At 74.1% G+C, this 57,671-nt stretch carries 43 protein-coding genes (2 of these 43 cut by a window edge); 25 read left to right on the plus strand and 18 right to left on the minus strand.

Translation table 11 applies throughout. The features are described from left to right. Both ACFYXA_RS12010 and bioD read left to right on the plus strand, forming a co-directional pair. Positions 1–478, plus strand: the end of a protein-coding gene (locus ACFYXA_RS12010; RefSeq protein WP_352253317.1) for an adenosylmethionine--8-amino-7-oxononanoate transaminase. 803 nt of this gene lie to the left of the window's left edge; only the last 478 of its 1,281 coding nucleotides appear in the window; its start codon lies beyond the left edge, outside the window; the stop codon is at positions 476–478. A 2-nt stretch (positions 479–480) separates the two neighbouring features. Next, the gene (gene bioD, locus ACFYXA_RS12015) at positions 481–1,197 is read left to right on the plus strand and encodes a dethiobiotin synthase (protein ID WP_389031709.1); all 717 of its coding nucleotides are present in this window, start codon (positions 481–483) and stop codon (positions 1,195–1,197) included. A gap of 8 nt (positions 1,198–1,205) precedes the next feature. On the opposite strand, the gene ACFYXA_RS12020 is transcribed toward bioD, so the two are convergent. Continuing rightward, positions 1,206–3,395 (minus strand): LuxR C-terminal-related transcriptional regulator, encoded by a 2,190-nt coding sequence (locus tag ACFYXA_RS12020; RefSeq protein ID WP_389031265.1) that lies wholly within the window; start codon positions 3,393–3,395, stop codon positions 1,206–1,208. 109 nt (positions 3,396–3,504) lie between these two features. Here ACFYXA_RS12020 and ACFYXA_RS12025 point away from each other — a divergent pair, with 109 nt between their 5' ends. The 3 genes from ACFYXA_RS12025 to ACFYXA_RS12035 all read left to right on the plus strand — a co-directional run bounded on the left by ACFYXA_RS12025 (position 3,505) and on the right by ACFYXA_RS12035 (position 7,821). Next, entirely contained in the window at positions 3,505–4,191 is a 687-nt protein-coding gene (locus tag ACFYXA_RS12025) for a triacylglycerol lipase (RefSeq protein ID WP_352252064.1), read from the plus strand. A 219-nt stretch (positions 4,192–4,410) separates the two neighbouring features. After that, on the plus strand, positions 4,411–5,250 hold the full coding sequence (locus ACFYXA_RS12030; RefSeq protein ID WP_389031270.1) for an ABC transporter ATP-binding protein: 840 nt from the start codon (positions 4,411–4,413) through the stop codon (positions 5,248–5,250). Positions 5,251–5,253: 3 nt separating this feature from the next. Beyond that, positions 5,254–7,821 (plus strand): ABC transporter permease, encoded by a 2,568-nt coding sequence (locus tag ACFYXA_RS12035; RefSeq protein ID WP_389031273.1) that lies wholly within the window; start codon positions 5,254–5,256, stop codon positions 7,819–7,821. A gap of 39 nt (positions 7,822–7,860) precedes the next feature. Here the strand turns inward: ACFYXA_RS12035 and ACFYXA_RS12040 are convergent, their stop codons facing one another. Together ACFYXA_RS12040 and ACFYXA_RS12045 are read right to left on the minus strand one after the other, a co-directional pair. After that, positions 7,861–10,080 carry an MMPL family transporter gene (locus ACFYXA_RS12040; protein WP_389031276.1) on the minus strand — a complete coding sequence of 740 codons (2,220 nt, stop codon included), beginning with the start codon at positions 10,078–10,080 and terminating at the stop codon, positions 7,861–7,863. A gap of 182 nt (positions 10,081–10,262) precedes the next feature. Continuing rightward, positions 10,263–11,708: an MFS transporter gene (locus ACFYXA_RS12045; protein ID WP_389031279.1), complete on the minus strand. Its 1,446-nt coding sequence runs from the start codon at positions 11,706–11,708 to the stop codon at positions 10,263–10,265. Positions 11,709–11,959: 251 nt separating this feature from the next. Between ACFYXA_RS12045 and ACFYXA_RS12050 the strand changes: the two genes are divergently transcribed. After that, positions 11,960–13,723 carry a fatty acyl-AMP ligase gene (locus ACFYXA_RS12050; protein ID WP_389031282.1) on the plus strand — a complete coding sequence of 588 codons (1,764 nt, stop codon included), beginning with the start codon at positions 11,960–11,962 and terminating at the stop codon, positions 13,721–13,723. Continuing rightward, on the plus strand, positions 13,720–20,346 hold the full coding sequence (locus ACFYXA_RS12055; RefSeq protein WP_389031285.1) for an SDR family NAD(P)-dependent oxidoreductase: 6,627 nt from the start codon (positions 13,720–13,722) through the stop codon (positions 20,344–20,346). Before ACFYXA_RS12050 ends, ACFYXA_RS12055 begins: the two co-directional genes overlap by 4 nt. A gap of 27 nt (positions 20,347–20,373) precedes the next feature. On the opposite strand, the gene ccrA is transcribed toward ACFYXA_RS12055, so the two are convergent. Beyond that, positions 20,374–21,696, minus strand: a complete 1,323-nt coding sequence (ccrA, locus tag ACFYXA_RS12060) for a crotonyl-CoA carboxylase/reductase (RefSeq protein WP_389031288.1) — start codon at positions 21,694–21,696, stop codon at positions 20,374–20,376. Positions 21,697–21,996: 300 nt separating this feature from the next. Between ccrA and ACFYXA_RS12065 the strand changes: the two genes are divergently transcribed. Further along, positions 21,997–22,902, plus strand: coding sequence for an alpha/beta hydrolase family protein (locus ACFYXA_RS12065; protein WP_352252048.1), 906 nt, complete (start codon positions 21,997–21,999; stop codon positions 22,900–22,902). Here ACFYXA_RS12065 and ACFYXA_RS12070 read toward each other — a convergent pair. Next, positions 22,872–24,695: a methyltransferase domain-containing protein gene (locus tag ACFYXA_RS12070; RefSeq protein WP_389031293.1), complete on the minus strand. Its 1,824-nt coding sequence runs from the start codon at positions 24,693–24,695 to the stop codon at positions 22,872–22,874. The two genes, ACFYXA_RS12065 and ACFYXA_RS12070, sit on opposite strands and share 31 nt — an antisense overlap. Positions 24,696–24,888: 193 nt before the next feature. Here ACFYXA_RS12070 and ACFYXA_RS12075 point away from each other — a divergent pair, with 193 nt between their 5' ends. The 7 genes from ACFYXA_RS12075 (at position 24,889) to mug (ending at position 32,334) form a co-directional block, all read left to right on the plus strand. Further along, a complete protein-coding gene (locus tag ACFYXA_RS12075) occupies positions 24,889–26,139 on the plus strand; it encodes a glycosyltransferase (protein ID WP_389031296.1) in 1,251 nt (416 codons plus the stop codon). Positions 26,140–26,229: 90 nt separating this feature from the next. Further along, on the plus strand, positions 26,230–26,649 hold the full coding sequence (locus ACFYXA_RS12080; RefSeq protein WP_389031299.1) for a GNAT family N-acetyltransferase: 420 nt from the start codon (positions 26,230–26,232) through the stop codon (positions 26,647–26,649). A gap of 337 nt (positions 26,650–26,986) precedes the next feature. Beyond that, positions 26,987–28,330, plus strand: a complete 1,344-nt coding sequence (locus ACFYXA_RS12085; RefSeq protein ID WP_389031302.1) for a hemolysin family protein — start codon at positions 26,987–26,989, stop codon at positions 28,328–28,330. After that, the gene (locus ACFYXA_RS12090) at positions 28,327–29,340 is read left to right on the plus strand and encodes a hemolysin family protein (RefSeq protein WP_352252038.1); all 1,014 of its coding nucleotides are present in this window, start codon (positions 28,327–28,329) and stop codon (positions 29,338–29,340) included. Before ACFYXA_RS12085 ends, ACFYXA_RS12090 begins: the two co-directional genes overlap by 4 nt. Positions 29,341–29,457: 117 nt before the next feature. Further along, positions 29,458–30,246, plus strand: a complete 789-nt coding sequence (locus tag ACFYXA_RS12095; protein WP_389031306.1) for an SGNH/GDSL hydrolase family protein — start codon at positions 29,458–29,460, stop codon at positions 30,244–30,246. A gap of 73 nt (positions 30,247–30,319) precedes the next feature. After that, the gene (gene purB / locus ACFYXA_RS12100) at positions 30,320–31,762 is read left to right on the plus strand and encodes an adenylosuccinate lyase (RefSeq protein ID WP_389031309.1); all 1,443 of its coding nucleotides are present in this window, start codon (positions 30,320–30,322) and stop codon (positions 31,760–31,762) included. Then, positions 31,759–32,334: a G/U mismatch-specific DNA glycosylase gene (gene mug, locus ACFYXA_RS12105; RefSeq protein WP_352252066.1), complete on the plus strand. Its 576-nt coding sequence runs from the start codon at positions 31,759–31,761 to the stop codon at positions 32,332–32,334. Before purB ends, mug begins: the two co-directional genes overlap by 4 nt. On the opposite strand, the gene ACFYXA_RS12110 is transcribed toward mug, so the two are convergent. From ACFYXA_RS12110 to ACFYXA_RS12120, 3 genes are read right to left on the minus strand one after another with little or no spacing between them, the layout of a single operon-like run. After that, on the minus strand, positions 32,312–32,755 hold the full coding sequence (locus tag ACFYXA_RS12110) for a hypothetical protein (RefSeq protein WP_352252032.1): 444 nt from the start codon (positions 32,753–32,755) through the stop codon (positions 32,312–32,314). The genes mug and ACFYXA_RS12110 overlap by 23 nt on opposite strands. A 57-nt stretch (positions 32,756–32,812) precedes the next feature. Beyond that, positions 32,813–33,544, minus strand: a complete 732-nt coding sequence (locus ACFYXA_RS12115; RefSeq protein WP_389031312.1) for an ABC transporter permease — start codon at positions 33,542–33,544, stop codon at positions 32,813–32,815. Between the two features lie 2 nt (positions 33,545–33,546). Then, positions 33,547–34,467, minus strand: a complete 921-nt coding sequence (locus tag ACFYXA_RS12120; RefSeq protein ID WP_389031315.1) for an ATP-binding cassette domain-containing protein — start codon at positions 34,465–34,467, stop codon at positions 33,547–33,549. 109 nt (positions 34,468–34,576) lie between these two features. Between ACFYXA_RS12120 and ACFYXA_RS12125 the strand changes: the two genes are divergently transcribed. The 3 genes from ACFYXA_RS12125 to ACFYXA_RS12135 all read left to right on the plus strand — a co-directional run bounded on the left by ACFYXA_RS12125 (position 34,577) and on the right by ACFYXA_RS12135 (position 37,757). Further along, on the plus strand, positions 34,577–35,731 hold the full coding sequence (locus ACFYXA_RS12125) for a histidine kinase (RefSeq protein WP_352252026.1): 1,155 nt from the start codon (positions 34,577–34,579) through the stop codon (positions 35,729–35,731). Between the two features lie 38 nt (positions 35,732–35,769). Beyond that, the gene (locus ACFYXA_RS12130; RefSeq protein WP_389031319.1) at positions 35,770–36,432 is read left to right on the plus strand and encodes a response regulator; all 663 of its coding nucleotides are present in this window, start codon (positions 35,770–35,772) and stop codon (positions 36,430–36,432) included. 134 nt (positions 36,433–36,566) lie between these two features. Next, positions 36,567–37,757, plus strand: coding sequence for an ROK family transcriptional regulator (locus tag ACFYXA_RS12135; RefSeq protein WP_389031322.1), 1,191 nt, complete (start codon positions 36,567–36,569; stop codon positions 37,755–37,757). A gap of 7 nt (positions 37,758–37,764) precedes the next feature. Here ACFYXA_RS12135 and ACFYXA_RS12140 read toward each other — a convergent pair whose 3' ends face one another. Together ACFYXA_RS12140 and ACFYXA_RS12145 are read right to left on the minus strand one after the other, a co-directional pair. Next, the gene (locus tag ACFYXA_RS12140; RefSeq protein WP_352252022.1) at positions 37,765–38,523 is read right to left on the minus strand and encodes a GntR family transcriptional regulator; all 759 of its coding nucleotides are present in this window, start codon (positions 38,521–38,523) and stop codon (positions 37,765–37,767) included. Between the two features lie 284 nt (positions 38,524–38,807). Further along, the gene (locus ACFYXA_RS12145; protein WP_352252020.1) at positions 38,808–39,689 is read right to left on the minus strand and encodes an RNA polymerase sigma-70 factor; all 882 of its coding nucleotides are present in this window, start codon (positions 39,687–39,689) and stop codon (positions 38,808–38,810) included. A 229-nt stretch (positions 39,690–39,918) separates the two neighbouring features. On the opposite strand from ACFYXA_RS12145, the gene ACFYXA_RS12150 reads away from it, so the two are divergent. Continuing rightward, a complete protein-coding gene (locus ACFYXA_RS12150) occupies positions 39,919–40,752 on the plus strand; it encodes an alpha/beta fold hydrolase (RefSeq protein WP_352252018.1) in 834 nt (277 codons plus the stop codon). On the opposite strand, the gene ACFYXA_RS12155 is transcribed toward ACFYXA_RS12150, so the two are convergent. After that, a complete protein-coding gene (locus ACFYXA_RS12155; protein ID WP_389031327.1) occupies positions 40,689–41,666 on the minus strand; it encodes a DMT family transporter in 978 nt (325 codons plus the stop codon). The two genes, ACFYXA_RS12150 and ACFYXA_RS12155, sit on opposite strands and share 64 nt — an antisense overlap. Before the next feature lie 47 nt (positions 41,667–41,713). Here ACFYXA_RS12155 and ACFYXA_RS12160 point away from each other — a divergent pair, with 47 nt between their 5' ends. The 3 genes from ACFYXA_RS12160 to ACFYXA_RS12170 all read left to right on the plus strand — a co-directional run bounded on the left by ACFYXA_RS12160 (position 41,714) and on the right by ACFYXA_RS12170 (position 46,457). Next, positions 41,714–43,186, plus strand: a complete 1,473-nt coding sequence (locus ACFYXA_RS12160) for a PLP-dependent aminotransferase family protein (protein ID WP_389031330.1) — start codon at positions 41,714–41,716, stop codon at positions 43,184–43,186. A 132-nt stretch (positions 43,187–43,318) separates the two neighbouring features. Beyond that, entirely contained in the window at positions 43,319–44,893 is a 1,575-nt protein-coding gene (locus ACFYXA_RS12165) for an alkaline phosphatase D family protein (RefSeq protein ID WP_389031333.1), read from the plus strand. A 262-nt stretch (positions 44,894–45,155) separates the two neighbouring features. Further along, entirely contained in the window at positions 45,156–46,457 is a 1,302-nt protein-coding gene (locus tag ACFYXA_RS12170) for a GNAT family N-acetyltransferase (RefSeq protein ID WP_352252011.1), read from the plus strand. A gap of 92 nt (positions 46,458–46,549) precedes the next feature. On the opposite strand, the gene ACFYXA_RS12175 is transcribed toward ACFYXA_RS12170, so the two are convergent. Then, the gene (locus ACFYXA_RS12175) at positions 46,550–47,788 is read right to left on the minus strand and encodes a trans-sulfuration enzyme family protein (RefSeq protein ID WP_389031336.1); all 1,239 of its coding nucleotides are present in this window, start codon (positions 47,786–47,788) and stop codon (positions 46,550–46,552) included. Positions 47,789–47,848: 60 nt separating this feature from the next. On the opposite strand from ACFYXA_RS12175, the gene ACFYXA_RS12180 reads away from it, so the two are divergent. After that, positions 47,849–48,358, plus strand: a complete 510-nt coding sequence (locus ACFYXA_RS12180; protein ID WP_389031339.1) for an Lrp/AsnC family transcriptional regulator — start codon at positions 47,849–47,851, stop codon at positions 48,356–48,358. An 82-nt stretch (positions 48,359–48,440) separates the two neighbouring features. Then, complete coding sequence (locus ACFYXA_RS12185; RefSeq protein ID WP_389031342.1) at positions 48,441–50,132, plus strand: DUF885 domain-containing protein; 1,692 nt, start codon at positions 48,441–48,443, stop codon at positions 50,130–50,132. 65 nt (positions 50,133–50,197) lie between these two features. On the opposite strand, the gene ACFYXA_RS12190 is transcribed toward ACFYXA_RS12185, so the two are convergent. From ACFYXA_RS12190 to ACFYXA_RS12215, 6 genes are all read right to left on the minus strand, one after another. After that, positions 50,198–53,188, minus strand: a complete 2,991-nt coding sequence (locus ACFYXA_RS12190) for an AAA family ATPase (RefSeq protein ID WP_389031346.1) — start codon at positions 53,186–53,188, stop codon at positions 50,198–50,200. Beyond that, the gene (locus tag ACFYXA_RS12195) at positions 53,185–54,348 is read right to left on the minus strand and encodes an exonuclease SbcCD subunit D (RefSeq protein WP_389031349.1); all 1,164 of its coding nucleotides are present in this window, start codon (positions 54,346–54,348) and stop codon (positions 53,185–53,187) included. The genes ACFYXA_RS12190 and ACFYXA_RS12195 overlap by 4 nt, the downstream gene beginning before the upstream one ends. Positions 54,349–54,429: 81 nt before the next feature. Then, on the minus strand, positions 54,430–55,056 hold the full coding sequence (locus tag ACFYXA_RS12200) for a YigZ family protein (protein ID WP_352252978.1): 627 nt from the start codon (positions 55,054–55,056) through the stop codon (positions 54,430–54,432). Positions 55,057–55,111: 55 nt separating this feature from the next. Further along, positions 55,112–55,648 carry a hypothetical protein gene (locus tag ACFYXA_RS12205; RefSeq protein WP_389031353.1) on the minus strand — a complete coding sequence of 179 codons (537 nt, stop codon included), beginning with the start codon at positions 55,646–55,648 and terminating at the stop codon, positions 55,112–55,114. A gap of 195 nt (positions 55,649–55,843) precedes the next feature. Further along, positions 55,844–56,434: a SixA phosphatase family protein gene (locus ACFYXA_RS12210; protein WP_389031356.1), complete on the minus strand. Its 591-nt coding sequence runs from the start codon at positions 56,432–56,434 to the stop codon at positions 55,844–55,846. After that, positions 56,431–57,156, minus strand: a complete 726-nt coding sequence (locus ACFYXA_RS12215; RefSeq protein WP_389031359.1) for a hypothetical protein — start codon at positions 57,154–57,156, stop codon at positions 56,431–56,433. The genes ACFYXA_RS12210 and ACFYXA_RS12215 overlap by 4 nt, the downstream gene beginning before the upstream one ends. 134 nt (positions 57,157–57,290) lie before the next feature. Here ACFYXA_RS12215 and ACFYXA_RS12220 point away from each other — a divergent pair, with 134 nt between their 5' ends. Then, positions 57,291–57,671, plus strand: partial view of a CoA-binding protein gene (locus ACFYXA_RS12220; protein WP_389031362.1) — the 5' portion only. The gene runs 33 nt beyond the window's last position; only the first 381 of its 414 coding nucleotides appear in the window; it begins with the start codon at positions 57,291–57,293; its stop codon lies beyond the right edge, outside the window.

The raw sequence follows: 57,671 nt of genomic DNA on the forward strand, positions 1-57,671 counted from the left end.
GCCGGACGTGATGTGCGTGGGCAAGGCGCTGACCGGCGGCTACCTGACGATGGCGGCGACGCTGTGCACGCCCCGGGTGGCCGACGGCATCTCGCGGGGCGAGGTGCCGGTGCTGGCGCACGGGCCGACGTTCATGGGCAACCCGCTGGCCGCGGCCGTCGCCTGCGCCTCGATCGAGCTGCTGCTGGGGCAGGACTGGCTCGCCGAGGTCCGGCGGATCGAGGCGGGGCTGCGCGAGGGGCTGGCGCCGGCCGCCGCGCTGCCCGGTGTGAAGGACGTCCGGGTTCTGGGCGCGATCGGCGTCGTCCAGCTCGACCACGACGTGGACATGAAGGCCGCCACGGACGCGGCCGTGCGCGAGGGCGTGTGGCTGCGGCCGTTCCGCGACCTCGTCTACACGATGCCGCCGTACGTCACCGGTGACGCGGACGTGGCACGGATCGCGCGCGCGGTGTGCGCCGCGGCGCGGGAGGGATGAGCATGCCGATCCTGGTGATCACGGGGACGGGCACGGAGGTCGGCAAGACCGTCACCACGGCCGCCGTGGCCGCGTCCGCCCGGGCGGCGGGCCGGTCGGTGGCCGTCCTGAAGGCCGCGCAGACCGGTGTGGGGCCGCACGAGCGCGGGGACGCCGACGAGGTCGCGCGGCTCGCGGGTCCGGTGACGACGGCTGAACTCGCCCGCTATCCGGACCCGTTGGCGCCGGCGACGGCGGCGCGTCGGGCGGGCCGGCCTGCGGTGCGTCCGCAGGCGATCGCCGAGGCGGCCGGCAAGCTGGCCGCCGAGCACGACCTGGTCCTGGTGGAGGGCGCGGGCGGTCTGCTCGTGCGCTTCGACGAGGCGGGCGCGACGCTGGCCGACGCGGCGGAGCTGCTGCGCGCGCCGGTGCTGGTGGTGGCCTCGCCGGGCCTGGGCACGCTGAACACGACCGAGCTGACCTCCCGTGAACTGCGTTCACGCGGGCTGGAGTTGCTGGGCGTCGTGATCGGCAGTTGGCCCGGCTCCCCCGATCTGGCGATGCGGTGCAACGTCACCGACCTCCCGGACGTCGCCGGCGCGCCGCTGCTGGGCGCGCTGCCCGAGGGCGCCGGCTCGCTCACGCCCGCCGACTTCCGTACGCGGGCCCCAGGTTGGCTGGCGGCGCGGCTGGACGGAACCTGGGAGGCGGAGGCGTTCCGCAACCGGGCGCAAGCCTAGGTACGCGTTCAGGCGCCGCGTTCGTCCTCCAGCAGGCGGACCAGTTCGATGCGGGAGCGGATGCCCAGCCGGGTGAAGACGCCGCGCAGGTGGTGGTCGATGGTGCGGGGGCTGAGCGCGAGGGAGGTGGCGATCTCGCGGTTGGTGGCTCCGTCGGCCGCCATGCGGGCGACCCGGAGTTGCTGGGCGGTCAGCCGGGGCGTCCGGTTCCGCGGCGGGTGCGCGGTGTCGGCGGGGGCGCCGAGGGCGCGCAGTTCGGCGCGGGCCCGTTCGGCGCAGTGCGGGGCGCCGAAGGCCTCGAACGCCTCCCGGGCGCTGTGCAGCCGGTCGCGCGCCTCGGCACGCAGACGCAGGCGGCGCAGCGCGGCGCCGAACAGCAGTTCCGTGCGGGCGCGTTCGAGGGCTCGGGTGCCCCGGTCGTGGAGGTCGAGGGCGGTGCGGTAGTGCTCGACGGCGTCCGCGCCGGGGGTCAGCAGGGCGTGGCACCGGGCGCTGAGGGCGAGGTCGTCGGCGCTGCGGACGGCATGGGCCCAGCGGTCGTAGTCGGCGTGGGCGGAGCGGGCGATCCGGGTGTCCCCGGTGTGGACGGCGGCCTCGACGTAGTGCGGGGTGGCCAGGTGGCGGACGGCTCGGTGTCCGTGGCCGGGTCCGAGGCCGGCGAGGGCGCGCAGCCGTGCGGCGGCGGAGTCGAAGCGGCCGAACCCCAGGTCGAGCAGGGCGAGCGCCCACTGCGCGAGGGCGGCGGGCAGCCCCAGGCCGTGCGCGAGGGCGTACGAGCGGGCGGCGGCGGCCCGGTCCCGGCACACGGCGGCGTCGCCGGTGAGCGCGGCGAACATCGCCAGGGCGGCCTGGAGGTGGCAGGCGCCGTTGTCCTGGCCGGTGGCGTAGGCCTGGCGCAGCGCGTCCAGGGCGGCGGCCTCGGCGGCGCGCAGACGGCCGGTCCACAGATCGGCGTGGGCGCGGAACTCCATGGCCTGGGAGACGAGGGGCGTGAGCCCGCGGGCGCGGGCGGCGCCGGCCGCACGGACGGTGGCGGTGGCGGCGCGCGTGTGGTCGCCGAGCATCAGGGCGGCGATGCCGGCGTGCAGCAGGAGGGTGGGGTCGCCGCCCGGTCCGCACCGCCCGGCGGTGGCCTCCAGCAGGTCCCGGGCGTCGTCGTGGCGTCCGTCGGCGGCGGCGGCGAGTGAGCCGAGGACGCCGGGCGGCTCGATGCCGAGCCGGTGGGCGAGGTGGACGGCCTCGCGGCAGCGGCGCAGGTCGCCGGTGTAGACGACGGCTTCGGTGGCGCGGGCGAGAAGGTGGCGGGCGTGTTCGCCGGCCCGGTCCGAGGGGCCGGCGGCGGCCCGTGCGGCCCCTTCGGTGAGCGCGTCGAAGGCGTCGCCCGCGTGCCCCGTCCGCAGGGCGAGGACGCCGTCGAGGGCGGGGGTGTCGGTGCTGGCGGCGAGGAGGCGGGCGCGGTCGCCGTCGCCGGAGTTCCAGGCGTCGGCGGCGGCCCGGGCGAGCAGCCGGGAGCCGGCCTGGGGGTCGGGGGTGAGATCCGCGACGCGTTCGGTGAGGAGTCCGGACAGGGCGGGTTCACCGGCGGCGCGGGCGCGCGCGGCGGCCGCGGTCAGTTCGGCGGCGAGCCGGGCGCTGGGGCCGAGCGCGGCGGCCGCCCGGTGCCAGGAGCGGCGGGGGGACTCGCCCGCGCCGTGCAGGACGCGGGCGAGCAGTCGGTGGGCGTCGCGCCGGTCGGCCGGCGCGGCGGTCTCGTAGGCGGCGATCCGGGTCCAGGGGTCGGCGAATCCGACGCCGCCGGGGGTGGCGTGGGCGAGTCCGGCGGCCTCCGCGGCCTCCAGCGGACGGGTGTCGAGGCGGGCCGCGGCGACGGCGCGCAGGAAGGCGTGGGTGGCGACGGGGTACTGGTCGGCGGCGGCGAGGAGGAGCAGCAGCCGGGTTCCTTCGGGGAGCGCCCGCACGGCGTGGCGGTACGGGGCGAGCAACTCGGGCAGCAGCACGGCGGGTTCGGGGGGCAGAGGATCGGAGCCGGTCAGCTGACCGTCCGTCAGACGGACGGCGAGGGCGGCGGCGGCGCGCGGGTCACCGTGCACCGAACGCAGGATCCGCACCCGGACCCCTTCGCGGAGAGCGAGGGCCGGGGGCGGTGGTGGCCAAGTGCGGTCAAGACGTGGGGGGTTCACCGGAGTCACCACACACATCACGTTACCGACGGGTTATTTGAACCGTAAAGACCGGCGACTTCACCGATGCGGCGCGCGTAGACCCGGCCGGACACTCCTGGCTACCCCACACGTTCCAGGAGGCACCATGCAGCGCTCCCGGCGTCGCATCGCCACGGCCCTGTCGGCCCTGGCCGCATCGCTCCTCGTGTCACTCTCCCTCACCGCTCCCCCGGCGCACGCGGCGGCCCGCAACCCCGTCGTCTTCGTGCACGGCTTCAACGGTTCCGGCGCCAGCTGGAACGCATGGGCGGCCTCCTTCAAGGCCGACGGTTACACGGCGGCCGAGCTGGACGCCTGGTCGTACACCTGGTCCCAGTCGAACGCCACCACGGCACGGCAGTTGGCCACCGAGGTGCAGAACGTGCTGGCGCGGACCGGCGCGAGCAAGGTCGACCTCGTGGTGCACTCCATGGGCGCGCTCAGCTCCCGCTACTACCTCAAGAACCTCGGCGGCACCGCGTACGTCGACGACTTCGTGTCCCTCGCCGGCACCAACCACGGCACCTCGGTCGCCTCGCTGTGCGGGTGGCTGTACACCTCGTGCAACGAGATGCGGACCGGCAGTTCGTTCGTCACCGCGCTCAACTCCGGTGACGAGACGCCGGGAAGCGTCTCCTACGCGGCCTACTGGTCGAACTGCGACGCGGCGATCGACCCGGACGACTCGGCGCTGCTGAGCGGGGCGGCCAACGTCGGCGTCGGCTGTGTCTCGCACACCGACATGAACAGCGACCCGGGCGTGTACGCGCAGGTGCGCGCTTTCATCCAGTAGAGGCGGCACGGCGGCGGCCGTGTGCAGGGAGCGCGGCGGACCCACTCGGGCGGAAGTCCCGGCGGGTCCGCCGCGCCCGTGCTGTCGCCGCCGGACCGGGGTGCTGAAAGCCGGACCCGAGGCGCCGTGAGCCGGAAAACCGTTCCTGGTGTGGGCCCGGTCACATTAGGCTCGGCCGGACAGGAACGTCGGCACGTCCAGCGCGAGCGAGGAGGCACCTTGTCCACACCTGCTGCGGAGCACGCCCCCGGTCTGGCCTCGGCCCACGACGTGGCGGCCCGCGCCCGCGGGCTGACCAAGGCCTACGGCTCCGGCGAGACGACCGTGCTCGCCCTGGACTCGGTGGACGTGGACGTCGTGCGCGGCCGCTTCACCGCGGTCATGGGACCGTCGGGTTCCGGGAAGTCCACGCTGATGCACTGCCTGGCCGGGCTGGACAGCGTCTCGGCCGGTCAGGTGTGGCTGGGCGACACCGAGATCACGGGCCTGAAGGACCGGGACCTGACCCGGCTGCGCCGGGACCGGATCGGCTTCATGTTCCAGTCGTTCAACCTGATCCCGACGCTGAACGCGGCCGAGAACATCACCCTGCCCATGGACATCGCCGGGCAGAAGCCCGACCGGGAGTGGCTGGACCAGGTGATCGACACGCTCGGGCTGCGCGACCGCCTGAAGCACCGGCCGTCCCAGCTGTCCGGCGGCCAGCAGCAGCGCGTGGCCTGCGCGCGGGCGCTCGCCTCCCGCCCGGAGCTGATCTTCGCGGACGAGCCGACCGGCAACCTGGACTCGCGCGCCGGCCTGGAGGTCCTGGCGTTCCTGCGGGAGGCCGTCGACGAGCTCGGCCAGACCGTCGTCATGGTCACCCACGACCCGGGCGCCGCCGCCCACTCCGACCTGGTGCTCTTCCTCGCGGACGGGCGGATCGTGGACGAGATGCAGCATCCGAGCGCCGAGGCCGTGCTGGAGCGCATGCGCCTGTTCGCCGGGGGGAACACCGCCCGCGCCGCCGAGGGGGACGGCGTCGCCGCCCGGGCCGGCGAGCCCGCCGGAGAGGACTGACCCGTGCTCAGAGCGACCCTGCGGAGCTTCCTCGCCCACAAGGGCAGACTGCTCCTGTCCGCGCTCGCGGTGATCCTCTCGGTGGCGTTCGTCGCGGGCAGCCTGATCTTCTCCGACACGGTCACCCGCACCTTCGACCGCCTGTTCGCCTCCACCGCGGCCGACGTGTCCGTCGAGCCGAAGGACGACATCACCTCCTCCGTGCCGACCGGCGCGGTGCGGACCCTGCCCGCCTCGCTCGCCGGCACGGTGGCGAAGGTCCCCGGGGTGGCGTCCGCCCACGCCGACGTGGGCGTGCAGAACATCACCGTCGTGAACAGCCGGAACCAGTCCGTGGGGCCCACCACCGGCGCCCCCACCATCGCCTCCGGCTGGAACGTCACCGACCGCAGCCCCGTGGAGCTGACCTCCGGTCACGCCCCGCAGGGCGCCGGCGAGGCCCTGCTCGACGCGGACACCGCCGACAAGAAGCACGTGCGGATCGGCGACACGCTGACCGTGATGGCGCAGCCCGGCTCGTTCCGGGTGACGGTCGTCGGCATCGCCACGTTCAAGACCACCAACCCGGGCGCGGCACTGGTCTTCCTCGACCAGAAGGCCGCCGCGACCGAGCTGCTGGGCTCGCCCCGCCTGGCCACCGCCGTCTCCGTGACAGCGGCGGAAGGCGTCACCGACGAGCAGCTGAAGACACGGGTGGCCGCCGCGGTCGGCGCGGGCCCCTACGACGTGAAGACCGCGGACGAGCAGGCGAAGACGGCGGCGGAGAATCTCGGCGGGTTCCTCGACGTCATCAAGTACGTGATGCTGGGATTCGCCGGCATCGCCGTGCTCGTGGGCGTGTTCCTGATCGTCAACACGTTCTCGATGCTGATCGCGCAGCGCACCCGCGAACTGGGGCTGCTGCGCGCCCTGGGCGCCGACCGGCGCCAGGTGCGGCGCTCCGTTCTCACCGAGGCGGTGCTGCTCGGCCTGGTCGGCTCGACGCTGGGCCTGGCGGCGGGCATCGGCCTCGCGGCCGGCCTGATCCGGCTCATGGGCACGCTCGGCATGAACCTGAAGACGACGGAGATGGTCGTCGGATGGGTGACCCCGGTGACAGCGTACGTCGTCGGCGTCGGCGTCACCTTCGTCGCGGCCTACCTGCCCGCCCGTCGCGCGGCGGGCGTGTCGCCGATGGCGGCGCTGTCGGACGCGGACGTCGCGGGCGTCGGCCGGCCGCTGAGGGCGCGGGCGGTGGTCGGGGCGGTCGTGGGCGCGCTCGGCGCGGCCGCGCTCGCCGGCTGCGCGACCGCGTCCCGGACGGCGACCTCGGCGTCCCTGCTGGGCCTCGGCGTCGTCCTCACGCTGATCGCGACCGTCATCGCCGGACCGCTGCTGGTGCGGCCGGTGATCCGGGTGCTCGGCGCGGCCTTCCCCGCCCTGTTCGGCTCGGTCGGCCGGATGAGCCAGCGCAACGCCCTGCGCAACCCGCGCCGCACGGGCGCCACCGCGGCCGCGCTCATGGTGGGCCTCGCCCTGGTGGGCGGCATGTCGGTGGCGAGCGCCTCGATGTCGAAGTCGTTCGACGAGCAGATCGACAAGACCCTGGGCGCCGACTTCGTCGTCCAGAACGCCAACTTCACGCCGTTCCCGCAGGAGGTCACCGACAAGGTCCGCGCGACCGACGGGGTCGGTCTCGTCGTACGGCAGCGGTTCGCGCCGCTCGCCGTGCGGCTGCCCGACGGCAAGCGGGTGGAGACCACGGCCGCCGGCTACGACGACCGTGTCGACGACGTCGCCCATGTGACGTACGCGGCGGGTGGCGCGGCGGCGGCGCTGGCCGACGGGGCGATGGGCATGGACGTGGACTTCGCGGAGGACCACGGGGTGCGTCTCGGCAGCGTGCTGCCGGTGTCGTTCCCCGGCGGGCGGACGGCCTCGCTGCGGGTCGGCGCGCTGACCGACCAGGACGCCGCCGAGGGCTACGGCATGCAGGGCGGCCTGTTCGTCGGCATCGCGACCGTGGAGAAGTACGTGCCGGGCGGTCAGGACTCCGCGCTGTACGTCAACGCGGCCGACGGCACGGACGCCGACGCGCTGCGGCCCCGGCTGGAGCGGACGCTCGACGCGTATCCGCAGGTGCAGGTGCGCGACCAGGCCGACTACAAGGACCTGGTGCACGACCAGATCGCCGTGCTGCTGTACCTGGTGTACGCGCTGCTCGGGCTGGCGATCGTCATCGCGGTGCTCGGGGTGGTCAACACGCTGGCGCTGTCGGTGGTGGAGCGGACCCGGGAGATCGGGCTGCTGCGGGCGATCGGGCTGTCCCGGCGTCAGCTGCGCCGGATGATCCGGCTGGAGTCGGTGGTGATCGCCGTGTTCGGCGCGGTGCTGGGGCTCGGGCTGGGGCTGGTGTGGGGTCTGTGCACGCAGCGGGTGCTGGCCCTCCAGGGGATGAAGGCGCTGGCGGTCCCGTGGGGCACGATCGTCGCGGTGGTCGTCGGTTCGGCGGTCGTGGGCGTGGTGGCGGCGCTGCTGCCGGCGCTGCGGGCGTCCCGGATGAACGTGCTGGCGGCGATCGCGCACGAGTGACCGGCGCGCACCGGGGCGGTCTGCGTGCCGCCGCCCCGGTCACCGTCTCGCGGGCTCGCCGGGCCGGTGTTCCTCGGTGCCGGGCCCGGCCGCCCCGGGGGCGGGGGCGTTCCCGCCCTCGACGTCGATGCGGGGCAGGATCCGGTCGAGCCGGCGGGGCAGCCACCAGGCCCGGTCGCCGAGAAGTGCCAGGGCCGCGGGCACCAGGGTCATCCGGACGAGGAAGGCGTCGACCATGACGCCGAAGGCCAGCGCGAACGCGATCGGCATGATGTCGATGGCGTGCGAGAAGAGGAAGCTGACGAACACCGAGATCATGATGACGGCCGCCGAGGTCACCACCCGGGCCGAGGTGCGCGCTCCCGCGGTGATCGCCGCGCGGGCGTCGCGGTGGCGGACGTAGTCCTCGCGCACGGCGGACACCAGGAAGACCTCGTAGTCCATGGAGAGGCCGAAGAGGACGGCCATGACGATGATGGGCACGAAGCCGGCCACCGGGCCCTGGCTGGGCACGCCGAGCGGGCCGGCCAGCCAGCCCCACTGGAACACGGCGACGGTCGCGCCGAAGGCGGCGCCGAGGGACAGCAGGAAGCCCAGGGTCGCCTTGAGGGGGATCGCGACCGACCGGAACGCCACCAGCAGGAGCAGCAGGGAGAGGCCGATCACCACGACGGCGAAGGGCGCCAGCGCGCCGCCGAGCCGGGCGGAGACGTCGACGCTGACGGCGGTCTGTCCGGTCACCGCCACGTAGGTGTGGTGCGCGTCGCCGACGGACCGGGTCGTTTCCCGCAGCCGGGAGACCAGGACGGCGGTCTCCTGGGTGCGCGGTCCCGTGCCGGGGACGATCTGGACCCGGGCCGCTTTCCCGTCCCCGGCCACCTCGACGCCGCTGACGTGCGCGATGTTCCCGACGCGGGCCAGCTCGTCCACGACGTCGGCGGCCGCGGCCCGGACGGTCTCCGGGTCGGTGTCCTCGACGACGACGACCAGCGGCCCGTTCGCGCCGGGCCCGAAGGCGTCGCCGATCATGTCGTAGGCCTGACGGCCGGAGGTGCTGACGGCCTGGGAGCCCTCGTCGTTGAGGGCGAGTTCGAGCCGTACGGCGGGAATCGCGATGGCGACGAGGACGACCGTGCCCAGGATCAGGGTGCGCAGGGGGTGGCGCAGCACTCCCTCGGTCCAGCGCACGCCGAGGGCGGGCTCGCCGTCCGTGCGGCCGGCCCGGAGGGCCAGGCGGGCGGCGCGTGATCCGGGCCGGGGGACGAGCCTGCGGCCTGCCATGCCCATCAGCGCGGGCAGCAGGGCGAGCGCCACGACGACGGCGACCGCGACGGCCCCGGCGGACGCGAGGCCCATCGAGGTCAGCATCGGGACGCCCGCGACGCACAGTCCCGCCAGCGCGATGACGACGGTGACCCCGGCGAAGACGACGGCGCTGCCCGCGGTCGCGGTGGCCCGGGCGACGGACTCCCGGACGGGCACGCCGGCGGCGAGCTGGGCGCGGTGGCGGGAGACGATGAGCAGGGCGTAGTCGATGCCGACGGCCAGGCCCAGCATGACGGCCAGGGTCGGTGCGTTGTCGGCGATGTCGAACACCGACGCCAGTCCGGTCAGGGCGACCATCGTGCCGAGGACTCCGAGGACGGCGGTGATCAGCGGCAGACCGGCGGCGAGCAGCGAACCGAACGTGATCACCAGAGCGGCCAGCGCCACCGCGAGGCCGACCGCCTCCGTGGGGCCGAAGGGCGAGCTGTGCGGGGCGTAGGCCTCGCCGCCGTACGCGGTGACGAAGCCCGCCCTGCGGGCCTCGGCCCCGGCGTCCTCGACGGCCCGCAGCGTCGCGCCGGGCACCTGGCCGCCCCGCTCGGCGAAGAGGACCTGGGCGACCGCGGTGCGCGCGTCGCCGGAGACCTGGCCGCCGGTGGCCGGGTCGCCGACCCGGATCACCCCTTCCACGCGTGCGGCCGCGTCGAGGGCGGAGGCCAGGGACTTGCGCAGGCCGGGCTCGGTCACCCGGTGACCCGGCGGAGCCTGGAAGACGATGCGCCCGGACGTGCCGGCGGGCGCCGGCCAGTGCCGCTCCATCCGGGTCAGCGCCTCCTGGGTCGGGGAGCCGGGGATGGAGTCGCCGGCCTGGAACGCGCCGGCGAAGGAGACGCCCAGGGCGGCCACGGCGCACAGAACGAGGAGCCAGCCGGTCAGCATCGTTCGCCACCGCCGGGCACCGAAGGCGCCCAGCCGGTAGAGGAGCGTGGCCATACCTGTTCCTTCCGTCAGGAGAGGGCGGGACATGGCTGTGCCGCGAGATGGCGAGGGTGGCCGTGGGCCGGCCCGGCTCCCGCCGGTGCGCAGGCTCCTTCCCAGTCTGTGCGTGCGAGGTGCACCGGCAAGCCACGGCAGGCCACCGGGGTGAACGGGTGACGCCGTCGGCGTGCCGGCCGTCACCGTCCCTGTTCCGAGGGGTACGGGGACGCCTCCCTGCCGCCCTCCGGGGTGTCCTCGCCCTGTCGCAGCGCCCACAGCGCGACGGGGGCGCCGGCCCCGACCAGCGCAGCCGCCATGCAGAGCCCGATCTTGTAGCCGGAGAGGAAGGCGTCCGTCTCACCGGCTCCCGCGGCGACGGCGCTCTGTTCCACGAACGACACGACGGCGCCCACGAGGGCGATCCCGACGACTCCGGAGGCTTCCCGGATGGCGCTGAACAATCCGGCGGCGACACCGGAAAGGTGGCCGGGCGAGGATTCCAGGGCGCGGGTGGTGAGCGGAACGGCGAGCGCGGAGCCGAAGCCGACGACGGAAAGCCCGGGCAGGATATGGACGACGGTTCCTCCCAGGCTCCCCAGCGCGATCAGCAGCAATCCCGAGCCGACCAGGAGAAGGCCCGCGGCGGACACCCTGCCGGCCCCCCAGCGGTTCGCGATCCGACCGATGAAAGGGGCGGTGGCGAGTACGGAAAGAGCCAGCGGGACAAAGGTGAGACCGGCCGATGTCGGGGTGAGTCCGAGGCCGTTCTGAAGGAATTGCGACGTGAAGAAATAGACCCCGCTGACGCTCAGTCCGCCCAGCAGTTGGGTGATGACTCCGCCGAGGTAGGGGCGTTGCCGGAAGAGGAGCCGCAGTGCCGCGTTCCTGCGGAGCGTCAGTTCGTACGACAGGCCGACGGCCGAGGCCGCGAACACGGTTCCCGAGACGACCACGGGAATGCCGGTGAACCCGTACGCGGCTCCTTCGATCAGCCAGTGGGCGAGGGCCGCAAGCGCGCAGCAGGCCAGTGCGACGACGCGCAGGGACAGGGTGACCGTTCGCGCGGACGGGGAGCGGCCGAAAGGGGCGCGCCGGGGGACGGCGCAACCGAAGAGGAGGCTGACGCAGCCGAGCGGCACGTTCATCGCGAACACCGACTCCCAGCCCAGGTGTTGGGTCATCACCCCGGAGACGACGGGTCCGCAGGCCAGCGCCGTGGCCAGCGTGGCGGTCATGGCGCTGAAGGCGACGTTGCGCGAGCGGGCGGGGAGGTCCTGCGCCATGACGGCCAGCGACGCCGGCAGGATCAGCGCGGCGCCGGCGCCCTGGAGCCCCCGCAGGGCGATCAGCACCTCCCCCGAGGCGGCCACCGTGCCGCCTGCCGAGGACACGCTGAAGAGGGCGACGCCCAACAGAAGCGTCGCGCGCCGCCCGACGATGTCGGCCAGGTGTCCGCCCAGCAGGAGAAAGCTTGCGAGCGTGAGCGGATATACCGCCGCCACCCATTTCAAGTCGGCGTCGTCCAAGACGAGTTCGGCTTGAATTGCGGGCAGTGCCACATTGACGATGGTGTTGTCCAGGGCCGTCATGAACGACGGCAGGAGAACGGCCACGAGAAGGGCGATGACACGCGGTCGGCTCACGATACCTGCCTCGTGCGACGGTGGAAGGAAGCGGAAAGGGGAGCCGCGTTCTCAAATCCCCTCCTGCATACGCCGCACCCCGGGCATATCGAGGGCGACTCGCGGGTATTCCGCCGACCTTTTCGGCCCGCGGTTCGCCTCGGCGTGTCACTGGATGCCCGGCATCCCTCCGTGTTTGGCTGTGCCTTCACCACTGCCAGGAGTCAGCCCCCTTCCTCAGACAAAGGTTCGGTGACTTAGTGCTGGAAACCGTGAGAGACACGATCAGTCACTATCTCGCTCAAGCCGCGGCACGCACACCCGACGAAACGGCGTTCACCTTCGTGGACTTCGCCGGCGACCGCGGGGGCGTCCGCTCAAGCCTGACGTGGGGCGAGCTGGAGCGGCGGGTGGACGCGCTCGGGAGCGCGCTGCGCCGCGCCGGCGCGGTCGGCGAACGGGTCGCCGTCGTGGCGCCGCAGAACCTGGACTACGTCGTCGGCTTCCTCGCAGCCGCGTGCTCCGGCGCGATCGCCGTGCCGCTCTTCACGCCGGACCTGCCCGGCCACGCGGCGAAGCTGGGCGCCGTCCTCGCCGACGCCGACCCGGTGCTCGCCCTCACCAGCCCGGACTCCCTCCCGACCGTGGAGAAGTTCTGCGCCAACCAGGACGGGCTGCGCGTACGTGTGGTCACCGAGCGGGACTTGGTGTCGGAGCCGGCGGCCGGGGGCCCGGCGGCGGGCGGGGAGATCGCCCCTGTCCGGCCCGGAGACTGCGCCTACCTCCAGTACACCTCGGGCTCCACGCGCGTGCCGTCCGGCGTGGAGATCACCCACGCCAACGTCTGCGCCAACGCCCGCCAGGCTCTTGAGGCTTACGGCATCCGCACGGGCCACAACTGCACCGTCGGCTGGCTGCCGCTCTACCACGACATGGGGCTCGTGCTGGCGGTGGTGCTCCCCCTCGTCGGGCATGTCCCGTCCGTGCTGATGGACCCGCTGGCCTTCGTCCAACAGCCCGTCCGCTGGCTGCGGTTGCTCACCGCGCACCAGGGCGCGATCACCGCCGCCCCCAACTTCGCCTACGACTACTGCGCGCGCCGCGTCACCGACGAGGAGCGCGGCGAGCTGTCGCTGGGGTCCGTCGCCGCCATGGTCAACGGCAGCGAACCGATCTCCGAGCAGACGCTCCACCGGTTCCAGCAGGCCTTCGCCCCGGCCGGCGCGGTCCCCACGGCGATGCGCCCGTCGTACGGGCTCGCCGAGGCGACCGTCTTCGTCTCCGCCTCACCGGCGGGCGAGGAGCCCACCGTCACCCCGTTCGACCGGGATGCCCTCGCGGCCGGCGTCGCACGCGTCGCCGGGGGCCCGGGGGCCGTGACCCGCCTGGTCGGCTGCGGCCTGCCCACCGGCCAGGAGGCGGCCGTCGTCGACCCGGTCACGCACGTCCGTCTGGAGGACGGTCACGTCGGCGAGATCTGGCTGCGCGGCCCCAACATCGGGCGCGGCTACTGGGGCCGCCCGGAGCAGAGCGAGGCCACGTTCCGCGCCGCCCTCCACGGCGACGGCCCGGACGACGGGACGCGGGGGTGGTTGCGCACGGGCGACCTGGGGCTGCGCCACGGCGGCCAGCTCTACGTCACCGGGCGCATCAAGGACCTCGTGATCATCGACGGCAGCAACCACTACCCCCAGGACATCGAGCAGACCGTCGAGAGCGCCCACCCGGCCGTGCGCCGCCATCACACGGCGGCGTTCTCCGTCCTCACCGACGACGGGGAGCGCCTGGTCGTCGTCGCCGAGCACGCCCGCGACCTGGCGGACGCCGACGGCGTCCGGGAGGAGGCGGCACGGGCCGTGCGCGCGGCGGTCTCCACCGGCCACGGCGTCGCCGTCCACGACTTCGTCCTGGCCCCGCCCGGCACCGTGCCCCACACCACGAGCGGCAAGGTCGCCCGCGGGGCCTGCCGCGAGCACTACCTCCAGGGCGCCTGGAGCGACGACACCCGAGCACAGAGGGAGACCGGCACCGCATGAAGCGACCAGGCGGAGACCAGGAGCCCGTGGAGGACGTCCGGACCACCCCCGTCACGCCAGACGCCCGCTCCGGGCCGGGTTCCGAGGCGCTGCGGGCGGTACTGGTGCGGCTGGTGTCGGACCTCTGCGGCATCTCCCCGGAACAACTGGACGACGCCCGCCCTCTGGCGGAGTACGGCCTGACCTCCCGCGACGCCGTCGGGCTGACCGGCGAGCTGGAGAAGGTGCTCGACCGGCCGCTGTCCGCCACCCTGTTGTGGGAGAACCCCACCCTCGCCCAGCTGGTCGGCGCGCTGACGGACGACGAGGACGCCGGCGCGGAGGACACCCGTACCTCCGCCGACGCGGGCGCGGGGGCAGCTGCCGCCTCCTCAGACGCCGACGACGAGGACGCCGTCGCCGTCGTCGGCATCGGATGCCGGCTGCCCGCGAACGTACGGGGCCCCGACGCCTTCTGGGAGCGGCTCCTGGCGGGAGCGGACCTGGTCGGCCAGGTCCCCGAGGAGCGGTGGCGCGACTTCGCCGGCACCGCCTCCGACGTCACCGCGCTGATGGAGGCCACCACCCGCTGGGGCGCCTTCCTCGACGACGTCGCGGGGTTCGACGCGAAGTTCTTCGGCATCGCCCCCCACGAGGCCGAGGTCATGGACCCCCAGCAACGGCTGCTGCTCGAGGTGGCCTGCGAGGCGCTGGACCACGCGGGAACGCCCGCCCACTCCCTCAGGGCCACCTCCACCGGCGTCTTCGTCGGCCTCAGCGCCTTGGAGTACGGCCAGCTGACGACCTCGGACCCGGCGCGTCTGACGCCGTGGACGAGCACCGGGGCCGCCGGCAGCATCGCCGCCAACCGGGTCTCGTACTCGCTCGACCTGCGCGGCCCGAGCATCACCGTCGACTCGGCCTGCTCGTCGTCCCTCGTGGCCGTGCACCTGGCCTGCCGCAGCCTGCGCGGCCGGGAGTGCGACACCGCGCTGGCCGCGGGCGTCAACGTGCTGCTGTCCCCGGCGGTCACGGCGTCCTTCCAGCAGGCCGGCGCGCTGGCCGCGGACGGCCGGTGCAAGCCGTTCGACGCCTCGGCGGACGGGATCACCCGCGGTGAGGGCTGCGGCGTGGTCGTGCTCAAGCGGCTCGCCGACGCCCGGCGCGACGGCGACCTGGTGGTGGCCGTGATCAGGGGCACCGCGGTGAACCAGGACGGCCGCTCGGCGGGGCTCATGGCACCCAACCCGGCCGCTCAGGAAGCCCTGTTGCGCGCCGCGCTGCGGGACGCGCGGCTCGACGGCGCGGACCTCGACTACGTCGAGGCGCACGGGACGGGCACGCTGCTGGGGGACCCCATCGAGGCGACGGCTCTCGGAGCGGTCGTCGGAGCCGGGCGGCCGGCCGACCGTCCGCTGCTCCTCGGGTCGGTCAAGAGCAACCTGGGCCACCTGGAGGGCGCCGCCGGCATCATGGGGCTGATCAAGACCGCCCTGGCCCTGCGGCACGGCCGCATCCCGGCCGGCCTGCACTTCCGCACGCCCAACCCGCACATCGACTTCGCCGAGCTGGGCCTTCGGGTGGTCACCGAGCCGACCGAGTGGCCCACCGCCGGACAGCGCCCCGCCCGGGCCGGTGTGTCCGCCTTCGGCTTCGGCGGCACCAACGCCCACGTCGTCCTGGAGCAGGCGCCGCCGCCCGCCCCTGGGACCGCGCGGACGCCCGCCGACGAGGAGGACGCCGGGCGCCCGCACGTCCTGGTGGTGTCCGCCCGGTCCGCCGACCGGCTCCCCGACGTGGCCGCGAGTCTGGCGCGGTGGGTGGCGGCCGACGGCGCGCCCGCCCTGACCGACCTCGCCCACACGCTCGCCACCCACCGCCGGGGCCCGTCCTGTGCCGCGGTCGTCGCGCGGGACCGCCGCGAGGCGGCCGACAGGCTCGCCGCGCTCGCCCGGGGCGAAACGGTTCCCGGGGTGGTCGCCGCGTGCGCCGACGCCGCGGCGGCGCAGCCGTCCACACCGCGCCGGCCGGTGTTCGTGTTCTCCGGATACGGCTCGCAGTGGGAGGGCATGGGCCGACGCCTGCTGGCCGAGGACTCCTTGTTCGCCGCCGAGGTGGCCGCCCTCGACCCGGTCTTCCTCGCGGAGACCGGCTCCACGCTGACCGACCTGCTCACGACCCCGCACGACGGGACGGTCGACCGGGTCCAGCCGATGCTCTACGGCATGCAGCTGGCCCTGGCGCGGACCATGCGGGCGCACGGCGTGGTACCCGCCGCCGTCATCGGCCACTCGATGGGCGAGGTCGCCGCCGCCGTGGTCGCCGGAGCACTCGACGCCGAGGACGGACTGCGCGTCATCGTCCGCCGGTCCGCCCTCCTCGCCACCATCGACGCCGGCGCGATGGCCGCGATCGAGCTGCCCGCACCGACCCGGGCCGACGTCCTCAGCCGGTTTCCCGGCGTCGAGGTCGCCGTCCACTCCTCTCCGCAGCGCTGCACGGTGGCCGGACCGGCCGACGCCGTGCGCGACCTGGTGGACGAGCTGACCGAGCAGGGCCACCTCGCCCGGCTGCTGGAGGTCGGCGGGGCCGGACACTCCGCCGAGGTCGACCCCGTCCTGCCGCCCCTGCGCGAGGACCTGGCCGGACTGCGCCCGCGCACCCCCGTAACGCCGTGGTACAGCACCGCTCTCGACGATCCCCGGACGGACATCACGGCCGACGCGGAGTACTGGTGCGCCAACGTCCGCCGCCCGGTCCGGCTGCAACAGGCGGTGGCCGCTGCCGCCGAGGACGGCCACGGCCTCTTCCTGGAGATCTCGCCCCACCCGATCGCCGTCGTCCCGCTCGCCGAGACCCTCGACGCGATCCCGGCGGGGAACCAGGCCCTGGTCGTCGCGACCATGCACAAGAACACCGACGACACCGTCGAGCTGCGTGCGGCGCTGACCCGGCTGCACTTCGCCGGCGTCAGGCTGGACACGGGCCTGTGGCCGGCCGGAGCGCGCACCTCGCTGCCCACACCGCCCTGGCGGCACGAGCGGTTCTGGTTCGCCCGTGCCGTCCGCTCCGAAGAGGTCGTGGGGCATCCGCTGCTGGGGGTGCGCACCGACGACCCGAGGAGCGGCGCCGCGCTGTGGCAGGCGGACGTCGGCACCCGCCGGCACGGCCTGCGGGGCACGGTCCACGACAGAGCGGTCCTGACCCTGGCGGACGCGGCGGAACTGATGATCGAGGCCGGACTGGACCTGTGGGCCCGGGAGGGCATCACCCGGCTCGGCGTCGAGGACCTGCGGATCCACCAGTGGCTCGCCCTCTCCGACAGCACTCCGGTGACCCTCGTCTGGGAGCCTGCGACCGGCACGGAGGGGACCATCTCCCTGCACGCCCGCGGCGCCGGCCCCACCTGGAGCTGTCACGCCTCGGCCCGCGTCACCCGTGACGGCGCCGCCGAGGGGGAACACCGCCCGGACGCGGAACGGGAACCGGTCCTCGTCGAGCACTTCGCCCTGAGGGACGTACAGCATCCGCACCGGCCGTCCTACGCCCAGCTGCTGACCGCCATGCTCGAAGCGGCGCGCTCCGCGGACACGGAGGCCGGCGTCCCGGTCGGCGTGGGGTCCCTGCACGTCAAGGGGCCCGGCGTCTTCGACACCGCGTACGACATCGGCTGCACCCCCGCGGACGGCGACGACGCGGCGGAGCCCGCCGTCAGCCACTGGGACCTCACCGCCAGGGGCGACACCAGCGAGATCGTCGCCCGGCAGGTCAGGCTGCGTCCCGTCGAGCGGCACGAGGTGCCCCGGCCGCTGGAGACGAGCGCCTACGACGTCCAGTGGGAGAAGTCCACCGCTCCCCTGCCGCTGGGCCGACCGCAGCGTGTCCTGCTCGTCAGCGACGAACCGGACGCCGCGAGCGGCGTCACCGGCTCGCTCGCGTCGGCCCTGGAGGCCAAGGGCGCCGCCCTCACCGTGGCCGACGCCCGGGACGACGCCGTCGACGGCGCGCTCGACGCCTGGCTGGAGGCGGCGGAGGACGGCCCGAGCGCCGTCGTGCTGTTCTTCCCGCAGTGCGACCGCGACGACGACATCCGGCCGCTGCGCACGGCGGCCCGGCTGGCGCGCCGCCTGGCCGCCGACACGCGCCGGCAGCCGCCGCGCCTGTGGATGGCCACGGTGCTGGCGCAGTCGACGGGGCCCGGCGAAGCGGGCACGCCGCACCTGGCCTGTCTGCGCGGCCTCGTCCGCGTGCTGGCGCTCGAACAGCCGCAGCTGAGGGCTTCTTCGGTGGACGTCGACCGGCAGACCGGCGCGGTCGACGATCTGGTGGAGGAGCTCCTCGCCGACGGGGAGGCCGACGAGGTCGCCTGGCGGACCGGCACCCGGCTCACCGCCCGGCTCGCCCGTGCCGACCTCACCCCCCGGCGCGGTGACGAGGTGGTCTTCACCCGTCCCGACGGCGCCTACGTCGTCACCGGCGGCCTGACCGGGCTGGGGCTCGCGACCGCGGCCCGGCTCGCCGAACAGGGAGCGGGCCGCGTGGTCCTCAACGGGCGCCGGGACCCCGGCCCCGAGGCCCTGGCGGCGCTGGCCGGGTGGGAGGCCCGGGGCACGTCCGTCGCCGTGGTCCAGGGGGACATCGCGGAACCCGGCGTGGCCGATGCCCTGGTGAGCGCGGCCCTCGCCGAGGGCCACACGCTGCGCGGTGTCGCGCACTGCGCCGGCGTCCTGCACGACCGGGTGATCACCGACCTCGAACCGGACGACATCGACACGGTGCTGCGGCCCAAGGCCGTCGGGGCCCGCCACCTGGAGGCGGCGATCGCCGGCCACGACCTGGACTGGTGGGTGAACTACAGCTCCGCCGCCGCGCTGCTCGGCTCACCGGGACAGTCGGCCTACGCGTGCGCGAACGCCTGGCTCGACGCCGTCGCCCACCGCCGCCGGGCCGTCGGCCTGCCGGCGACCTCCATCGCCTGGGGCCCCTGGGAGAACGTCGCGTCGACGGCATCGAACCCGGCGCTGGCCCTGGAGCCCATCCGGCTGGGCGAGGGCTTGGACGCCCTCCAGTCGCTCGTCGTCCTCGACCGCACGCACGTCGGGGTCGTGCACCTCGACGCGGACCGCGTGCTGGCGGCGTTCCCCGGCCTGTCGGCCATCCCCTTCTTCACCGACGTCCTGGAGGACGACTCGGTCGTCGTCGACGACTGGATCGGCCCGGACGGCATCGCGGCGCTCGGCGGCTCCGCCCCGGACGCTGTGTACGCCCGTCTGGTCCGGCGGACGGCCGGCATCATGGGCTTCAGCGTCCACGAGCTGAGCGAGACGGCCCCGTTGACCGAGCTGGGGCTGGACTCCCTGATGGCGGTGCGCATCCGCAACGCCGTCCGCCAGGACTTCGGCGTCGACCTGCCCGCCCCGCAGCTGCTGCGCGGCGCCTGCCTCCGGGAGCTCGGCTCCGCCGTGCTGGAGCGGCTCGGTCTGGACCCGGCGGCGCCCCTGGCCGCCTCCACGCCGGACAGCGTGCGACAGGCGCAGTCGCCCCCGCCCTCGCTGCCGACCTCCCTCGGCGCGAGGGACGCCGCGGAGCGGCTGGTGGCGAGCGCGTGGGCGGAGGTCCTCGGGCGCGGGCCGAAGGACATCCGCGAGGACTTCACCACCGCCGGCGGGGACCTGGCCGCCGCCTCGGCCATGGCGGACGTCATCAGCCGGCGGCTCGGCGACGATCCGCAGCTGGCGCTGACGGCCGACGCCGTCCTCGCCCACGGCACCGTCGTGGCCGTCGCCGAACTGATCCGGCCCGTGGTCAACCGGACCGGGGCCTCCGCGCTCACCACCCTGCGCCCGGCGCCCGCGGGATCGCCGCGCCCCCCGCTGTTCACGTTCCACCCGGCGGGCGGGCCGACCTCGGTGTACCTGCCTCTGACGCAGCTGCTGCCGGCCGGGCTGCCCGTGTACGGACTGGAACGCGTCGACGAGTTGAGCACGATGGAGGACAAGGCGGCCCACTACCGCACGCTCATCCGCGGCATCCAGCCGGACGGCCCGTACCACCTGCTCGGCTGGTCCTTCGGCGGCTGCCTCGCCTACGAGGTGGCCCGTCAGCTGAAGGAGGAGGGGCAGGGCGTCGGGTTCCTCGGGCTGATCGACACCATCCTGCCCGCCGCCCTGCAGCAGCGGGAGTCGCCGGAGTTCCTGCTCGAACGGTTCGGCCGTTTCGCCGAGTACATCGAGCAGACGTACGGCCACCGGCTGGAGCTTCCCTACGAGGAGCTCGCGGGCACCCCGGACGAGCAGCAGATCGAGGTGATCATGCGGCTCGTCGCGGAGGCCGGTCTGGAGATGAGCCCGGGGATCATGGAGCACCAGCGGACCTCGTACGTCGACGCCCGCGTCGGCGAACGGTACGTCCCCCGTCCGCACGACGGTCATGTGGTGCTCTACCGGGCGCAGCAGCCGCAGCGGCTGACCACCGCCCTGGACCCGCGCTATCTGCGGCAGGACGCCGACCTGGGGTGGGCGCCCCTGTGCCCGTCCCTGGAGATCGTCCCCGTCGGCGGGGACCATCTGTCCGTCATCGACCCGCCCCACGTCGAGACCATCGCGGAGCACCTCATCCGTGCTCTGGGGCTGTCCGCCCGGTGATCCGCGCGCCGCGCCTGTTCCGTGGGCCTACCTGCGGAACAGGCGCAGCCGCTCCTCACCGATCCGGGCCCGGGCCTCGGGGTCGGTGACCCCGAGGCCGGCGCGGGGCGCCAGACACAGCACACCGACCTTGCCGATGTGCTCGTTGGCCTGGACGGTCCGGGTGGCGGCCCCGACCTCCGCCAGGGGGTAGGTGACCGACAGGGCGGGGACCACGCCGCCCAGGGCGATGAGCCGGTTGACCTCGCACTGCTCGTACAGGTTCGCTCCGTGGCTGCCGATGATCCGCTTCAGCCGCATCCACAGGTACCGGTTGTCGTAGGTGTGCTCGTAGCCGGTGCTGGATCCGCAGGTGACGACGGTCCCGCCGCGCCTGGCCAGGAACACCGACGCGGGGAACGTCTTCCTGCCGACGTGCTCGAAGACGATGTGCGGGTCCTCGCCGACCGCGTCGCGGATCGCCCTGCCCATCCGCTTCCACCCCTCGGCGCGCTGCAGGAGCGAGTCGTCGCCGCCGAGGATCTCCTCGCGGTTGATGACGGCGTCGCAGCCGAGGGATCTGAGCAGTCGCGCCTTCTCCTCGGAGTTCACGACGCCGACCGGGATGCCGCCGCCGTTGCGGACCAGTTGGACGGCGTAGGCGCCCAGTCCGCCGGTCGCGCCCCAGACCAGCACGATGTCGCCCTGCTTCATCCGCGCGCCGCGGTCGCTGACCAGCATGCGGTACGCCGTGCTGGCGCACAGGGGGTTGACGGCGGCCTCCTCCCAGGTGAGCGCCGGGGGTTTCGGCATCAGCTGGCTCGCCCGCACGACGGCGTAGTGGGCGAGGCCGCCGAAGTTCGTCTCGAACCCCCAGGCCTTCTGGCCGAGCCCGAGCATGCCGTCCTGGTGGGTGTCGGGGTCCTGCTCGTCGACGTAGGCCGGCGAGATCGAGACGTGATCGCCGACCTTCCACTTGCGTACGGAGGAGCCGGTGCGCACGACGACGCCCGCGGCGTCCGAGCCGACGATGTGGTAGGGCAGGTCGTGCCGCGCTTCCCATCCGCCCCCTTTGCCCATGGCTTTGAGGAACTGGAAGGTGGGCAGCGGCTCGAACATCGCCGTCCACACCGTGTTGTAGTTGATCGCGCTCGCCATCACGGCGACCAGCGCCTCGTCGGGAGCCAGTTCGGGCATCGGCACGTCCGTGACGTGCAGGGACTTGCGTACGTCCTTGTCCTCGACGCCCTCGAACATGTTGACGTCGGCGGCGCGCACACAGGCCGCCGGGAAGTGGTCCGGGAGCGGGAGGGACTCTAGGGCCTCGGCGTCCGCACCCGCAATGACCGCTTCTGACAGGGACGATGTCATGTCGGCTCCATTCATGCTCACTTCTCGCGACTGTTCCCACGAGAACCGCTGACCTGGGATGCCGCAACCGCTGCTCTGCCGTACGGGCGACTGCCCTCGACCGGGCGGAGTGTCTGCCGTTGACGGGCGGTCGGTTTCGTCATGCTCCGAGCCGTGTGGCTCTCTCTTGCGAAGTGTGCGAAAACGAATCTGGTGTGCCTGGGGCTCGTGGCAGCTCTCGTCTCGACCGAGGCGGACGCCGTCGCGCGGGACCAGAAAGGCGCACCCGGGTCTCCCCGTGCGGAGGCCCGTGTCACTGCCGTGAAGACGCTCGACGCGCGAACGCGCGACATCACGGTCAGTTCACCGGCCATGGGCAAGTCCCTTCCGGTCCGCGTCATTCTTCCCGCGAACTGGGACCGGAGGCCGAAAGCCACCTTCCCGGTTCTCTACATGCTCCACGGCGGTGACGACGACTACACGGCCTGGACGCGCGAGACGGACCTGGAGGAGCTGTCGCAGAAGTCCGACGTGATCGTCGTCATGCCCGACGCGGGCAAGGACGGCTACTACAGCGACTGGTTCGCAGGCCCTCCCCGGTGGGAGACCTTCCACACCGGCGAACTCGTGCGGCTCATGGAGAAGGAGTACCGGGCCAGTTCCTCGCGCGCCGTGGTGGGGCTGTCCATGGGCGGATTCGGGGCGCTCAACTACGCGGCACACCACCGCGGGCTGTTCCGGTACGCGGCGGCGATGAGTTCGTACGTGGACCTCGACGACCCCGCCGTGCGTCTGGCCATCGGGCTCGGCTCCCAGCGCGTCGGCGTCGACATGAAGAAGGTCTGGGGCGACCCGGTGCGCAACGCCGACGTCTGGCGGTTCCACAACCCCGCCGCCATGCCGCGCTCCTTCCGCGGGACGCGCGTCCATCTGTCCGTGGGCAACGCCGCTCCCGGACCGATGGACCTGGGCCGCGCCCCTGACGTGGTGCTGGCGAGCGTGATGGGCGAGGCGGCGCTCCCGGCGCAGATCAAGAAGTTCGCCGCGTCGCTGCGCAAGGAACGGGTGCGGGTCACGACGCACATGTACGCGCCGGGGACGCACTCCTGGGCGTACTGGCGCAAGGAACTGCACTACATCTGGCCCGCGCTGACGGGCTCTCTCGGCAGCCGGGCCGACCGTGCCGGTGAGGCGGGTCACTCCTCCTTGCGGGCGAGGATCCGGTAGGCCTGCCCGCCTCGCAGCGCCCCCAGGAAGGGGGCGACGGCGATGTCGGCCGCGGCCGCCGCGGCGAACAGCGGGACGGAGGTCGTCCAGATGGCCGCGTGGGCGAGGGCGCGGCCCCGGGACGGGGGTGTGCGCGACCACGGGTGGCGGGGACTGGGCGTCCAGGAGCGGAATCGCTCCACGACGGCGCCGCAGAAGTCCCCGCCCGGCCGTCCGGTGACGCGCTGCTCGGCCACCTTTACGAAACCCCGCTCCCGCAGCGCCTGTTCGAGATTGGTGAAGGGCATCAGGTGCACGTGCTGCGGCTGCATCCAGGGGATCCAGTGGCGGCCCAGCAGCCGGCCGAGCGAGCTCTGCGGGTCGGGGACCTCGATCACCAGGTGCCCGCCCGGCTTGAGGACCTTGCGAGCCGCCTCCAGCTCTGCCCGGGGGTCGAGGGTGTGCTCCAGGTAGTGGAACATGCTCACCACGTCGTAGGCGCCTGCCAGGCCTTCGGCGAGTTCGGGGAAGCCTCCCCGGTGGCTTCGGTGCACCCAGCCGTACCGCGCGGCCCGCTCCACGGCGTCGCTGCGGTCCAGTCCGTGAAAGACGGTCCGCGGCCACACGTCCTGGGCGACGAGGCAGAAGTGCCCGTGCCCCGCGCCCACGTCCAGCCAGGTCCGGGGCGCGGTGTGGGTGGGCAGCAGCCGGGCGCGGGCGCGGTAGGCGGGGCCCTGGAAGGCGAACACCTTCTCCATCTGCCGCTCGCCGACGCCGTCGTAGCAGTCGCGGTAGTAGAAGTCGAGGCCGTCCGGATTCAGCCGCGGGTTCTGGAAGGTGTGGCCGCAGCCCCCGCACTCCTCCAGGGTGAACCGGCCCGGCTTTCCCTGGTACATGTCCCGTGCCGTCACCCGGTGTCTCAGGTCGGACGATCCGCACCACGGGCAGGAGCCGCGGCGCGGCTCGAAGAACCGCTCCAGGCCGCGGGCGATCTCCACCTGGTACCGCGGCCGGAGCTCGGCATGGGGGTCGGCAGGCCCGCGCAGGGCGTGCACGGCCCGCGCGGTGCGCAGCCAGTCGCCCGGCCCCCGTACGGGCCTGAGCAGCGCGGTGCGGTACCGGTCGGCGCGGGTCTTCCCGAAGCCGCGCACCAAGGCCGGCTGCAGTGCGTACCCGGCCAGTGCGGCCGTCCCCCAGGCCGGGGCTTTCGCGAGGCAGGCGAGGGTGAGGGCGCCTGCGGCCAGGCGCCCGGCCAGGACGGCCGGCAGCGGCACGAAGGTGGTGTCCGGCCGTGCGGCGACCCGTTCACGGGCGGTGCGGCGGACGCCGCGCAGTCCGGGCGCGAGCGCGAACCCGGTCGTGTCCGGCGCACACTTCTTCAGCGACCCGAGCAGGTCGGTGAGTTCGGCGGCGGACAGCCCGGAGAGGTCCGTGCCGGCGGGGAGAGGCCTGCCGACCCGCTCCAGCACGGACGCCTCCACGACGACGGCGTGCAGGGCGCTGCGTCCGAAAGCGAGCCTGTCGCGCCGGAAGGAGCGCGTGTCCACCAGACGGGCGAAGTCGAGCAGCTCCTCCGTGGGCAGGTCGCCCGGCACCAGATCGAGCACCTTGAGCCCTTCGCGGGAGGCGAGGGCGCAGGCGGCGCGGCGCGTCTCGTCGTCCAGCCGCACACCGGAGGCCAGGGCGAACCGGAAGTCCGGGGAGGGCGGCCCCGCCGAAGGCTCCAGCGGGCGCAGCCCGGCCAGCCGGCGGTCGAGCCGTACCGCGTTGAGGGCGAACCCCGCGCCGAGCGCTGCCGCAGTGACGTGGGCCATGGTCCGTGGCATCAGCTTTCCCTCCCGCAAGGGGTGGCATTTTCCACATGCTTGCACCATTTGTTCTGTAATGGATCTCTCACCCTGTCCCGGGGGCTGCCGATCGGGTGACGGGACCGGCGGGCCCGTCCGGCTCGTCACATCGGCACATCCGGACGCCCGTCACTTCGGCACAACCGGAAAGAGGAACGGCATGCCGCGCACAGTGGTGATCTTCGCCGGGGGGTCGCGGGGCGATGTCCAGCCCTGCCTGGCACTGGGGCGGGCGCTGACCCGTCAGGGCGACACCGTCAGGATCCTCGCCAGTGCGCGCTACCAGCCGCTGATCACCGAGGCGGGGCTGGACTTCCACGCCCTGCCGGCCGATCCCGCGGAACTGGTCGAGTCCCCCGAGGGTCAGGAACTGCTCACCGGGCGAGGCAACCCGGTGGCGTTCATCCGCGGCATGGACCGGCTGCTGCGCCCCCTCATGACGCCGATGCTGGAGCAGACGGCGGTGGGCGCGAAGGGGGCCGACCTGGTGCTGGCGCCCACCTTCGCCTTCCTCGGCGTCCACCTGAGCCAGTACCTCCGGGTCCCGCACGCCGTCGTCCACTTCCAGCCGAGCCAGCCGACGAAGGCCTTCCCTCACCCGTTCGCGCCCGCGGCCCGGGCACTGGGAGGCTGCGGCAACAGGCTCAGCTTCGACGCGGTGGACGCCGGTTCCTGGCTCGTGTGCCGGAAGTACGTCAACACGTGGCGCCGGGAGAGTCTCGGCCTGCCGGAGCTGTCCCCGGCGGCCGCGTTCCGGCAGGCTCGACGCGCGCCCGTGCTCTGCGCGTTCAGTCCCGCGGTGGTGCCGCGGCCGTCCGACTGGCGGCCGAACGTCCATGTGACGGGCTACTGGCACCACGATCAGCCGCAGTGGCGGCCCCCGCGGCGGCTCCTGGACTTCCTGGCCGCCGGGCCCCCGCCCGTCTACGTCGGGTTCGGCAGCATGAGGACCGGCGACCCGGAGGCGACCGACGCCGTCGTGCGGGCGGCGCTGCGTCGCGAGGGGCTGCGCGGTGTGCTCGCCGGCGATCCCGCCACCAGCGAGGACGACATGCTCGTGGTCGGCGACACCCCTCACGACTGGCTGTTTCCGCGCACGGCCGCGGTCGTCCACCACGGCGGGGCGGGCACGACGGCCTCGGCGCTGCGGGCCGGCCGGCCCTCCCTGACCTGCCCCTTCTTCGGCGACCAGGCGTACTGGGCGGCGCGGGTGCGCGATCTCGGCGCGGGGCCCGCCCCCCTGCCGGCCCGGGAGCTGACCGTGGCCGCCCTCGCCGGCCGTCTTTGCGCCCTCACCCGGCACGCCCCCTACGCCGAGGCGGCGGGCCGGCTCGGCCGGGCGCTGGCGGCCGAGGACGGCACCGCCCGCGCCTGCCGTGTGCTGGACCGTCACGTGGGCCTTCGGGACTGATCCGGCAGGCGGTCGCTCGCGGGCGGTGACGCCTCACCGGCGCGCGGAAACGGTTCGCCAGGCGGGCGGGCGCTCTGCTTGGCTCGCCCCATGAGCGATCTCCACATCCGCCACGCCACCCTCGCCGACATCGACACCGTGCTGCGCTTCTGGCGCGAGGCCGCCGAGGGGACGAGCATCAGCGACGACCACGACGGCGTGGCGCGGCTCATCGCGAGGGACCCCGAGGCGCTGCTCCTCGCGGAGCGCGACGGTCTCCTCACCGGCACGGTCATAGCCGGGTTCGACGGGTGGCGGTGCTCCGCCTACCGCCTGGCCGTACACCCCGGCCACCGCCGGCAGGGCATCGCCACCGCCCTGCTGGAAGCGGCGGAGCGGCGGTTCGCCGCCCTGGGAGGACGACGGGTCGACGCGATGGTCCTGGAGGCCAACGAACGGGCGCACCACACCTGGGACACGGCCGGCTACCAGCGGGAGGACCACTGGCGGCGCTGGGTCAAGCCGCTGTAGGGCCCCGCCGGGCGCGGCCTCGCGGGCGGGGGGTGGACGCGGTGGTCGCGGTCCGTGCGGGCGGGGCGTGGACTCGGTGGCCGGTCCGTGCGGGCGGGGCGTGGCGCGGTCCGTGCGGGCGGGGCCTCATGCGGGGCGCGGGGCGGGGTACGCGGCGAAGGAGACCGCACTCACCGCTGCTTTGCCGATCCTTTACCATTGGGGGACCGCGTGGACCTTCAAGGTCCCTCTTCGACCTCGACGAAAGGTGTGAGCGTCCGCCCATGGGCGAGCCTCCCAGTATCCGACATCGCGCACTCCTCCTTGCCCTGGCCGACGATGGGACGGAGGTGACCCGGTGATGGAAGTCGTCCTGCTGCTGGTGGCGATCCTGCTGTCGCTCGCGTGCGGCGCGTTCGTCGCCGCCGAGTTCTCGCTCACCACGGTCGAGCGCGGCGAACTGGAACGCGCTGTCGAGCGCGGCGAGCGCGGCGCGGCGGGCGCCCTCGAAGCCGTCCGCAACCTCACCTTCCAGCTCTCCGGCGCCCAGCTCGGCATCACCGTCACCAACCTGGTCGTCGGCATGCTCGCCGAGCCGTCGATCGCCAAGCTGATCTCCGGGCCGCTGAAGTCCGTCGGCCTGTCGAGCAGCGCGGCGAGTTCGGTCGCGCTGGTGCTGGGCACCGCCCTGTCGACCGTGTTCCTGATGGTCGTCGGCGAACTCGTGCCCAAGAACTGGGCGATCTCCTCGCCGCTGACGGTGGCCAAGGGGGTGGGCAACGCCCAGCGCTGGTTCAGTGCCGCGTTCCGCCCTTTCATCACCCATCTCAACAACACCGCCAACCGCGTCGTACGCCGCTTCGGCCTGGAGCCCGCCGAGGAGCTGGCCTCCGCCCGCAGCCCCCAGGAGCTGGCCGCGCTGGCCCGGCACTCCGCCAAGCAGGGCGCGCTGGAGGCCGACACCGCCGAGCTGTTCGTGCGCACGCTCAACCTGGCCGACCTGACCGCGGAGAACGTGATGACCCCGCGCGTCCAGGTCGTCGCCCTGGAGGCGCAGGCGACCTGCGAAGACGTCGCGAACGCGACCCGCGCCACCGGTCTGTCCCGCTTCCCGGTCTACCGGGGCAACCTGGACACGGTGGTCGGCACCGCCCACGTCAAGGACGTCCTGGCGGTACCCGCGGAGCGCCGCACGCGCGTGCCGGTCGCAGAGATCATGCGCGAACCGCTGCTGGTGCCCGAGTCGCTCACCGTGGACCGGCTGCTGGACCGGCTGTCCGGCCGGCGGACGATGGCCGTGGTCATCGACGAGTACGGCGGCACCGCGGGCGTCGCGACGCTGGAGGACATCGTCGAGGAGGTCGTCGGCGAGGTCCGCGACGAGCACGACCCGCACGAGACGCCCGACCTGGCCCCGGCGGGCAAGGACGAGGAGGGCCGCGTGCTGTACTCCGCCGACGGCGCCGCCCGCACCGACCAGCTCTCCCGCGTCGGACTGACCGCCCCCGAGGGGCCGTACGAGACGCTCGCCGGGCTCGTCGCCACCGAACTGGGCCGCATCCCGGCCGTCGGCGACCGGGTGGAGGTCGGCGGCTGGCGCATGGACGTGGTGGACGCGTCCGGACGCAGGGCCGCGCGGGTGCTGCTGCACGCGCCGGCCGAGGACGCCAAGGAACAGTCGGAACAGGAGGTCGGCAAGTGACCGCCGTCCAGTTGCTGATCGGCCTGGCGACCCTCGTCGTCAACGCCTTCTTCGTGGGCGCCGAGTTCGCGCTGATCTCCGTGCGCCGCTCCCAGATCGAGCCGTACGCCGAGGAGGGCGACCGGCGGGCCAAGATCGTGCTGTGGGGGCTGGAGCACGTGTCCGCGCTGATGGCCGCCGCGCAGCTCGGCATCACGCTGTGCACGCTGGTCCTCGGCGTGGTCGCCGAACCGGCGATCGCGCATCTGCTGGAGCCGGTCTTCCACGCGGTCGGCGTGCCGGAGGGTGCCGGTCACGCGGTGTCCTTCGTGATCGCGCTGACCCTGGCGACGTATCTGCACATGCTGCTCGGCGAGATGGTGCCGAAGAACATCGCGCTCGCCGAGCCGGTGCGCAGCGCGCTGCTGCTCGGCCCGCCCCTGGTGGCGCTCTCCCGGGCGCTGAAGCCGGTGATCTTCGCGATCAACGCGTTCGCCAACGCGCTGCTGAAGCTGCTGCGGATCGAGACCAAGGACGAGGTCACGGCCACGTTCTCGGACGCGGAGCTGGCCCAGATCGTCAAGGACGCGGGCGAGGCCGGCCTCCTGGACGACCGCGCCCAGGAACGGCTGCACGACGCCCTCGAACTGGGCCGGCGGCCGGTGCGGGACGTCGTCATGCCGCTGGAGCGCGTCGTGTACGCGCGCGTGGGCGTCACCCCGGAGGAGCTGGAGCAGCTGGCCGCCGAGTCCGGGTTCTCCCGCTTCCCGGTCGTGGACGAGCAGCGTCGCATCGTGGGCTACCTGCATGTGAAGGACGCGCTGGACGCCTCACCTCGGAACGTACCGTTCCGCGTTCGCGACCTGCGGCCCATCGCACGTGTGCGGGAGACGACTCCCATGGACGACGTGCTGACCGCGATGCGCGGCAGCCGCACCCACCTGGCGGCGGTGCTGGGCGGCGACGGCCGTCTGGCGGGCCTGGTGACCATGGAGGACGTCCTGCGGGAGCTGTTCGGACAGCGGGTCTGAGGGACGGCCCCGGGGGTGCCCTTCAGGGGCGCCCCCAGGGGGTCCCGCGCCCTGACGGCCCTTGCGCCCGGGGCGACCGACCGACGGGTATGGCGGCGGGTTACCATCGCTGACGCCATGCAGACGAACACCACACCCCCGTACTCCAGCCTCGTCGCGGTCGGCGACTCCTTCACCGAGGGGATGTCGGACCTGCTGCCCGACGGGACCTACCGGGGCTGGGCCGATCTCCTCGCGGGACGGATGGCCGCCCACACGCCCGGCTTCCGCTACGCCAACCTCGCGGTGCGGGGCAAGCTGATCGGTCAGATCGTCGAGGAGCAGGTGCCCGTGGCCGCCGCCATGGGCGCCGATGTGATCACCCTCGTCGGCGGCCTCAACGACACGCTGCGCCCCAAGTGCGACATGGGCCGGGTGCGCGCCCTGCTGACCGAGGCCGTGGAGACGCTGGCCCCGGCCTGCAAGCAGCTGGTGCTGATGCGCAGCCCGGGCCGGCAGGGCCCGGTGCTGGAGCGGTTCCGGCCGCGCATGGAGGAGCTGTTCGCCTGCGTCGACGACCTGGCCGCCCGGCACGGCGCGCTCGTCGTCGACCTGTACGCCGCCCCGTCCCTGAGCGACCCCCGGATGTGGGACGTGGACCGGCTCCACCTGTCCGCCGAGGGGCACCGCCGGGTCGCCGAGGCGGTCTGGCAGGGCCTCGGACACGACCCGGAGGACACCGAGTGGCGCACGCCGATGCCGGCGACCCTGCCGCCGGGCTGGCTGCTGCGACGGGCCGAGGACGCCCGGTTCGCCCGGCAGTACCTGCTGCCGTGGATAGCCCGCCGCCTCACCGGCCGCTCCTCCGGCGACGGCCTGCCGCCCAAACGCCCGCACCTGCTCCCGTACGAGCCGCCCACCGGGTGACCTGGGTCTCGTAGGTTCCGCCGAACGAACCCGCGGCGCTGGCCTGCACGAATCGCCAGTAGACTCCGTGCACGTGACTTCCGCTCCCGCCAAGCCCCGCATCCCGAACGTCCTCGCCGGACGCTACGCCTCCGCCGAGCTCGCCACGCTCTGGTCGCCCGAGCAGAAGGTGAAGCTGGAGCGTCAGCTCTGGCTCGCCGTGCTGCGGGCGCAGAAGGACCTCGGGATCGAGGTGCCGGACGCGGCGATCGCCGACTACGAGCGTGTCCTCGACACCGTCGACCTGGCCTCGATCGCCGAGCGCGAGAAGGTCACCCGGCACGATGTGAAGGCCCGCATCGAGGAGTTCAACGACCTCGCCGGGCACGAGCAGGTCCACAAGGGCATGACCTCCCGCGACCTCACGGAGAACGTCGAGCAGCTCCAGGTCCGGCTGTCGCTGGAGCTGATCCGCGACCGCGCGGTGGCCGTCCTGGCCCGGCTGGGCAAGCTCGCCGGCGAGTACGGCGAGCTGGTCATGGCCGGCCGCTCGCACAACGTGGCCGCGCAGGCCACCACCCTCGGCAAGCGTTTCGCGACCGCCGCCGACGAGCTCCTCGTGGCCTACGGCCGTATCGAGGAGCTGCTCGGCCGCTACCCGCTGCGCGGGATCAAGGGCCCGGTCGGCACCGCGCAGGACATGCTGGACCTGCTGGGCGGCGACGCGGACAAGCTGGCCGAGCTGGAGGACCGCATCGCCGGTCACCTGGGCTTCTCGCAGGCGTTCACCTCGGTCGGCCAGGTCTACCCGCGCTCGCTGGACTACGACGTCGTGACCGCGCTGGTGCAGCTGGCGGCGGGTCCGTCGTCGCTGGCGAAGACGATCCGGCTGATGGCCGGGCACGAGCTGGTGACCGAGGGCTTCAAGCCGGGCCAGGTCGGCTCGTCGGCGATGCCGCACAAGATGAACACGCGGTCCTGCGAGCGCGTCAACGGCCTCATGGTCATCCTGCGCGGGTACGCGTCGATGACGGGCGAGCTGGCGGGCGACCAGTGGAACGAGGGCGACGTGTCCTGCTCGGTGGTGCGCCGGGTCGCGTTGCCGGACGCGTTCTTCGCGCTGGACGGGCTGCTGGAGACGTTCCTGACGGTGCTCGACGAGTTCGGCGCCTTCCCGGCCGTCGTCGCCCGTGAGCTGGACCGCTACCTGCCGTTCCTCGCGACCACCAAGGTGCTGATGGGCGCGGTGCGCGCCGGAGTCGGCCGTGAGCTCGCGCACGAGGCGATCAAGGAGAACGCGGTCGCCTCCGCGCTGGCGATGCGCGAGCAGGGCGCCGAGCGCAACGAACTGCTCGACAAGCTCGCCGCCGACGACCGCATCCCGCTGGACCGCGCGGAGCTGGACGCGCTGATGGCGGACAAGCTGTCCTTCACGGGCGCCGCCGCCGACCAGGTGGGCGTCGTGGTCGCCCGGATCGAGGAGATCGTCAAGCAGCGGCCCGAGGCCGCCGGTTACACGCCCGGAGCGATCCTCTGAGCCGCTTCACCCAGGCGGAGCTGGAGGCCGCGCGCGACCGTCTCGTCCCGGACGTGGTCGCGAGCGGCCTTCGCGTGCTGTTCTGCGGCATCAACCCGGGGCTGATGACGGCGGCGACCGGGCACCACTTCGCCCGCCCCGGCAACCGCTTCTGGCCCGTGCTGCACCGCTCCGGCTTCACGCCGAGGCTGCTCAAGCCGGCGGAGCAGGAGGAGCTGCTGACGTACGGGCTGGGCATCACGAACGTGGTCGCGCGGGCGAGTGCGCGGGCCGACGAGCTGACGGCCGAGGAGTACCGCGAGGGCGGCCGGCTGCTGGCGGAGAAGGTCGTCCGGCTGAAGCCGCGCTGGCTGGCCGTGGTCGGGGTCACCGCCTACCGGGCGGCGTTCGACGACCGGGGCGCCCGGGTGGGTCCGCAGGAGCGGCTCATCGGGGACACGCGCGTGTGGGTGCTGCCGAACCCCAGCGGGCTCAACGCCCATTGGACGACGGCGACGATGGCGGAGGAGTTCGAGCGGCTGCGGCTGGCGGCCGAGGCGCCCCCTGCGGTCACGGCGGATCCGTCTCGGTGACGACGGCGAGGAGCTGGAACGGCAGCTCCTTGTCCCACTGGGACACCCCCAGGGCCAACCAGCGTGCCGTGCCGGGCAGTTGCCACAGATGGACGTCCGGCACGTGAGCGCTGAGCGAGCCCCAGGGCTCGGGTATGTCCTCGCCGTCCAGCGAGCGTTCCAGGACGCTCGCCAGACTGATGTGGTGCGGCGGGCCCCAGCGGTCGGTCAGCCGCTGGGTGAGGCCGTCCCGGTCGGCGTCGTACTGGGCCTGCGTCTGCTCCCATCGCGTCCCGTCGTCCTCCCAGAAGTCGTCGCTGGTCGCTAATTCGGCGACCAGACCGTCCGGACCGGCGGTGCCCACGTCCGTCCTGCCGTGCTCCGCGGGGAAGCCCCGGGTGCACAGCAGGTCGATGGTGTCGAGGCAGCGCGCGATGTCCATGTGCTCCAGTAAAGCGGCCGCCACTGACAATTGGCTGGGCGTCAGCGCCCGGCCGCCTCAGGCGTCCCTTCGCCGCAGCCGCCAGGCGCCCGCCGCGAGGGCCGCCGCCGCCCACAGCGCGGTCACCGCCAGTCCGGACCACGGGCCGAGGGCGCCCTCCCACGTGCTGTGCAGCACCGTCTGGCCGGCCCGGTCGGGCAGGAAGTCGGCGGCGTTGCCGGACACGTCGCCGACCACGAAGGACACGATCAGCAGGAACGGGATGAGGATGCTCAGCGTGGCGACGCCGCTGCGCAGGACGGCCGTCAGACCGGCGGCGAACAGGGCCAGCAGGGTGAGGTAGAGCCCGCATCCGAAGGCGGCGCGCAGTCCTTCGCCCGTGCCGATCGCGTCGGCGTCGTCCCCGAGCGCGGCGCCGCCCACGGCCAGGGCCAGCAGACCGGTGGCGAGGCCGACCGCGAGGACGGGCAGGGCGATCGCCGTGAGCTTGGCGGCGAACCAGCGGCCCCGGTGCGGCACGGCGGCCAGGGACACCCGCAGGGCGCCGCCGTGGAACTCGGCGGACACGGCCGTCGTCGCGAAGGCGATCGCCGCGACCTGGCCGAAGTTCACGCCGAAGTAGACGGAGGACAGCGGGTCGAACGCGTCGGCCGGGTCGTCGCCGGAGTCGGCCGCGGCGAGCGCCGAGAACGCGACGGTGGCGAGCAGGATCGCGCTCAGTCCGCCGAGTTGCGAGCGCAGTGTACGGATCTTGATCCACTCGGCGTGGAGGGCGGGAGCGAACGCCATGGTCAGGCCTCCTGCGGATGGGCCGCGAACTCGGTGTCGGCGGCGGTCAGATCGAGGTAGGCCTGTTCCAGCGTGCCCTCCTCGGCGGTCAGTTCGAGCAGTGGGACACCCGCCTCGGACGCCAGGCGGCCGATGTCGTCCACGCGCGCGTGGTCGACGGTGAAGTGCCCTTCCCCGTGGGCGACGCCGTCGTGGCCGTGCCGGGCGAGGGCCCTGCCGAGCGCGTCGGGGTCGCTGGTGCGGACCCGTACCCGGGGGCGTACGCGCGCGTCGATGAAGTCCCGCAACGGGGTGTCGGCGAGGAGACGGCCCCGGCCCAGGACGACGAGGTGGTCGGCGAAGGAGGCGGTCTCGTTCATCAGGTGGCTGGACACCAGCACCGTGCGCCCCTCCGCCGCGAGCCGGCGCAGCAGTCCGCGGATCCAGATGATGCCTTCCGGGTCGAGGCCGTTGGACGGCTCGTCGAGCAGCACCACCGCGGGGTCGCCGAGCAGGGCGGCCGCGATGCCGAGGCGCTGGCGCATGCCGAGGGAGTACGTCTTGACGCGGCGGCGGGCGGCCGGGGCGAGGCCGGTCTCCTCCAGCACCTCGTCCACCCTGCGCGCGGGGATGCGGTTGCTCGCGGCGAGGGCGCGCAGGTGGTCGCGGCCGGTACGGGAGCCGTGCGGGGCCTGCGCGTCGAGCAGCGCGCCGACATGGCGCAGCGGCTCCTCGAGGGCGGCGTAGGGGCGGCCGTCGAGGGTGGCGGTCCCGGAGGTCGGGCGGTCGAGGCCGAGGACGAGGCGCAGCGTCGTGGACTTGCCGGCGCCGTTGGGGCCGAGGAAGCCGGTCACGCGGCCGGGCAGGACGCGGAAGGTGAGCCGGTCCACTGCCCGCCGTGGGCCGAACTCCTTGGTGAGGTCGCGGACGTCGATGCTGGTCATGGGCATCACTGTGGCCGCCCGTCCGGGGCCGGGTCCTCCCCCGCGGGTGGAGTCCGTCTCCCCCGCTCGGGGGAGGTCCGTTGTCAGTGGCGGCTGCCACCATGTGGGCATGGGCCGCTTCCTGCGTCCGCTGCTGCGGGGGACGACGTACACACGGCTGGTGCATCTGTGGGTGCCGATGCTGTTGCTGAGCGTCTGGATGTTCATCGACTCGTCGAATCCATGGGTGCCCGCTCTGCTGCTGGTGCCGGTCGGGCTGATTCCGGCGGTGCGCCGGGGCGAGGGGGTGCAGGCGGAGCTGCTGTTGACGCCGGGTGAGCGCGACCCCGGGTTCTCGGTGTCGCCGGCGACGGCCTGGCGGGACCGGCTGCGGACGGTGCTGTGGCTGGAAGCGCGCATGGTGTTGGGCGGGGTGACGGCGGCGGCCTGCGTCTGGCTGCCCGTCCTCGCGCTGGAGCTGGTGGCGGCCGCGCGCGGGCGGACGCACGACGACGTCCCGGTCCTCGCGGACGCGGCCCCGCACTGGTGGTACGCGCTGCTCGCGCCGCTCCCCCTCCTCGCGCTCGGCGCGGTCGTCGTCGGCATGGGCGAGGCGGTCACGGCCGTCGCCCGGTGGCTCCTCGGCCCGTCCGCCGGCGAGCGGCTCGCCGCCCTGGAGGAACGCACGGAGCAGCTCTTGGAGCGCAACCGCATCGCGCGGGAGCTGCACGACTCGATCGGCCACGCGCTGACGGTGGCGGTGGTGCAGGCGGGCGCCGCGCGGGCGGCGGGCGACCCGGAGTTCACGGACCGGGCGCTCGGCGCGATCGAGGAGACCGGCCGGGCCGCGCTGGAGGACCTGGAGCGGGTGCTCGGGGTGCTGCGCGAGGCGGAGCGGCCGGTGAGCGGGCGGCCGACGCTGGCCGAGGCCGACCGTCTGCTGGAGTCGGCGCGGACGTCCGGGGCGAAGGTGGACGCGGAGGTGACGGGGGCTGTGGAGGCGCTGCCGGGGCCCGTGTCCCGCGAGGGTTACCGCATCCTCCAGGAGGCGCTGACGAACGTGCTGCGGCACGCGGGCGCGGTGCCGGTGCGGGTCCGCGTCCATGCCGCGGCGGACGTGCTGACCCTGGAGGTCCGCAATCCGCTGACGGCCGCCGTCGCCGGGCCCGGGCGGGGCAGCGGGCTGCGCGGGATACGCGAGCGGGCGGCGCTGCTCGGCGGCCACGCGTCGACGGGCCCGGACGCCGGGGACTGGCAGGTACGCGCGGAGCTGCCGCTGAGCTGATGGTCAGACAGATCGCGGGCGGACTTTAAGCTGTGCGGGTGCCGCTTTCCGTACTGCTCGTGGATGACGAGCCGCTGGTCCGCGCGGGGTTGCGTGCCGTGCTGTCCGCCCAGCCCGACATCGAGGTCGTCGGGGAGGCGGCGGACGGGGCGGCGGTGATCCCGCTGGTGCGGACGCTGCGGCCCGACGTGGTCGCCATGGACGTACGGATGCCGTTGATGGACGGCATCGAGGCCACGCGCGCACTGCTGCGGACGGTGGACCGCCCGCCGAAGATCCTGGTCGTGACGACGTTCGAGAACGACGAGTACGTGTACGAGGCGCTGCGCGCGGGCGCGGACGGCTTCCTGCTGAAGCGGGCGCGGCCGGCGGAGATCGTGCACGCGGTGCGGCTGGTCGCCGAGGGCGAGTCGCTGCTGTTCCCGGCCTCGGTGCGGCGGCTCGCCGCCGAGCACGGCGACGGGGGCGGCAACCGTGCGGCCCGGGACGTGCTGGAGCGGGCCCGGCTGACCGAGCGGGAGGCCGAGGTGCTGCGGCTGATGGCGCGCGGGCTGTCCAACGCGGAGATCGCCGCGCGGCTGGTCGTCGGGGCGGAGACGGTCAAGTCGCATGTGAGCGCCGTCCTGGCGAAGCTGGGGGCGCGGGACCGTACGCAGGCGGTGATCACGGCGTACGAGTCGGGGTTCGTGGGGGTGGGCTGAGATCGCGCCGGGGGACGCGGGACGTAGGGTCGGCACGTGCGCGTGGGCGCGGTTCGTGTCGATTTCGTGCTCGTCGGGGTTCGCGGCGCCGAGTACGATCCGGCCCATACGCGCGCGAGCTGGGAGGACGGACGTTGGGGCGGCTGACCGGCGGGGATCCCTCGCTGTTGCGGAGGATCAATTCCGCGGTGGTGCTGCACGAGCTGCGTGCCGCCGACTGCGCGACGCTCACGGAGATCACGCGGGCCACCGGGCTGTCCCGGCCGACCGTCGAGGGGGTCGTGGAGGACCTCATCGGGGCCGGGCTCGTCGTCGAGCAGGCGGCCGAGGAGGGCGCCGCCCGGCGGCAGGGGCGGCCGGCGCGCCGGTTCAGGTTCCGGGCGGAGGCCGGCCATCTGCTGGGCCTGGAGATCGGGGCGCACCGCGTGGCCGCGCTGCTGTCCGACCTGGACGGGCGGGTGCTGGGCGCGCAGGCCACGGAGGTCGACGAGAGCGCCCCCGCCGACGAGCGGCTGGAGCGGCTGCGCACGGCGGTGGCGGAGCTGCTGCGCCGGGCGGGCGTGCCGCGCGGTTCGCTGCGGGCCGTGGGCGTCGGCACACCCGGCATCGTGGAGGCCGACGGGACGGTGCGGCTGGGCACCGCGCTTCCCGAGTGGACGGGGCTGCGGCTGGGCGAGCGGCTGGGCCGGTCCTTCAAGTGCCCGGTGCTGGTGGAGAACGACGCCAACGCGGCGGCCGTGGCCGAGCACTGGAAGGGCGCCGCCACCGGTTCCGACGACGTGGTGTTCGTGCTGGCGGGGCTGAGTCCGGGCGCCGGTTCGCTGATCGGGGGGCGGCTGCACCGGGGGTACGGCGGGGCGGCCGGCGAGATCGGCGCGCTGCACCTGCTGGGGCGGGGGGTCACGCCGGAGACCCTGCTGTCCACGACGGGCGAGCCGTTGCATCCGCTGGACGAGCAGGCGGTCACGCAGGTGTTCGCGCAGGCACGCGAGGGCGACCGGCGGGCCGGGGCGGCCGTGGAGCGCTTCCTGCAACGGCTCGTGCACGACGTGGCCGCGCTGGTCCTGGCCCTGGACCCGGAGTTGGTGGTGGTCGGTGGCTGGGCGGCGGGACTGGACGGCGTACTGGAGCCGCTGCGGCGGGAGTTGGCGCGCTACTGCCTGCGCCCGCCGCGGGTGGCGCTCTCGCTGCTCGGCGAGGCGGCCGTGGCGACGGGCGCGCTGCGGCTGGCCCTCGACCACGTCGAGGAGCAACTCTTCGCGGTGGAGGGCACGGTGACGGGCCGGTCACCGGCGGGGGCACACCTGAGCCCCAATGATTCGTGACGGGCCGTCAGGAGGCCTGGCGTGCGGGGTCGTCGTGGTGGATCTCCACGCCGCCCGACGCGCCGAACGTCAGCCGGCAGGTGTCCGCGCGGTAGGTGGCCGCGGAGAGCGCGGCGGTGCGGCCCCCGGCGAAGAAGCGGGTGGTGACGACGAGGACGGGCGCGCCGGGCAGCCGGTCGAGTTCCTTGGCGTCGTCCGCGCGGGCCGAGCCCAGCTCCACGGCCCGGTCCTGGCTCTCCAGCTCCAGGTGCTGCAGTTCGCGCAGCACCGCACGCGCGCGTGCCGGGCCGGAGGGGGCGTCGATCGCGGTCAGCTCGGGCACCGACGCCTGCGGGACGTACAGCAGTTCGGCGGCGAGGGGCCGGCCGTGTGAGACCCGGGAGCGGCGCACGATGTGCACGGGCTCGTCGCGGTCGGCGCCCAGGGCGTCGGCGACGGCCGCCGGCGGTACGGCGAGCGCGCAGTCGACCGGGTTCCACGTGTCACCGGACGCACCGGGCCAGCCGTGCCGCTCCGCTCCGACGTCCACGCGGGGCGGCGCGACCGTGGTGCCGACTCCCCGGCGGCGCTGGAGGCGGCCCTCCAGCTCGAGCTGCTCCAGCGCCTGGCGCAGCGTGGCGCGGGCGACCCCGTAACGGGCGGCCAGCGCACGCTCGTTGGGCAGCACCTCGCCCACGGCGAACTCCGAGTCCAGCGCCTCGGTGAGCACGGTCTTGAGATGCCAGTACTTCGGCTCAGGCACCGTCTCCAGCCGCAAGGTCCCCACCCTGTTCTCCGCTTGCAAGGTCCCCACCCTGTCCTTCGCGATCGCCGTGGCAGGCGGTGTTTTCGTGCCCTTGTTTATTAAGGGTTGTTGCACTTGTCTGCGACCATAAGGCGGCCCCCATCCACGGTCAAGATCAATCTTCGAACGCTCTCGAAGCCCAAGGGAACAGGAGGGGTAAGCGTTTACGGAGCGTTCGCATCCGGCCCTTTCCGTGGACACGGCGGCAAAACAGCCGCAATGAAACGGAGGGTGCCCTACGGAAATTGACGGTGGGTAATCCGGAATCACGACCGCAGGGCGTGCAGCTTGTCCGGGTTGCGGATGACGTAGACGACCCGGACTCGGCCGTCGGCCACGTCGAGCTGGAGGACGGTGTCCGGCTCGCCTCCGGACAGGGTCAGCACGGCGGGTCCGCCGTTGACCTCCAGGAAGCGGAACGAGACGTCGGGAAGCCCCCTGCGGGCGATGCCGACGATGAAGCGGGCGACGTGGTCCGCGCTCTGGAGCACCCGCAGCGACGCCTGGACCTTGCCGCCGCCGTCGCCGACGAGCCGGGCGTCCGGCGCGAGCAGCGCCATCAGCCCCTCCAGGTCGCCCTCCGCGGCCGCGGCGAGGAACCGTTCGGTGAGTTCGCGCCGCTGGGCGGGATCCACGGTGAAGCGGGGCCGCCGCTCCTCGACGTGCCGGCGCGCCCGGCCGGCCAGCTGACGCACCGCCGGCTCGGAGCGGTCGAGGGCGGCGGCGATCTCGGCGTAGGGGTAACCGAAGGCCTCCCGCAGGACGAACACCGCGCGCTCCAGGGGTGACAGCGACTCCAGGACGACGAGGACGGCGAGCGAGACCGAGTCGGCGAGCACGGCCCGCTCGGCGGTGTCCGGGACGGTGTCACCGAAGTCGGTGAGGTACGGCTCGGGCAGCCAGGGGCCGATGTAGGCCTCGTCGCGGGACTTGACGCGGGTCAGGCGGTCCAGGGCGAGGCGGGTGACGATCCGCACCAGGTAGGCGCGCGGCCGGCTCACGTCGGCGCGGTCGGCGGCCGACCAGCGCAGCCAGGCGTCCTGGACGACGTCCTCGGCGTCGGCCACGCGGCCGAGCATGCGGTAGGCGACGCCCAGCAGCAGCGGCCGGTGCTCCTCGAAGACCTCGGTCGCGGTGTCTGTGGTCACCGAGCCATCCCATCCGACACGGCGGCCGGTGTCCAGACGGAGCGCCGCCGGGGGCTACCCGTCGGTAGCAATTGCTGACAAGCTGTCTACGTGACGCCCCGGCCACGGCCGCACCCGTCCGCCGCACCGCGCACCTGCCCCGAACTCCCCCACCCCGTAACGCCGTTGAACCAGAGCAACCAGCCGGACCAGTTCGACCGTTCAGCCCGTTCAGACGAGGAGCACCGCCATGTCCGCCGCCACCGTCTCCTTCACGGTCCCCTCCCCCAGCGGCCCACAGCCCGTCACCGTGTCCTACGCGCGCGCGGGGCGCGGCGAGCCGTTGCTCCTGCTGCACGGCATCGGGCACCACCGGCAGGCCTGGGACCCGGTGCTGGACATCCTCGCCACCGAGCGGGACGTGATCAGCGTGGACCTGCCCGGCTTCGGCGCGTCCCCGGGGCTGCCTGAGGGGCTCTCCTACGACCTGCCCACCACCACGTCGGTGTTCGGCGCCTTCTGCGAGGCGCTGGAGCTGGAACGCCCCCATGTCGCGGGCAACTCGCTGGGCGGTCTGCTGGCGCTGGAACTCGGCCGGGAGAAGCGCGTACGGTCCGTCACCGCGCTGTCCCCGGCGGGGTTCTGGTCGGAGGCGGAGCGCCGTTACGCCTTCGGCGTCCTGCTGACCATGCGCCACCTCTCCCAGCGGATGCCGTTGCCGATGGTCCAGCGGCTGTCACGGTCGGCGGCCGGTCGTACGGCCCTCACCAGCACCATCTACGCCCGCCCGGGCCGCCGTTCACCGGAGGCCGTGGTCGCCGAGACGCTGGCGCTGGCCGGGGCCACAGGGTTCGACGAGACCCTGCGGGCGGGCACGAGCGTCAAGTTCACCGACGACGTCCCCGGCATACCCGTCACCGTCGCCTGGGGCACCCGGGACTGGCTCCTGGTGCGTCGCCAGGGCGTCCGGGCCAAGCAGATCATCCCGCAGGCCCGCCTGGTACGGCTCCCCGGCTGCGGTCACTGCCCGATGAACGACGACCCGGCACTCGTCGCCCGCGTGCTCCTCGACGGCAGCCGCTGACCCCCTCGGCCCCCGGCGCCGGTCACCGGCGACGCCCCGCGCCTCCGGGCCAGCACACCCGCGCCGAGGGCGACTCCGGCTCCCACGAGGGCGCTGCCGGCGGCCTGGGCGAGGCCGTAGGATCCCGTGCCGGCCAGCGGCGCGGTACCGGCGGCGGCGACCGGGATGAGACCGGAGAACAGCGTGGCGCGCTCGGCGCCGATCCGCTGCATGCCCATGTACCAGCACACGAAGCCGACGACGGTGACGACCACCGCCTGCCACAGCAGCGCGGCGGTCTCGCCGGCGTCGGGCCGGCGCAGCCACGCGCCGCCGTCGAGGACCGCCCCGAGCGCCGCGGACTCGACGGCGGCGAGCCCGCACACCGTCGCGGACAGCAGCCGTGGGCCCAGCGGCCGCAGCAGGGGCACGGCCAGCACCGCGAAGCCGACCTCCCCGGCCAGTGCGCACAGGGACCAGGCGATGCCGGCCGGGTCCGTACGGCCCCAGCCCTGCACGGTGAAGGCGCCCATCGCCACCAGCGTCGCCCCGCACAGAACCGCCCGGCGCGGCCGTCGCCCCTCCATCAGCGGGACCATGACCGCCACGACGACCGGCGCGCAGCCCACGAAGACGCCGGGGACGGCGGGTTCGGCGGAGCGTTCGGCGGCGAGGACGGCGAGGTTGAAGCCCACCATGCCCACGGCGGCCAGCAGGGCGAGGCGGGCCCACTGACGAGCTGTCAGCGCGCGCAGTCGAGCCCGTGTGCCATGGCCGGCGAGGGGGACGAGCAGCAGACAGGCGAGGCCGTAGCGCAGGGCCTGCCCGCCCGCGTACGGGTAGGAGCCGAGGACGCTGTTGGCTGTGAAGGAGCCGCCGACGAGGATGCAGGCGAGCGCGGCGAGCAGGGAGCCGCGTGCGGTGGTGGCGTTCATGACGGCGACGTTAGGAAGTGCGGCGGCCCGGCTTAAGGTCCACTTCCATGACGCCATCGGGGACCAATCCGCACGCACCCGTCGCCGGAGAGTCCGCCTCCGCCGCATGGGAGCTCCTGCTGCCGGCCGCGGCGGCGCCCGCACGCGCGCGGGGGCGTTCGCTCCGGACGGCCCTGCGCGAGGCGGTCCGCTCAGGGCGGCTGGCGCAGGGCACCCGGCTGCCGTCGAGCCGGGACCTCGCCGCTGACCTGGGCGTGTCGCGCGGGCTGGTCACGGAGGCGTACGAGCAGCTGACGGCGGAGGGCTATCTGCGCAGCGAGCGCGGCGCCGGGACCTGGGTGAGCGGCGCCGTGCGGGCGGCCCCGCCCCGGGCGCGGGACCTCGCCCCGCGCCCGCCCGGGGTGCGCGCCGACTTCGTGCCGGGGACACCGGACCTGTCGCTGTTCCCACGGGCCGCGTGGGCCGCCGCCCAGCGGCATGTGCTCGCGGAGCTCCCCCACCAGGAGCTGGGCTACCCCGACCCGCGCGGGCTGCCCCGGCTGCGCACCGCGCTCGCCGAGCTGCTCGCCCGGCGGCGGGGCGTGGTCGCCGACCCCGAACGGATCGTCGTGGTCTCCGGTGTGGCGCAGGCGACGGCCCTGCTCGGACTCGTGCTCCACGCGCGCGGGATCGACGCGGTCGGCGTGGAGGATCCCGGCAGCCCGCAGCACAGCGCGCTGTACGCGGCGGCCGGCGTCACCGCCGTACCGCTCCCCCTCGACGACGAGGGACCGGCGCTGGGCCCGCTGAGGGCGTCGGGCGTGCGGTCCGTGGTGACCACGCCCGCGCACCAGTTCCCGACCGGCATCGCCTGCTCGCCGCGCCGACGTACCGAACTGCTGGAGTGGGCCCGCTCGGTGGACGGCTATGTGCTGGAGGACGACTACGACGGCGACTTCCGCTACGACCGCGCGCCCGTCGGCGCGCTTCAAGGCCTCGACCCGGAGCGGGTGGCGTACACCGGATCGGTCAGCAAGTCCCTCGCGCCGGGGCTGCGGCTCGGCTGGCTGCTCGTGCCCGAGGCACTGGCCGACGAAGCGGTGGAGCGCAAGAGGACCATGGATCTGGGCCATCCCACCCTGGACCAGGCGCTGTTCGCCCGGTTCGTGGAGCACGGCGACTACGACCGTCAGCTGCGCCGGTGCCAACGCGCCTACCGTGAGCGGCGGGACGCCGTCGTCGACGCGCTCGGTGAGCACTTCCCCGGCACGCGCGTGTCCGGCATCGCCGCCGGCCTGCACGTCATCGCGACGCTCCCCGAGGAGTACGGCCCGTGGGCCCGCTTCGCCGCGCGGACGGCCGAGGCGGGGATCGAGGTGCGGGCCCTGGCCGCGTACGCGCACGCCGGGTTGCGCGAAGGCGTGCCCGAAGCCGGCGGCCACGCCGACGAAGTGAGTCTCGTGCTCGGGTACGCGCACCTGTCGCCGGCGCGGATCCGGGACGGTGTCCGGTTGATGGCGCGGGCCGCGGGCCGGCGTTGAGCGGCGGCCCGCGGCGGCCGGTGTCCGCCTCCGCGCCGCGTCCTGATGTTCACGTCCGGTTCGCGTGCCGGCCGTGGCGGGGCCGTAGGGATGGCTGTGCACACCGGTCGGTTCCGTCTCAGGAGGCCTGTCATGTCACTTCGTCCGCTCCCCGGGCGTCGCAGCGTGCTGCGCGGCTCGCTGGCCGCGTCGGCGGCTCTGACCCTGCCCGTCGCGGCCGGCGCGGCGCCGGCCCTCGCCCTGTCGGGGCGCCCCCGGGCCGGCTGGGGCGTGCAGGCCGGGGACGTGACCACCGACTCCGGGCTGGTGTGGGTGCGCTCGGACCGGCCGGCGCGGATGATCGTGGAGACGGCGGCCACCCCGTCGTTCCGCGATGCGCGCCGTCGGCTCGGTCCCCTGCTGGGCGCGGACAGCGACTTCACGGGCACGACGCGGCTGCACGGGCTGCCGGCCGGCGAACAGATCCACTACCGCGTCCTGCTGGCCGACCCGGACGACCCGCGCCGTACGGGCGAACCGGTGACCGGCACGTTCCGCACGGCGTCCGCGACGCGGCGCGACGGCGTACGGTTCGTCTGGTCCGGCGACCTGGCCGGACAGGGCTGGGGCATCAACCCGGATCTCGGCGGTTACCGCATCTACCGGGCGATGGCCGCGCTCGACCCCGACTTCTTCCTGTGCAGCGGCGACAACATCTACGCCGACGGCCCGCTCGCCGGGTCGGCCCCGCTCCCCGGCGGGCGGACCTGGCGGAACGTCACCACCGAGGAGAAGGCGAAGGTCGCCGAGACGCTCGCCGAGTTCCGCGGCAACTTCCGCTACAACCTGCTCGACGACAACCTCAGGCGCTTCAACGCCCAGGTCCCCTCCATCGTGCAGTGGGACGACCACGAGGTCACCAACAACTGGTATCCGGGCGAGATCCTCGGGGACGCCCGGTACACCGAGAAGGACGTGGACGTGCTCGCCGCGCGGGCCCGCCGGGCGTTCTCGGAGTACTTCCCGATCTCCACCCTGCGCCGCCCGAGCGGCCGGGTCCACCGGGTGCAGCGGCACGGCCCCCTGCTGGACGTCTTCGTGCTGGACATGCGCACCTACCGTGACTCCAACTCGCCGGACGCCCAGACCGCCGACGCTCAAGGCATCCTCGGCCGGGAGCAGTTGGAGTGGCTCAAGCGCGAACTGGCCCGCTCCCGCGCGGTGTGGAAGGTGATCGCCGCCGACATGCCGCTCGGACTGGTCGTGCCCGACACCACCGACGGCGAGCCCAACTTCGAGGCGGTGGCGCAGGGCGACCCGGGCGCGCCGCTCGGCCGTGAGCTCCAGATCGCGGAGTTGCTGCGGTTCGTCAAGCACCGGCGGATCACGGGCACGGTGTGGCTGACGGCGGACGTCCACCACACCTCGGCCCAGCACTACGACCCGTCACGGGCGGCGTTCAAGGACTTCGCGCCGTTCTGGGAGTTCGTCTCCGGGCCGCTGAACGCGGGCGCCTTCCCGGCGAGCGCGCTGGACGGCACGTTCGGCCCGGACCGCGTCTTCGTGAAGGCGCCGGCCACGGCGAACGTCTCCCCCGCCGACGGCTACCAGTTCTTCGGAGAGGTCGACATCGACGGCGACAACGGGGAGTTGACGGTGCGGCTGCGCGAGCAGGACGGCACGGTCCTGTTCACCAAGGCGCTGCAGCCGGGCCGCGTCGGGCAGTGACGGCGACGCGACGGCGGCCGTGCCGTGACTCCCGTATTCTGAAAGGGAGTTCCGCGCATCGGCGTCATCTCCCGGCGCGCGGTGCGGTCACCGGGGATGGCGCAGGACCTCGGTCGTCGACGATGCGAGAGTCCGGACGGCGCACGCCTCCATACCCGTACAACTCTTGATGAAAGGGTCAAATGGTTCCTTTACCCATCGGTCACAAACCGTTCGTGATCACGCAACACCGTTCCTTCACAGTGGCTGCATGACTCGAGACATGACTGACGACACGCACTGCGACCCCAAGCGCCCGGCGCGCCGCCGGCTGCGCGCCGCCCTGGAGTTCGCCACCCCGTGGCTCACACGGCGCCACGACCACGTGCCGCCCGCGAGCGATACCGGCGATACCGGCGCCCGGCCGCCCTCAGCGACGGGGCCGGCCGGGCAGAAGTCCGAACTCCCCGCTCCCGCCGCCGAGTCGAGCACGCTGTGGCGGATGCGCACGACGGTGAAGGACGAGCCGGGTTCGCTGGCCGCACTCTGCGCGGCCCTCGCCGCACACCGGGTCGACATCCTGAGCCTCCAGACGCACCCGCTGGGCGAGGACACGGTGGACGAGTTCCTCCTGCGGGCGCCCGGCGCGCTCACGGCGGCGGAGGTCACCGGGACCGTGGCTCAGGCCGGCGGCACGGACACCTGGATCGAACGGGCCGACGCCCACGACCTCGTGGACGCCCCGACCAGGGTCCTGGGCCTGGCCACCCGCACCGCTCTCGACCCCGCCGAACTTCCCCTCGCCCTGCGCCAGTTGCTGGGCCGGTGCACGATCCGCTCGCTGCCCGCCACGGGCGGACCCGGCGGCCGGGAGCCGGAGCACGTCCCCGTGGAGGGTGTGCTGGAGGACACCGTCATGCGCCTGCGGGCGCCGGAAGGCGGAGTGATCACCGTGGAGCGGCCGTATCTGCCGTTCACCCCGACCGAGTTCGCGCGGGCGCGCGCGCTGGTCGAGCTGGACGCCCGGCTCGGTCCGCGTGTCCCGCCCCAGCTCGACGTGCTGACGCTGCCTCAGGGCGACGACATCACCGTGCGCCGGGCCGGCGCCGGTGACGTGAAGGCGGCCAAGGCGATGCACCTGCGCTGCTCGCCCCGCACGCTCGGGCTGCGCTACCACGGGCCCGTCGGCGACGCCGACCGCTACCTCACCCACCTGCTCAGCCCGCGCCACGGCCGCACCCTCGCCGTGCAGACGCCGTCGGGACGCGTCATCGCCCTCGGCCATCTGCTGTGGGACGGGGACGAGACGGAGGTCGCCCTGCTCGTCGAGGACGAGTGGCAGCGGCGCGGCATCGGCGGCGAACTGCTGGGCCGGCTGGTCGCGATGGCCCGGGAGGCGGGCTGCGCGAGCGTCTACGCGGTGACGCAGGCCTCCAACACCGGCATGGTCGCCGCCATGCGCGGGCTGGGTCTGCCCCTCGACTACCAGATCGAGGAGGGCACCCTGGTGATCACCGCCCGCCTGGAGCGGGCCGGCGCCGGGGCGGCCTCCGACCGCTACGAGAGGCAGGCCGCGCACGACTGACGCGGACCGTCCGGAGGGCGGCCCGGTGGCGTACGACGCCGCCGGGCCGTTCCGCGTACGGCGACCCGCGTCACCGACCGGCCGGGGGTCCGTCACACCACCGCGCGGCTGTGCCCGGCCCGTGCGCGAGGAATCGTTTCTCCCATTGCGGGCGCCGGGCCGGCCCCCAGCGCCGCGTCCAGGTCCGCCCACAGGTCCTCGACGTCCTCCAGGCCCACCGACATCCGCAGCAGCCGGTCGCCGACCCCGGCGTCCCGCCGGTCCCCTGCGTCCACGATGCGATGACTGATGGACGCCGGGTGCTGGATGAGGGTGTCGACGCTGCCGAGGCTCACGGCGGGGGTGATCAGCCGGACGCCGGCGATCACCTCGTGCGGATCGCCGTACACCTCGAAGGCGACCATCGCGCCGCTTATCTGCGGATAGTGGACGCGAGCGACGCGGGGGTCCGCGGCCAGCCGGCGGACCAGCTCGGCGGCGGTCGCCGAGGCGGCCCGCACCCGCACCGGAAGCGTCGACAGCCCGCGCAGCAGCAGGTAGCCGGCGAGCGGGTGCAGCACCCCGCCGGTGGCGAACCGTGTCTGCCGCAGCCGCCCCGCGAACTCCTCGTCGCAGGCGACCACGCCCGCCATGACGTCCCCGTGGCCGCCGAGGTACTTGGTCGCGCTGTGCAGCACGAGCCGCGCGCCCTGCTCGGCGGGCCGCTGGAGCACCGGTGTGGCGAAGGTGTTGTCGGCGAGCAGCGGCACGGATCCGCAGGCGTGGGCCACCGCCCGAAGATCGACCTCGGCGAGGGTCGGGTTGGCCGGCGACTCGACCATCACCAGCCCGGTGTCGGGGCGCAGCGCGTCCGCGATCCCGGCCGGGTCGGTCCAGGTGACCTCCGAGCCGAGCAGCCCCGCGGTCAGCAGATGGTCGCTGCACCCGTACAGCGGGCGGACGGCCACCACGTGCCGCAGGCCCAGCGAGCCGCGCGCGAGCAGCACCGCGCTCAGCGCGGCCATGCCGCTGGCGAAGGCGACCGCGCTCTCGGTGCCCTCCAGCCGGGCGAGGGCTGTCTCGAAGCGGGCGACCGTGGGGTTGCCCAGCCGGCCGTAGACGGGCGGGCCCTCCGGTTCGGCGCCGGTGGCGGCGAACGCGTCGATGCGGGCGGCCTCGGCACGGCTGTCGTAGGAGGGATAGGTGGTGGACAGGTCGATGGGCGGGGCGTGCAGGCCCTGGCGGGCCAGGTCGTCCCGGCCGGCGTGCACGGCTTCGGTGGCCAGTGCGCGGGGCGTTCCCGGCGTGCGTACACCGTCGTACGCGTGTGTGCTCGCGGAGGCAAAGTCCATGGACGGCAGGGTGAACACCGGACGGTGTCGGCGGGGAATCGGCCGTGCTACGTTCGGCCGATGGCCGATTCCGTCGTACTCGACCCGGTGGACCTCCAGCTGCTGCGGCTGCTGCAGAACGACGCCCGGACCACCTACCGCGATCTCGCGGCGCAGGTCGGGCTCGCGCCGTCGACGTGCCTGGACCGGGTGACGCGGCTGCGCCGCTCGGGTGTGATCCTCGGGCACCAGCTGCGGCTCGATCCGGCCAAACTAGGGCGGGGGCTGCAGGCGCTGTTGTCAGTGCAGGTCCGGCCGCACCGGCGGGAGCTGGTGGGGCCGTTCGTGGAGCGGGTGCGGGCGCTTCCTGAGGCGCTCACCGTGTTCCACCTGACCGGGCCCGACGACTATCTCGTGCACGTCGCGGTCGCGGACATGGCCGATCTGCAGCGGCTCGTCCTGGACGAGTTCACGGCCCGGCGGGAGGTGGCCCGGGTGGAGACCCGGCTGATCTTCCAGCGGTGGGACTGCGGCCCGCTGCTCCCGCCCGGCCCGCCGGCCCCACCGCCGCCGCCGTCTTCGCAGGACTGAACCGGCGCGATCAGGCTGACTCGGCGCGCCGTCCGGGGAGACGGGGCTGACGCGGCGCCGGTACGCGTACGAGGATGGCCGCATGTCAGAGATCACCAGCCCGCTGCCCCGAGAGGTCGCCGACGCCTACGTCGACGAGCTCATCGCCCTCGACCCGGTCACCGGCACCTACCTCGGCGTGCCGGAGAGTTCGAGCCGACTGCCCGACCTGTCGCCCGCCGGACAGGAGGCCCTCGCGCGTCTCTCGCGGGACACCCTGACGCGGCTCGCCGAGGCGGAGCGGCGGCCCGGCGCGGAACGGGACGTCGAGCGCCGGTGCGCGCGCCTGCTGCGCGAGCGGCTCACCGCCCAGCTCGCCGTCCACGAGGCCGAGGAAGGGCTGCGCGCGGTCGGCAACCTGGGGATGCCGGTGCACAACGTGCGCGAGGTGTTCACCGTGACGCCGACGGGGACCGACGACGACTGGGCCGCGATCGGCCGGCGGCTGCGCGCGGTCCCGGCGGCGCTGGCCGGCTACCGGGAGTCGCTGGAACTCGGCCTGGAGCGCAAGCTGTACGCGGCTCCGCGGCCGACCGCTGCCTTCGTCGCACAGCTCACGGAGTGGGCCGACACCGACGGCTCGGGCCGCGGCTGGTTCGAGGAGTTCGCCGCCGCGGGGCCCGAGTCGCTGCGCGCCGAGCTGGACGAGGCGGCCCGGACGGCGACCGCGGCGGTCGTGGAGCTGCGGGACTTCATGCGCGACGTGTACGCGCCCGCCGTGGAGGGCGCGCCGCAGACCGTCGGCCGTGAGCGGTACGCCCGCTGGTCGCGCTACTTCAACGGCACCGACCTCGACCTGGACGAGGCGTACGCGTACGGCTGGGCCGAGTACCACCGGCTGCTCGCGGAGATGCGGCGGGAGGCGGAGAAGGTCCTCCCGGGCGCCGCGTCGCCGTGGGCGGCCCTCGCGCACCTCGACGAGCACGGCAAGCACATCGAGGGCGTCGACGAGGTCCGCGACTGGCTGCAGGGGCTGATGGACCAGGCGATCGACGCCCTGGACGGCACCCACTTCGAACTCGCCGAGCGGGTACGGAAGGTGGAGTCGCGGATCGCCCCGGCGGGCAGCGCGGCCGCCCCGTACTACACGCCCCCGTCGGAGGACTTCTCCCGTCCCGGCCGCACCTGGCTGCCGACGATGGGCCTGAACCGTTTCCCGGTCTACGACCTCGTCTCCACCTGGTACCACGAGGGCGTCCCCGGCCATCACCTCCAGCTCGCGCAGTGGGTGCACGTGGCGGAGAACCTCTCCCGCTACCAGGCCACCGTCGGCATCGTCAGCGCCAACGCCGAGGGCTGGGCGCTGTACGCGGAGCGGCTCATGGACGAGCTGGGCTTCCTCACGGACGCCGAGCAGCGGCTCGGCTACCTGGACGCGCAGATGATGCGGGCCGTGCGGGTCATCGTGGACATCGGCATGCACCTGGAGCTGGAGATCCCCGGGGACTCGCCCTTCCACCCGGGTGAGCGCTGGACGCCGGAGCTGGCCGAGGAGTTCTTCAACGCGCACAGCAGCCGCTCCGAGGACTTCGTGGAGAGCGAGCTGACCCGCTATCTGACCATCCCGGGTCAGGCGATCGGCTACAAGCTGGGTGAGCGGGCCTGGCTGCTGGGCCGGGAGAAGGCGCGCGAGCGGCACGGCGACGCCTTCGACCTCAAGTCCTGGCACATGGCGGCCCTTTCGCAGGGCTCGCTGGGTCTGGACGATCTGGTGGACGAGCTGTCGCAGCTCTGAGCGGATGCCGAGGCGGGGGCCTCAGGGTCCCCGCCGTGCTCGGGCGGCATCAGCGCGGCCGGGGGTCAGTTGACGCGCTGGCGCACGCTGGAGCCCGTGCGGTCCTTGACGACCTCCAGCCGGGCGTGGATCCGGCGGCGCAGATCGGCCACGTGGCTGACGATGCCGACGCTGCGGTCGCGTTCGCGCAGCGAGTCGAGGACGTCGAGGACCTCGTCCAGCGTCTGGTCGTCGAGGCTGCCGAAGCCCTCGTCGATGAAGAGCGTGTCCAGGCGGACCCCGCCCGCCTCGTCGGTGACGACGTCGGCGAGACCGAGGGCGAGGGCGAGGGAGGCGAAGAAGGTCTCGCCGCCGGACAGCGTGGCCGTGTCCCGCTCGCGGCCGGTCCAGGCGTCCACGACGTGCAGCCCGAGGCCGCTGCGCCCGCGCCCGGTCCGGTCGTCGGAGTGGACGAGGGTGTAGCGCCCGGAGGACATGCGCTGCAGCCGCGCGGTCGCGGCGGCGGCCACCTGTTCCAGGCGGGCGGCCAGAACGTAGGACTCCAGGCGCATCTTGCGCTCGTTGTCGGCGGAGGTGCCGGCGGTGAGGCCGGCCATGCGGGCGACGCGGTCGTACTCCTCGCGCAGCGGCCCGAGCCGCCGTACGCCGTCGGCGGCGCGCGCGGAGAGGCGGTCGAGTTCCTCGCAGCGGCGGGCGGCGGCGTCCTCGGCGGAGGCGGCCCGGCGCAGTCGGTCGGCGGCCCGGCCGGCGGCCTCCCGGGCGGCGGCGAGGTCGGCGGGCGGCCGCTGGGCGGCGGCCGCGGTCTCCGGTTCGGCGAGGACGGCCCGTACGGCGGTCTCCTCGGCCTGCCGGGCGTCCAGACGGCGTTGCAGCTCGCGGTGTGCGGCGTCGTCGAGGAGGGCGTCGGCGGCGGCCTGCGGGGTGTCGAACCCGGCCTTGAACGCGGCCTGGTCGAGGCGTCCGTCGGCGGTCTTCAGACGGGCGGCGGCGTCCTCGGCCGCGCGGACGGCGTCGGCGGCCTCGGTGAGCAGGGCGGCCTGGCGCTCCAGGTGCCCGATCCGCGCGGCGACGCTCTGCGCGCCTCCCCTGGCCTGCCTCAACTCCTCTTCCAGGGATTCCCGTTCACGCTCCAGCCGGTCCCGGTGGCCGACCCGGGAGGCGGCCCTGACCTGCGCCTCACGCTGGGCGGCGGTGCGCCGCTGGTGTTCCTGCTCGGCGCGGCGCAGTTCCTCGCGCGCGGGGTGCAGCGCGGAGGCGTCCCGGCGGGCCCGGGCGTGTTCGAGGTCCAGTTCCCCGGCCTCCGCGGCGAGCTGCTCGGTGGGAGTGTCGCCGGCTTCGGCGACGGCCCCGGCGAGCGCCTCCCGGACCGCGCCGAGGTCGCGTTCGGCGTCCGCACGGCGCTGTTCGGCGCTCTGCAGGGCGGCGAGGGCCTGTTCCTCGGCCTCGCGGTCGATGTGCCCGGCGTCCTTGCGGGCGGGCGCGGGGTGCTCGGTGGCGCCGCAGACGGCGCAGGGCGCGCCGTCCTTGAGAGTGGCGGCGAGTTCGGCGGCGATGCCGTCGAGCCGCTGCTCCTTGAGGTCGAGCCAGTGGGTGCGCGCCTGGAGGGCGCGGTCGGCCGCGGCGAGGGCGCGGCGCTGAGCCTCCTCGGTGTCGCGGGCCAGCCGGTCGCGCTGCCGGGCGGCGTCGAGCCGGCGCCCGGCGGGCTCGCGTCGCACGGCGAGCTGTTCGGCGTGGGCGGCGGCCTCCTGGGCGGAGTCGATCCGGCGCTGGAGTTCCGCACGGGTGGCGTCCCAGTCGGCGAGCCAGCCCTCCGTCTCCGTGAGGACGTCGTCGTCGGCGCGCTCCTGCCGGTCCAGGTCGGCCCGTTCGGCGGCCAGTTCGGCCAGCCGGCGTTCGCCGCGGCGGGCGGACTCCAGGCCGCCGAGCTCCTCGGCGGCCCGGCGGGCGGCGGCGGCGAGTCCGGCGGCGCCGTCGTCCGCGAACCGCTCCGGCAGCAGCGCACGCGCGCGTGCCTCGGCGGCGGCCGCGGCGCGGTGCTCGGCGGCGGCGGACTCCCGCAACTCCAGCGCCGGCGCCACCGCCTCCGCCTTGCGCGCCCGCTCCATCCGCGCCTGCGCCTCGCGGTGCTCCCCGGCCCGCTCCTCGAGCACCGCCGCCCGTTCGCGTGCTTCCTCGAACCGCCGCTGGAGCCGGGCGAGTTCGCGGACGTCGGACAGGTCGCGGTCGGCGGCGGCCTGGGCCGACTCGGCGGCGAGGCGGCCGTGGCGGGCGATGGTGAGCTGCTCGCGGGCGGTGCTGCGGGCGACGGCGGCGGCGCTCAGCACGGCCTCGGCGAGCCCTGGTTCGCCCGGGGTCAGCTCGGGCAGTTCCATGGCGTCGCCGGCGGCCTGCTGCATGCGGTGCGCGTCGGCGAGCAGCGCGGCGTCGGCCTCGCGCACGCGCGCCTCGGCGATGCGGCGGCGCTCGGCGAGGCGCTTCTCGACGTCGGCGAAGCGGCGGGTGTCGAAGAGCCGCCCGAGCAGCCGGCCGCGCGCCTCGGCGTCGGCGCGCAGGAAGCGGGCGAAGTCGCCCTGCGGCAGCAGCACGACCTGGCAGAACTGCTCGCGGCTCATCCCGAGCAGCTGGCCGATCTCCTCGCCGATCTCCTGGTGGGAGCGGCTGAGGTCCTTCCAGGCGCCGGCGCCTGCGTCGTACTCGCGCAGCCAGCTCTGGGCCTTCTCGACCGTGGTGCCCGTGCCGCGTTTCTTGGGGCGCTCCCAGGGGGGCTGCCGGGTGACCTCCAACCGGCGTCCGGCGACGGTCAGTTCGAGGGTGACCTCGGTGCGGGTGGCGGGGGCGGCGTGGTCGCTGCGCAGGGTCTGGCCCTGGCCGCTCTGGCGGGCCCCGGGGACGGCGCCATAGAGCGCGTAGCAGACGGCGTCCAGGACGGAGGTCTTGCCGGCGCCCGTCGGGCCGTGCAGGAGGAAGAGTCCGGCGGCGGACAGCTCGTCGAAGTCGACGCTCTGGGCGCCGCCGAAGGGGCCGAAGGCGGTGAGCCGGAGCCGGTGCAGCCTCACCGGGCGACCTCCCGCACCGCGTCGTCGGCGCGCACGGCGTCGAAGGCGTCCCGCAGCACGCCCTGCTCGTGGGCGTCGGGTCCGGCTCCGCGGACGTGGGTGACGAAGTCCTCGGCTATCTCCTGGTCGCTGCGTCCTGCCAGGCGGCGGGCGTAGGAGACGTCCGGGTCGTCCTGGGTCCGCTCGGGGTCGAAGACCAGGCTGAGGGTGTGCGGGAAGCGCTCGGCGAGCCGGGCCATGGGGTCGGCGGGGCGCGCGGCGTCGGTGAGGGTGGCCTCGACCCACGCCTCCTCGTGCGGGGTGAGCCCTGGGTCGTCGAGGAGTTCCTCCAGCGTGCCCCGGATCCGGGCCAGCGGGCGGGGCACGGGGCAGTCGATCCGCTCGGCGGCGAGCGATCCGTCGTCGCCGAGGTCGACCAGCCACATCGTCTTGCGGTGCGCGGCCTCCGAGAAGGAGTACGGCAGCGGGGAGCCGGAGTAGCGGACGCGCTCGGTGAGGGTCTGGCAACCGTGCAGGTGCCCGAGGGCCGTGTAGTCGACGCCGTCGAAGACGCCGGCGGGCACGGAGGCGACACCGCCGACGGTGATGTCCCGCTCGCTGTCGCTGGGTTGGCCGCCGGTGACGAAGGCGTGCGCGAGGACGACCGAGCGGGTGCCCGGCGCGCGTGCGGCGAGGTCGGCGCGCACACGGTCCATGGCGGCGGCGAGAACGGCCTCGTGGCCGGCCTTCTCCACCCCGAACTCGTCCTTGACTAGGGCGGGTTCGAGGTAGGGCAGGCCGTAGAAGGCCACGTCGCCGAAGGCGTCCGCCAGCACGACCGGTGTGCCGGCGGCGGCCGGGTCGGTGCGCAGGTGTATGCCGGCGCGGCCGATGAGGCCGGCGCCCACTCCGAGGCGGCGCGCGGAGTCGTGGTTGCCGGAGATCATCACCGTGGGCACGCCCAGCTCGGCGAGCCGGTGCAGGGCGTCGTCGAACAGCTCGACGGCGGCCAGCGGCGGGACCGCCCTGTCGTACACATCACCCGAGACGACCACCGCGTCGACCTCGCGCTCACGCGCTGTGCCGACGAGGTGGGCGATGAACTCGGCTTGGGCGCCGAGCATGTTCACCCGGTGGAAGGCCCGGCCGAGGTGCCAGTCGGACGTGTGCAGGAACCTCATGATCCTCGAGACTAACGGCCGGGTGTGACATCACGGGCGGTTACTCCCGTATCGCATCATCATATCGGCCACACGGAATCGTCAGACGTCCCCGTACGCCTCCCCGCCGAGCTCGAACCCGGCCGTCCCCGCCGTCGCGTCGGCGAGCCAGTGGCGGAAGGCGTCCACGTCGGCGTCCGGCAGGCCGATCTCGATCGTGACCGCCTCGCCGTAGCGGACGTCGCGGACCTCGCGACGCGTGGCGTGCAGGTCGTTCTGGAGCTTGCCGGCGCGCTGGTGGTCCACGGTGACGGTGGCTAGGCGGAAGCGGCGGCGGGTGCGGGTGCCGAGGACGTCCAGGGCCTCGCCGACGGCGCCGCCGTACGCGCGGATGAGTCCGCCGGCGCCGAGCTTGACGCCGCCGTAGTAGCGGGTGACGACAGCGACGACGTACCGCATGTCGCGGCGCAGCAGCATCTGGAGCATGGGCACACCAGCGGTGCCGCCGGGTTCGCCGTCGTCGCTCGCCTTCTGGATCCCGGCGTCGGCGCCGATGACGTAGGCCCAGCAGTTGTGACTGGCGTCGGCGTGCTCCTTGCGAACGGCCGCGACGAACTCCTGAGCCTCCCGCTCATCGGCCACGGCCCCGAGCGCACAAAGAAACCGGGACCGATTGACCTCGACCTCATGCACACCGGCACGGGCGACGGTGCGGTACTCGTCCTGCATCCGGCCAGGGTAGACGGTGGGCGGGGACGTGCCGACCGAGCGGGTGCGCCGGTTCTCATGACTCCGGTGAGGGCTGGACGGCCCGAGGAAAGCCCAACTCGTCCAGCAGCATGCTGAACACGTCCTCCACAAAGGTCTCCCGCGATCGCAGGAGCTTCTCGATCCGGGATCGCGGCGCTGTAACTGGGATGCCGGCCGCTGCGGCCCATCGGATGGCGCCTTCCGCTCCGACCGGAATCTCGGCTTCGAGCTCAGCGCGCTTGCGCTTGACGGCCTCTTCGAACTCGGCTGTGCCCTCCCACAGGCTCGTGTCGTCCTGGTCCTCGGGCCCCGGAGTGAGAAATGCCGCAGCGACGTCGGGCTTGAGCCACGCCCGCCAACTCCGCCCGTCGGTTCCCAGCCCGGCGACGAGGGCCACGTCGCCGTCATGGACGTCCGCGACGCAGGCCGGGGCGCCCGTCCATCCGACCAGCGCGGACAGGTGGCCGTCCCGCCACAGGCCGTGACGCACCTCGAGTGTCTGCCAACCACCCGGCCGTGGCCACCACGCATGCACGGTGTCCTTCAGCTCTCGCCCGACGCTGTCGAACACGGGCGCCTTCAGCAGCGGACGGTCGCTACGAGCGAAGACCAAATGACCCGAAAAGCCCATATTCGTTCCCCCCTTGGTGACATGCGCGCACCCTACGGCGTGCCACCGACAGAGCGCTCAGAGCCCGCCCCGATCACACCGGCCAGGACCGGGTGTCGGGCGCACTGCCTGCGTACGGCGTCGCGGTGGTCGAGGTCAGGCACGGTCGCGTCCTCTGGGGATGGTGAACGCTGAGAGGAGAGCTGTGTGGGGGGACAGGGTCTGCCAGGTGAGGCCGTGCCAGTCCAGGATTGCGATCGCGGAGGTCGGGAACTTCGTGCGGACCGCGGTGAGGGTGTCGTCGACGCCCTCGGCGGCCAGGGTGAGGATCAGCTCTTCCAGACCGGGGTTGTGCCCCACCAGCAGCAGGGTGCCCACCTCGGGCGGCGTTTCTTGGGCGACCTCCAGCAGGTCGGCGGCGTCGGCCGCGTACAGCCGGGGCTCGTGGCGGACCGGCGTCGCTGCCTGCCACTCGGCCGAGGCCAGTTCCCAGGTGCGGCGGGCGCGCTCGGCGGTGGAGCACACCGCGAGGTCCGGGATCCAGCCCGCCCGCGCGAGCGCGCGGCCGGCGGCCGGCGCGTCCCGGAGTCCGCGCGGCGCCAGTGGCCTCTCGTGGTCGGGGGTCCCTTCGGGCCAGGCCGACTTGGCGTGCCGCATCACCACCAGCCGCCGCAGCGGCACGACGCCGGCCACGGCCGGGCTCTCGGGACGAGACTCCGCGCCGGTCCCCTCCGCCCTCGCGTTCATGACGGCGATCCCAGGTCACGGGTGAGCTCCAGGCCCAGGAGGCGGTCGGCGTAGGCGTAGGTCTCGAAGCGGGCCCCGTCCGGGAGTTGGGGGCCCGCCTCCTCCACGCGGCGCAGTGTGCGCAGCACCTCGGGCACGTCGAGGTCGTCCTCCCACGCGGCCCTCAGCCGTCCGCGCACCTCTTCGGGGACCGGGCGCGAGGGCCGCCGCGCCCAGTCGGCGACCGCGCCGCGCCAGCGGACGAGGGTGTCGCGGGCCGCGCCCAGAGCCGTCTCGTCGAGGGCGACGGGCTCGCCGTGGCGGTGGGAGAGCAGGGCGAGGCGGAGGACGGCGGGGTCGGCGTCCCGCGACGCCGAGGCGGGGGTGAGCACCGGCCCCACGCCGATCCTGACGCCGTCGGGCGTCTCGGCGCCCGCTCTCACCACGTGCAGGGCCTGCGCCCCGCCCAAGCCGTCCCCGGGCCCCCGTCCCTCCTCGAAGGGCCGGATGCCGAGGGCCGCGGCGGCCGCCCGCAGCTTCGCCGGCTCTCCGCCGGCGGTGAGCGTGGCCAGCACGGGCGTGCCGCCGAGCTCCAGGGCGCGGACGAGCACGTCGGCGACGAGCAGGACACGCAACGCGCCCGTGTCGTCGCCCGAGGCGTGGGCCTCGACACGGGTCAGTCCACGGCGGGCGGGGGCGGCGGTGACGTACTCGCCGGTTCGGGCGTCGATGATGCGCAGCACGGGCCGAGCGTAGGCGGCCGACGGCCCGCCCGCAGGCCGACCGCGCGGAATGAGTGCCGCGTGTCCGCTGTTGTCCGTGCGAGCACCCTCATCGGCAGACAGCGCAAGCACACACAAGCTTCAGGAGGCCGCCCGTGTACGGCGACGAGGCAACCGTCCGCAAGATCCTCACCGAACTGGGCGACACCTGGGCGGTGGTGGGCCTGTCCTCGAACTCCCGGCGCGCGGCCTACGGCGTCGCCGAGGTGCTCCAGCGCTTCGGCAAGCGGGTCGTCCCGGTGCACCCCAAGGCGGAGACGGTGCACGGCGAGCAGGGCTACGCCTCCCTCGCGGACATCCCCTTCGAGGTGGACGTCGTCGACGTGTTCGTCAACAGCGACCTCGCGGGAGCGGTCGCGGACGAGGCGGTCGCCAAGGGCGCGAAGGCGGTGTGGTTCCAGCTGGGCGTCGTGGACGAGTCCGCCTACGACCGCACGCGCGCAGCGGGCCTGGAGATGCTGATGGACCGCTGCCCG

Origin of the sequence: Streptomyces sp. NPDC002566, from assembly GCF_042889585.1 — a bacterium.
Classification (GTDB): Bacteria; Actinomycetota; Actinomycetes; order Streptomycetales; family Streptomycetaceae; genus Streptomyces.

Excerpts from the sequence above, each read along its gene's own strand:
- ACFYXA_RS12080 (WP_389031299.1), top strand. The coding sequence starts at position 26,230 with ATGAGCGATCTCCACATCCGCCACGCCACCCTCGCCGACATCGACACC.
- ACFYXA_RS12110 (WP_352252032.1), bottom strand. The coding sequence starts at position 32,755 with ATGGACATCGCGCGCTGCCTCGACACCATCGACCTGCTGTGCACCCGG.
- ACFYXA_RS12160 (WP_389031330.1), top strand. The coding sequence starts at position 41,714 with ATGACGCCATCGGGGACCAATCCGCACGCACCCGTCGCCGGAGAGTCC.
- ccrA (WP_389031288.1), bottom strand. The coding sequence starts at position 21,696 with ATGACATCGTCCCTGTCAGAAGCGGTCATTGCGGGTGCGGACGCCGAG.
- ACFYXA_RS12165 (WP_389031333.1), top strand. The coding sequence starts at position 43,319 with ATGTCACTTCGTCCGCTCCCCGGGCGTCGCAGCGTGCTGCGCGGCTCG.
- ACFYXA_RS12120 (WP_389031315.1), bottom strand. The coding sequence starts at position 34,467 with ATGACCAGCATCGACGTCCGCGACCTCACCAAGGAGTTCGGCCCACGG.
- ACFYXA_RS12185 (WP_389031342.1), top strand. The coding sequence starts at position 48,441 with ATGTCAGAGATCACCAGCCCGCTGCCCCGAGAGGTCGCCGACGCCTAC.
- bioD (WP_389031709.1), top strand. The coding sequence starts at position 481 with ATGCCGATCCTGGTGATCACGGGGACGGGCACGGAGGTCGGCAAGACC.
- ACFYXA_RS12210 (WP_389031356.1), bottom strand. The coding sequence starts at position 56,434 with ATGAACGCGAGGGCGGAGGGGACCGGCGCGGAGTCTCGTCCCGAGAGC.
- ACFYXA_RS12180 (WP_389031339.1), top strand. The coding sequence starts at position 47,849 with ATGGCCGATTCCGTCGTACTCGACCCGGTGGACCTCCAGCTGCTGCGG.
- ACFYXA_RS12070 (WP_389031293.1), bottom strand. The coding sequence starts at position 24,695 with ATGGCCCACGTCACTGCGGCAGCGCTCGGCGCGGGGTTCGCCCTCAAC.
- ACFYXA_RS12075 (WP_389031296.1), top strand. The coding sequence starts at position 24,889 with ATGCCGCGCACAGTGGTGATCTTCGCCGGGGGGTCGCGGGGCGATGTC.
- ACFYXA_RS12150 (WP_352252018.1), top strand. The coding sequence starts at position 39,919 with ATGTCCGCCGCCACCGTCTCCTTCACGGTCCCCTCCCCCAGCGGCCCA.
- ACFYXA_RS12155 (WP_389031327.1), bottom strand. The coding sequence starts at position 41,666 with ATGAACGCCACCACCGCACGCGGCTCCCTGCTCGCCGCGCTCGCCTGC.
- ACFYXA_RS12040 (WP_389031276.1), bottom strand. The coding sequence starts at position 10,080 with ATGGCCACGCTCCTCTACCGGCTGGGCGCCTTCGGTGCCCGGCGGTGG.
- ACFYXA_RS12020 (WP_389031265.1), bottom strand. The coding sequence starts at position 3,395 with ATGTGTGTGGTGACTCCGGTGAACCCCCCACGTCTTGACCGCACTTGG.
- ACFYXA_RS12170 (WP_352252011.1), top strand. The coding sequence starts at position 45,156 with ATGACTGACGACACGCACTGCGACCCCAAGCGCCCGGCGCGCCGCCGG.
- ACFYXA_RS12200 (WP_352252978.1), bottom strand. The coding sequence starts at position 55,056 with ATGCAGGACGAGTACCGCACCGTCGCCCGTGCCGGTGTGCATGAGGTC.
- ACFYXA_RS12095 (WP_389031306.1), top strand. The coding sequence starts at position 29,458 with ATGCAGACGAACACCACACCCCCGTACTCCAGCCTCGTCGCGGTCGGC.
- ACFYXA_RS12025 (WP_352252064.1), top strand. The coding sequence starts at position 3,505 with ATGCAGCGCTCCCGGCGTCGCATCGCCACGGCCCTGTCGGCCCTGGCC.
- ACFYXA_RS12055 (WP_389031285.1), top strand. The coding sequence starts at position 13,720 with ATGAAGCGACCAGGCGGAGACCAGGAGCCCGTGGAGGACGTCCGGACC.
- ACFYXA_RS12115 (WP_389031312.1), bottom strand. The coding sequence starts at position 33,544 with ATGGCGTTCGCTCCCGCCCTCCACGCCGAGTGGATCAAGATCCGTACA.
- ACFYXA_RS12125 (WP_352252026.1), top strand. The coding sequence starts at position 34,577 with ATGGGCCGCTTCCTGCGTCCGCTGCTGCGGGGGACGACGTACACACGG.
- ACFYXA_RS12195 (WP_389031349.1), bottom strand. The coding sequence starts at position 54,348 with ATGAGGTTCCTGCACACGTCCGACTGGCACCTCGGCCGGGCCTTCCAC.
- ACFYXA_RS12175 (WP_389031336.1), bottom strand. The coding sequence starts at position 47,788 with ATGGACTTTGCCTCCGCGAGCACACACGCGTACGACGGTGTACGCACG.